This is a genomic window from Niastella populi (assembly GCF_002078015.1).
In the GTDB taxonomy this organism is placed as follows: Bacteria; Bacteroidota; Bacteroidia; order Chitinophagales; family Chitinophagaceae; genus Niastella; species Niastella populi.
On record NZ_LWBP01000199.1, the window covers coordinates 288358 to 346028 of the forward strand.

The window sequence follows — 57671 nt, forward strand, 5'->3', positions numbered from 1 at the left end:
ATGGGCTGGGCGCAGGTATTGCCGATATCGATGGCGACGGCTGGCAGGATATTTACATTTCGAACGATTATGCGGTGCCCGATTACCTGTACATGAATAATCACGACGGTACGTTCACCGATAAATTGAAAACCAGCCTCGGCCACAATAGTCAGTTCTCCATGGGCAACGACATTGCCGACATCAACAACGATGCCCTGCCCGATATCTATACGCTGGATATGCTGCCCGAAGATAATCACCGGCAAAAACTATTGTTCGCGCCGGATAACTATGAAAAGTTTGATCTGAATATACGCAGTGGTTTTCATTACCAGTACATGAGAAATATGTTGCAGTTGAATATTGGAAGCCCCCTCCCAACTTCCCCCTTCCGGGGGAGGTTGGGAGGGGGCCGGGGGGAGGCTTTTTTCAGCGAGATCGGACAGGCTGCCGGTATTTCCAATACCGACTGGAGCTGGGCGCCCCTGTTAGCCGATTATAATAACGATGGCTGGAAAGACCTGATGGTGACCAACGGTTACCTGCGCGACTACACCAATCTCGACTTCATCAAATACATGAATGATTATGTACAAAGCAAGGGCCGGCTGCAACGTAATGATGTGCTTGAACTTGTACATAAGATCCCCTCTTCCAACGTCATCAATTACCTGTTTGCGAATAATAAGAACTGTACGTTCACCAATGTATCGGCGCAATGGGGTTTTACCAGCCCCTCGAACAGCAATGGCGCTGCGTATGCCGACCTCGATAACGACGGCGATCTTGACCTGGTGATCAACAATATCAATCAACCGGCATTTATCTATCGCAATGAAAGCCGTGGACAGAACGGTTCTCATTACCTGCAGGTAAAACTGAACGGACTACCAGGTAATACCCAGGGAATTGGCGCAAAAGTTATTTGTTATTCAAAGGCAGGGCGGCAATACGCTGAACAGATGCCGGCAAGGGGTTATTTATCTACCGTTTCTTCCACGCTTCATTTTGGATCGGGCACCGAAACAACTATTGATTCGTTACGGGTGATCTGGCTAAGCGGCAACACACAGTTACTTACAAATGTTAAAGCCGATCAACTGCTGACAGTTGATGAAAAGACAGCTACCGGCCCAAACAGGACAACGGCCTTCTCCCCTGCCCTGTTTGCAGAAACCGGTTCACCCATCAACTACAAAGCACCGGCAAACGCCATAAACGACTTTAAACGACAACCACTACTGGTAAATCCATTGTCGTTTAACAGCCCCTGCCTGGTAAAAGGAGATGTAAATGGGGATGGGCTGGAAGATATTTACGCGGGTGGCGGTAGCGGCCAACCGGCGCAATTATTCCTGCAGCAGAAAGGCGGGAAGTTTATACATAAACGGCAGCCAGATTTTGAGTCTGACGCGTTTTGCGAAGATGCCGACGTGGTTATCATAGATGTAAATGGCGATGGCTTTAAAGATCTTTATGTGGCCAGTGGCGGTTATCATAACTATACACCCGATGATCCATTGCTGCAGGACAGGTTATACCTGAACGATGGCAAAGCGAATTTTATAAAAAGCGACGATGCCCTGCCCCTGATGCGGGTAAGCAAAAGTTGTGTGCGGGCAAACGATATCAATAACGACGGCTATCCCGATCTCTTTGTTGGCGGCCGGGTGATTCCGGGCCGTTACCCGGAAACCCCGGAAAGTTTCCTGCTTGTGAATGATGGAAAGGGGCATTTTACCAACCAGATCGCTGCCATAGCGCCGGCATTGCAAAAAGCAGGCATGGTCACCGATGCGGTTTGGATTGACCTGAACAACGATAGAAAACAGGACCTGGTGGTTGTGGGTGAATGGATGCCGGTAATGGCTTGCATCAATGTAAACAATCAATTTCAGGATCACACAAAAAACTATTTCTATAACAATTACCGCGGCTGGTGGAACAGGATCACTACCGGTGATTTCAATAAAGACGGCAAACCCGACATCATCATCGGCAATTTGGGACTGAACACCCAATGCCACGCCAGTGATAAGGAACCCGCCGAGTTATATTATAAAGACTTTGACGACAATGGCGCTGTTGACCCGGTGTTTTGTTTTTATATTAAAGGCAAATCGTACCCGTATTGCACCCGCGATGAACTGCTCGACCAGGTAAGTATGATGCGTACGCGTTTTGTTGATTATAAAGGGTATGCCGATGCCACCCTGCACGATATATTCACCGAAGAAGAAATGAAAGGCGCAGGGCACCTGCAGGCGAACTATTTGCAAACAGCTTATTTCGAAAGCAACGCCAGCGGCAAATACCAGTTGAAAGCATTACCGCTACAGGCGCAATACATGCCGGTGTATACCATTACCCCGCTCGATTACGATCATGACGGCTATGAAGACCTGCTTTTATGCGGCAATATGAATAAAGCGCGGTTACGTCCGGGTAAATACGATGCCGGTTTTGGCGTGTTACTGCAGAATGACGGCAAGGGCGGTTTTACCTATATAGATCAGCAGCGATCGGGTTTTTATATAAAGGGCGATGTCAGATCGGTGCTATCAATTAATCAGCTTTTATTGTTTGGCATCAATCAGCAGGCGGTTAAAGCATATAAGTTACAATGAAACAACTGATTCAAAATATTACCCTGTTCCTCATGATCACAATTACCAGTTGTACTTCACGTACGCAAAAAGAACCAGTATTGACATCGGATGTCATTGCCCGGGTAATTGATCAAATGACGGAAGTGATGGTCCATGATATAACCAATCCACCCCTGGCCGCGCGCTTTTTCTCCTATACCTGTTTAGCCGGTTATGAAGTGGTGTCGCAACACGATACTGCTTATAAAAGTATGCATGGTATCCTCAACGAATATCCCGAATTCAAACGTCCGGATTCCATACAACAATACAATGTGCAGCTAAGCGCTGTGCTGGCCATGCTGCAAACAGCGCAAAAGATGCAGCCTTCGGGCAAAATGCTGGCGCAATATGAACAACATGTAATGGATTCCTGCCGGCAACTGGGTTTCGATGAAGATGTCGTTTACAATTCCTGGCGGTATGCTAAAGCGGTAAGCAAAAAGATCCTGGCCTGGGCAAAGTCTGACCGCTATAATAAGATCAGCAACTACGCACGCTATACGCCGGTTGATAAAGAAGGTTACTGGTACCCTACCCCGCCGGGATTCCTGCCGGCGGTAGAGCCCTATTTCAATACCGTGCGAACGCTGGCGCTCGATTCGTGCACGCAATTTCCCGCACCACCGCCAGTCACCTTCTCCACAGGAAAGAAAACCGCTTTTTACCGGCTGTTGCAACAGAATTATTCAGAAGGGAAACAGGTGCCGATGGAGCAACGCGTTATTGCCGCATTCTGGGATTGTAATCCGTTCGCCATCCAGGACGATGGCCATCTGATGTTGAGCAGTAAGAAAATATCACCGGGTGCGCATTGGTTAGGCATCACCGGTATTGCCTGTAAAAAAGCCGGCAAAAGCTTTGAGGAGTCAATGCAGGTCTTTACCAGCGTATCGGTGGGACTGATGGATGCATTTATCTGTTGCTGGGACGAGAAATTCCGCAGCAACCGTATACGCCCCGAAACGGCTATCAGGAAATACATCGACCCGCATTGGACGCCCATACTGCAAACGCCGCCATTTCCTGAATACCTGAGCGGACATTCGGTTATCTCTGCCTGTTCGGCCACCATCCTCACCCATTATTTTGGCGATCATTTTGCATACACCGATAGCGTGGAGGTAGCGTATGGATTGACGCCGCGACAGTTCACCTCCTTCCACCATGCTGCGCAGGAAGCAGCTATCAGCCGCTTTTACGGTGGTATTCATTTTATGGATGCGATAGAGAATGGGTTGGTGGTTGGGGGGAAGGTAGGAAGCTGGGTGGTACAAAAAATATGTATCAGGTAATAATAAGCTGATACCAGTTACCAGTTGCCGGTACACAAATCAACAGCAGTCTGATTACCGGCGGGAGTGCTGGTACTGCAAGACCTGGTAACCGGGAACCGGTAACTGGCAATCTGTATCTTAATATTATCCAACTGCAACTTTGATCACCACTTTCTTTACATATGTGGCATTGTCGATCATAATATTCGGCATATGCAGATCGTGCGGGAAGAAAACCGCAAACATGCCGGCTTTGATAACAGAGAAGAATGCAGGTTTTTCGCCCCATAACATAAAATCCTTCTCATCGTCATAAGGTTTCGACGGAGTTTGCTGTTGCAGAAAATCATGACCGATGCGTTCTGCACCTGAAATAATATATTGAATGTCGATATACTTTTTATGCGATTCCATTTGCTCGCTTTCGGGCGAAATAGTGTCGTATTCATTTACAATCGCGAACAAATTAGTGCCATCCAGTTCGTATTTGCCCTTTTCCACTTTGGAAAAATCGGTGTTGGCCAGATAATCAAAAGCTTTTTTAAACAATGGGCCCTGGTTATAATACAGGTGTGCGTTTGCCAGCAGATCGATGATCATCGGGTATAATTAATTTTTAATTGTGGCGGTAAGATACTTAAATTAAAAGAACACCTGGTACTGCAATATAAAGCTGTTCTTTCGTTCTTCCTTTACAGCATCACCGGTTATTGTAACATTGTATGTAGGCCGGTTCTGCCAATCGAGCGTGAGCTTTGACTTATGACCATTGATAAGGCAATTGATACCGGCGTTGAAGATCTCCATTGACTCATCCCCTAAACGGTCGTATTTGGCGTGGGTAAATGAAGCATACGGCAAAAAACGGCTTTTGCACTTCAGAAAACTTTCAGGAAGCAGGTATCCTACCTGAGAGTAAATAACTTTTCCGGTGCCGAACATAGGATGCGCATTACCAAACGTGGGACCATGGCCGGGAATTCCCCTTGGCCCATTAAACGCTGACCCATTAGCAGGGTTCATCAGGCCGTTGTATCGCAAATAATTTTTACCATAATCGGTATTAAAAAACCCGGCGTATGCAGAAATAGCATCCTGTTTGCTGCTCAGCGGCATATCGAGAAAACTTTCCACTGCAAATAGTTTCATGTCTTCGTAAACGGTATCGCTTGTGATGAAGGGGCCTTTAGACCACATGGCATCTTTTTGAAAAATACCTCCCACCGCAATGTTGAATATTTTCTTCTTGCCCAAATATGTACCCGTCATATAAGGAGTTGTATGATTTTCATGGTCAAAGAACTGATACATCAGGTAAGCCTGTGGTTGAAGATTATGCCCATACTGTGAAAATTGCGCATATTCCGCAATAGCAGGTGGTGTAGCACCTGAAGAGGTTATCGGAAAAGGATCGCTGAGGATGAACCGGTAGTCGAATTTACCGATTTGTCCACGGGCATACACGCTCAGTTTCCGGCTGAACTCATCGGTTTGGTCAACCGTGGTCTGGGCAAAAACCGGCACATCCATTGTCATTATGGAGGTAATACTGGGTTGTGAGAAACGCGAAAGCCCGTTGGTGATAGTGAGTCCACCCCCTACTTTCAACTGGTTATCCTTTGAAATTTTGTATTCGCCCAACGCATCGTGAAAAAACGCATGCAGTTTACGGTTGTTGCCGGTGTTGAACTGGCTATTGAAGTTGTTCATCCCAAACTGGAAATAAACGAATACTTTATCTGTTAACTGGCCAAACGCCTGAAAACGCGTGCGGCGCAAACCGATATCTACCGTATTATCTTTTAACCGGTTTTCAACCAATGTACCCGGGTTACTCTCGTTATAGCGCACCCAGGTCTGGTTCAGTACGGTGAATTGAAAATAATGACTGCCGCTTTGATTAAGGTTGAACTTCAGCGCATCCTTTTCGGGAGCAGGTTCTCCGGCGGCGCCGGGTGTAACCTGGGCACTGGAGTAAAGTGATAATAGAAGGCAAGGCACAAGAACTAGTGATCTCATGATAGGTATCTTTTGGTTTGATTTCTTTAGGTTCGCGAAGATAACACCGGAATAATTAAAATAAGATTAGAACGACCTGCAGAAGGGTTCATTTTGGGCCCTGAAACATCGTTCAATTGCCACGAAGTTTAATTCAATTACCGCTGTTCAATTGAATTGCCACAGGATTTAATTCAATTACCGCACTGTTCAATTGAATTATAAGAACGACTAATTCAATTAAAAGGCGCGTGAATTAAATAACAAGACCGTATAATTAAATTACAAGCTCACAAAAATTGAGGAAAATAAATTAAACCACCTGTCAGGAGTAAATAAGTTAACGCGTAATGAAGTGAAGATCAAAACAGTAAGGGGCAAACAATCGAGTCGCCCAATAAAGACCTGGGCATGGTCATTTGGCAAAGCAGATCGAAAGAGGTACGGAACAAATGTAACTATTATTTTTTGGAAATCATAATTTGTTGACCCTAATCATTTCCGGGGCAGATCCGGGTATTCCTGAAGTATCGAAACCGGTCTGTTTTAGGGAATGAATAACCGATGTAAGGAATTGATGCGGATGGATATACGCCATTTGACCTCATGGCAGTTGATAGTTAGGTAAAAGACGGAAAAATTCTCTTACTGATTACGTAAAAAAGGCCCCCGGTACATCGGGGGCCTGGGTGTCAAACATCGTAACTTAAGTAAACGCTCTATTTACCAACTTTCAGTTCGGCCTTTTGCAGATCTGCAGAGCTGCGGCCTACCATACATTCAAAAACGCCGTCTTCCACCGCAAACTGCATATCGGCATTCCAGAAAGCAAGTTTGCCTGAATCGATGGTAAACGTAACGGTTTTTGTTTGTCCCGGTTCAAGTGTTATGCGGGCAAAATCTTTCAATTCTTTCACCGGCCTGGTAACACTGCTTATTTTTTGATGTATGTATAACTGCACGATCTCATCGCCTTTCATGCTGCCGTTATTGGTAACATCGACCTCTACGGTACCATATATTTCTCCGGTTGAACCGGGCGAAACAGAGGCCAGTCCGGTCTTTTTGGGCGCGGCAGGCAATACGATCCTGGGTTTTGAATAATTGAATGTGGTATAACTTAACCCATGACCAAACGGGAACAAAGGCGTTTTATCTTCAATTACGTAATTAAAAAAGCGGGCGCTGGGTTTATGATTGTAGAACACCGGCACCTGTCCCGTAGACCGGGGATAGGTGATCGTTAATTTACCCGACGGGTTTGTTTCACCAAACAGGATATTGGCAAATGCATTACCGGCTTCTTCGCCCATATACCAGCCATCGACAACTGAAGAAACATTTTGCACCACCCAGGGAATAGCAAGCGGGCGGCCATGCATTAAATACACCACCACCGGTTTTCCTGTAGCCACAATGGCTTTTACCAAGTCTTCCTGCTGGCTTTGTAAACCCAGGTCGGCCATATCGCCAAAGTGGTTCGGCGCCCAGGCTTCGCGTGACAATTGTTCATTCTCCCCTATGGCCAGCACAACTATCTCGGCCTGTTGGGCGGTTTTAACCGCTTCTTCTATCAGCTGCATATTTTCTTCTTTTGAAGGAAAGATGACGGTATCGATGTATTGATAATTGTTCTGGCTGATCGTATCGCCATTGGTAGTGATGCGGCAGCCTTTGGCATACAACACCTCTGCGCCGGCGGCTTTATTCTTTATACCCTCCAGAATGGAAACGTTCTTACCCGGCAAACCCGAATAATCGCCGAGGTAATTTACTGCTGCCATGGGGCCTATTACCGCAATCTTTTTATACTGCTCTTTTTTCAATGGCAACAGGTTGCCAGATGCATTGCCAAACGGCGCATTCTTCAATAATACCATCGACTCTTCTGCTATCTTCAATGCCAGTTGGCGGCCTTCGGTACCGGCAGCGTTTTGTTGGGCTTTTTCTAAATCGATCACCGGGTTTTGATCAAACAGGCCCAGCCTGAATTTCAACTCCAGTATTTTCGCCACTTCGAAATCCAGCGCTTTAATGTTGATCTTGTTCTCTTTTACAAGCGTACCGAGGTGACGGTAATTTACACCGTATGGAAGATCGGTTGTGATACCCGCATTGAACGCTTTCAGTGCAGCGGCTTTCTGATCGGCAGCAATAAAATGTTTATTCCATAACTGGTCTATACCAAACCAGTCGCTCACCACTATGCCGCCATAATTCCATTCTTTGCGTAATACATCTTTCAGCAACCATTTATTGGCATGTGAAGGCATGCCGTCTATTTCATTATATGACGCCATGATACCGGCGGGGTTGGCATTTTTTACTACGATGCGAAAAGGCTCGAGGTGCGCTTCGCGAATAACGCGTAATGAAAAATTGGCGGGCGCCTGGTTGCTGCCGCCCTCTGACTGACCATGCGCGCTGAAGTGTTTTAAGGTAGCAGCCACATGACCGGGTGCAATGGTTCCATTATTACTACCCTGGAAACCGCGTACGATGGCGCTGCCCAGGATGCCGCTTAAATACGGGTCTTCACCCAGCGTTTCGCCTGTGCGGCCCCAGCGCGGATCACGGCACACATCGAGTACCGGCGCCAGCACCAGGCTTGTACCACGAACACGCGCCTGTTTGGCGGCATGGGTATATATTTTTTCAAGCAGCGCCGGGTCCCAACTGCACGAAAGGCCAATGCCATGCGGAAATACATCAACCTGGCGTTGCACCAGCCCGTGGTGGGCCTCATCGATAAAGATGATGGGGATACCCAGCCGCGTTTTGTTGATCATATAATCCTGCAGGCGGTTGCGGGCCGCGATGGTCGTTTCCATGGTTTCATCAAAGGCAGGGTTAATCATGCCCATGCCGTTCTTATACAGCGAATCGAGCTTTGCAGTATTATTAAACAGTTTATCGTCGAGTTTGGGGCGGCCGGCATGCATTGTTTGCAGCTGGGCCACTTTTTCCTCCAGCGTCATGCGCGCAAGCAGATCGGAAACCCGTTTGGCAATGGGTTGTTTGGGATCTTTGTAGGCAGGTTGTTGTGCATACGTATAGCTGAGGCAAACAACAAAAGAGATGATAAGCGTAACAAATTTCATTTTGAACAATTGATTTTAGATAAGACAAATGTTCATGCAGGCTCAACATGAAAAAGTATGAGCGCATACACGCAGGTACTCAATGAAATTTGGTTGGGAGATTGCTTAGATGGCGTTGAAGGTAGGAAAAAAAGCAGAATTACCGGCTTGCTATAATAATTATGTCGTTTCAGTTTTTGTGAAATATTACAGATTATTCAAATAGCCTTATCGTTTATCAAAATATTACAGATGCCTGGAACATCGGCAAAGATTATCCTTTGATAGCCCAATTCCTGAAATTAAAAGATCACAAGTTAGTGGCTGATGAAATGGGGAAAACACGGTCACAGTTCTGGAAGCGCGAAAAAAGCCTGTACATGGATGCGTATTTTTCAATAAAACAGGTCATTGACTACATAGCCGAAACTACATGAAAACTAATGTGATCGCTTTGGCCATGCTGGTGTGTGAGATCATCCCTTTTTCAGTGCCCTAAACTGGCTACCCGGTTGAAGCATACCGAAAGCAATGGCGATGTTGATTCATACAATGACTATTGCCTTTTAGGCAACCTGATATCAGTAAGTGTTGCTTTGTTCTATGTGAACCTGTGGAACCAAACGGGCGCAATTGACGCAGTTTTACATAAAATACTGATTTAGGCCGGCTTTAAATAACTAATTATTACGAGGTTGTACTTACTATTTTTTTATTGTCAGTATCCTAAATTATTGCCATTCTCCATATAAATTGTGCAAGTAACCTATTCAAACCCACACTTCCTTCAATAAAACAGCCGGTATTTTAAATTTTTTTTATTTTTAACCCCACTATTAGAAAAAACACACATAAAACCCTTATAATCTGACGATATTTTAAGAATTTTGCAGCTTGATTTAAATTATATAAAATGAGCAAAACCCCCGCTGCATTATTCGACAAAGTATGGGATTCGCATGTGGTAAAGCATATTGACGACGGCCCCGATGTGTTGTTCATTGACCGGCATTTTATTCATGAGGTAACCAGCCCGGTAGCATTTCTGGGTTTGGAAAGCCGTGGATTGAAAGTGATGTTCCCCGAGAAGACCTTCGCTACAGCCGATCATAACACCCCCACTATTAACCAGCACCTGCCCGTTCAGGACCCCCTGAGCGCCAACCAGCTGAAGGCCCTGGAAAGCAACTCGGCCAAATATGGTATTTCACACTGGGGACTGGGCAATCCTAAAAATGGTATCGTGCACGTTGTGGGTCCCGAAAACGGCATTACCCTGCCGGGCATGACCATCGTTTGCGGCGATTCGCATACTTCTACCCATGGAGCGTTTGGCGCTATTGCATTCGGTATCGGAACCTCTGAAGTTGAGATGGTTCTTTCAAGCCAGTGTATTATGCAGCCCCGCCCGAAGAAAATGCGTATTAAAGTAAATGGCCAACTGGGCAAAGGCATTACGCCCAAAGACGTGGTACTGTACATCATTTCAAAACTCACCGCAGCCGGTGCTACCGGTTATTTTGTTGAATTTGCCGGTGATGTATTTGAGAACATGACCATGGAAGGCCGTATGACCGTGTGCAACATGAGTATTGAAATGGGCGCCCGCGGTGGTATGGTAGCTCCTGATGAAACCACCTTCAACTACATAAAAGGACGTGAAAAAGCGCCCAAAGGCGAAGCATGGGACAAAGCACTGGCTTACTGGAAAACGCTGAAAAGCGATGAAGGCGCATTCTTTGATAAAGAATACAACTTCGACGCCGCCGATATTGAACCCATGATCACCTACGGAACCAATCCGGGTATGGGTATCGGTATTACCAAAAAGATCCCTTCTGCCCAACAAATTGGCAGTGGCAAGGCCAGCTTCGACAAGTCGTTAGCCTATATGGATTTCCACGAACAGGATAATATGATCGGCAAAAAAGTTGATTATGTTTTCATCGGCAGCTGTACCAATGGCCGTATCGAGGATTTCCGTGCATTTGCTTCTGTGGTGAAAGGCCGTAAAAAAGCCGACCATGTAACTGCCTGGATCGTTCCCGGTTCGCACATTGTTGAGGCGCAGATCAGGGAAGAAGGTATTCTTGACATTTTGCTGGAAGCAGGTTTCCAGTTACGTCAACCTGGTTGTTCAGCCTGTTTGGCCATGAACGACGACAAGATCCCCGCCGGCAAATACGCAGTAAGCACCAGCAACCGCAACTTTGAAGGCCGCCAGGGCCCCGGAGCGAGAACCATGCTTGCCAGTCCGCTGGTAGCTGCAGCCGCTGCGGTAACAGGGTTTGTAACAGATCCCCGGGAGCTGATCTAAATGCAGTTTATTGTTTTTAGTTAATAGTTTATTGTTCTTTATTGTTGCAATTTCGGAGTGATCGCAACACCACGGATGTTCGAGGGGAAGCAACCAGAAACTAAAAACGATAAACCAGAAACGGTAACAACAAACCACAAACAACAAACGACAAACAGTACAATGGCCTACGATAAGTTTACAGTATTAAAGAGCACTGCGGTACCTATGCCTATCGAAAACGTAGATACCGATCAGATCATTCCGGCCCGTTTCCTGAAAGCCACCGAGCGCAAAGGATTTGGCGATAACCTTTTCCGCGACTGGCGCTATGAAGGCGATGGCACACCCAAAAAAGATTTCGTTTTAAACAATCCTGTCTATTCCGGTAAAATACTGGTAGGCGGTAAGAACTTCGGCAGCGGCAGCAGCCGCGAGCACGCAGCATGGGCCATATACGATTATGGTTTCCGTTGCGTGGTGAGCAGCTTCTTTGCCGATATCTTCAAGAACAACTCTTTGAACATCGGGATCTTACCGGTACAGGTAAGTGAAGCCTTCCTCGATAAGATCTTCAAAGCCATAGAGGCCGATCCGAAAACCGAACTGGAAGTAAACCTTCCCGAACAGAAGATCACCATTGTTGGCAATGGCGCTTCAGAGTCATTCGAGATCAATGGCTACAAGAAGAACAATATGATGAATGGTTTCGACGATATCGATTTCCTGCAAAGCCTGAAATCAGACATTCAGGCACAAGCCGCAAAAAGTATCTATTAGAAAAATTAAAAAATAAAAATGAGGCATTGGAAATGAAAAAGTAAAGACGCTTCATGTTTTCACTTTTTCATTTCTAATTTTTAATTTCTCATTTCTCATTTCTTATGCCTGGTGACCAGCGACACATAGAGATCATGGATACCACGCTCCGCGATGGCGAACAAACCAGCGGAGTGTCGTTCTCCCCCACCGAAAAACTGACGATTGCCCAATTGCTTTTGACCGAAGTAAAAGTAAACCGCATAGAAATTGCTTCTGCCCGGGTAAGCGAAGGGGAGTTTGAAGCGGTAAAAGCAATTACAAAATGGGCAAAATCCAATGGTTTTCTGAACCAGGTTGAAGTGCTCACCTTTGTCGATGGCGATGTTTCTATTCAATGGATGCAGCAGGCCGGCGCCAAAGTGATGAACCTGCTCACCAAAGGCTCACTGAATCACCTCACCCACCAGTTAAAGAAAAAACCCGAACAGCATTTTGCCGAAATAGCCGATGTAATAAAACTGGCCAGAAAAAAAGGAATTGAGGTAAATGTATACCTGGAAGACTGGAGCAACGGGATGCGCCATTCAAAAGAGTATGTATTTCAATACCTCGATTTCATTCAAAAAATGCCGGTAAAACGTATTATGTTACCCGATACGCTTGGCATTCTTACGCCCGCGGAAGTAACAGAATACATTTCGGCTATCGTACAACGCTATCCCGGCCTGCATTTCGATTTTCATGCACATAATGATTATGACCTGGGCACAGCCAACGTGCTGGAAGGCGTAAAAGCCGGCGCCCATGGCATACACTTAACCATCAATGGTATGGGCGAAAGAGCGGGCAACGCCCCCCTCGCCAGCGCCATTGCCGTAATGAACGATTTCGTGCCTGAGGTAAAGACCTCCGTTGTTGAGGCTTCTTTATACCGGGTATCGAAGCTGGTTGAAACCTTTTCGGGTTTCCGTATTCCGGTTAACAAACCGGTTGTGGGCGAGAACGTGTTCACCCAAACCGCCGGCATTCATGCCGATGGCGATAAAAAGAACAAACTCTATTTCAGCGACCTGATGCCCGAGCGTTTTGGCCGTACACGGCGATACGCCCTCGGCAAAACCAGCGGCAAGGCGAATATTGAAAACAACCTGGCGCAACTGGGCATTCAGTTGAGCGAGCCCGATCTGAAAAAAGTTACCCAGCGCATCATCGAGCTGGGCGATAAAAAGGAGGTGGTTACTCAGGCCGATCTGCCATATATAATTTCAGATGTGATCGACAGCAGGAATATTACAGAAAAAGTACGCATCGAGAATTACGTGCTTACGCATTCAAAAAACCTGCGTCCATCGGTAACTGTTGAAATATCCATCAACGGGGAACTATATGAAGAGCACTCGCAGGGCGACGGACAATACGATGCGTTTGTAAACGCGCTGAAAAAGGTGTATAAACGAATGAAAAAAGAGCTTCCGATATTGACCGATTACGCGGTGCGTATACCACCCGGTGGTAAAAGCGACGCCCTTTGCGAAACGGTGATCACCTGGAGCTACAATGGCAAAGAGTTCAAAACCCGCGGTCTCGACAGCGACCAAACGGTATCGGCGATAAAGGCTACTCAGAAGATGTTGAATTTGATATAAAGGAACAAGGCAACAAGGCAACAAGGCATAAAGGCAACGAGGGGAAATACAGAGGAAGCGAGTGATTTATTTTTAATAATAACACTTGCGGTATGTCAACCATTCAATCTTTTCGAGACCTAATCGTTTGGCAAAAGTCAATGAAACTGGTCACAGAGATCTATCTTGCTACCAGATCTTTTCCACCTGAAGAGTTATATGCGTTAACAAGTCAACTACGCCGTTGTGCCATATCCATTCCAAGCAATATTGCTGAAGGATATGGAAGAAGATCAACGTTGGATTATAAGCGTTTTTTACAAATAGCAGTTGGTTCTACTTTTGAATTGCAGACTCAGATTGAAATCGCTTCTAATTTGAAATATCTTTCATCGGAGCTATTCGGCAATCTTAGTAATGCGGCAAAGGAAATTGAACTGATGCTATTATCTTTGATAAACAAATTGATTAACTAATGTTTGAAAGAGACAAAAGGCCCTGGCTTCTACTCGTTGCCTCGTTGCCTTGTTGCCTCTATTCCTAAAAACAAAAGCATGGCAACTAAGCACATACTCATCGTTCCCGGCGACGGCATTGGCCAGGAAGTAACGGCAGTTGGTAAAAAAGTGTTAGACAAGATCGCTGCAAAATTCGGACACACATTTACATATGACGAAGCATTGATCGGCCATGTGGCCATCGAAGCAACAGGCAATCCCCTCCCCGATGAAACGCTGGAGAAAATGCGCAAGTCAGACGCTGTGCTGTTTGGCGCGGTAGGACATCCCAAATACGACAACGACCCTACTGCCAAAGTACGTCCGGAGCAGGGTTTGCTGAAAATGCGTAAAGAACTGGGACTGTACGCCAACCTGCGCCCCATTAAATTATTCGATGAGTTGCTGGGCGCGTCCAGCATTAAACCCGAAGTATTGAAAGGCGCCGACATCCTTTTCTTCCGTGAGTTGACGGGCGATATTTATTTCGGTGAGAAAGGCAGAAAGAACGACGGCGACACCGCTTATGACGTGGCGCAATACAGCCGCTTTGAAGTAGAGCGCATTGCCCGCAAAGCGTTCGAAGCAGCCCGTACCAGAAGAAAGAAATTATGTTCTGTAGATAAAGCGAACGTTATTGAAACCAGCCGCCTGTGGCGCGAAGTGGTTCAAAAAATCGCAAAAGAATATCCCGACGTAGAAGTGGAACATCAGTTTGTTGACGCTACAGCTATGTTGCTGATAAAAGACCCGCGCAAATTCGACGTAGTGGTAACAGCCAACCTGTTTGGCGATATCCTTACCGATGAAGCGTCACAGATTGCCGGTTCAATGGGTATGCTGGCTTCCGCTTCAATTGGTGATGGCACCGGCGTTTATGAGCCTATTCACGGTTCTGCGCATGATATTACCGGTAAGGGCGTTGCCAATCCGCTGGCTTCTATTTTATCGGCGGCGCTGCTGCTCGATATATCATTTGGCATGAAAGCCGAATCGGAAGCTGTGATCAGCGCCGTAGATAAAGTATTGAAAGCAGGTTTCCGCACCCGCGATATCGCCGATGCACAAACTCCCGCAAACAAGATCTTAGGCACCGATGCTATAGGCGAAGAGGTGTTGAAGTTTTTGTAAGTTATCATAAGAAGTTTTCAGAAGGCGGGTCATTGATATGGCCCGCTTTTTTATTGCTGTTAACAGACATCAATAGGTGATCATGAAAATTAACAAGTATGCATTGAGAAACAAACCGGTAATGAGTTTCCCCTGTTCACAACGCCACCACATTAACCGAGGTGGTTCCATAGATCAACTCTAGCGCTTTATCTACAGGCAGATCGCCAGGCCGGCCAACGGGCGGTAATGGCAATTTACCGGTTTCAGTGACCGGGTAATGCGGCACCAGTCCGTTTGAATAATCACCCTTGCCATTAGCGTCTGCGATCTTATATACTGTGGGCATTAGCACCCAGGCCACCTGCCTCGGGTTTCGCAGATCTTCTACCGGGAAGGAGGCTTCATCTTTGCCCAGCGTGGTTTCTCCTATGCGAACAACATCAGTATATGGCGCCAGGTTATGCACTAGCAGTTCCGCTGCCGATGCGGTTTCAGCCGATGTTAAAATGAACAGGCGCGATAAATGAAGGTTCGACGCCTGCAGGTCGCTCATGTTCTTGCCGCTGGCATTACCGCTAAAAGCGATCGCCTGCTGAAAAGTTTGTACAACGGTTCCCCCATGCCGGTTGCCCCGGTACGTTATAAACTTAGCGGAAGCGTTGAAGTTACCGGCCAGCATAGCCGCCAGCTTGGTGGCGGAAGCCACGCTGCCGCCGGGGTTATAACGCAGATCGAGTATCATTTCGGACACCCCTTTTTGTTGCAGTTTCTGTATGCTTTGCAACATAACGCCGTCATCTTTTTCGGCGCAAAGATAATAAGCCAGGTAACCGGTCTTTTTTCCACCGGCTTCAAATAAACTGGTTGCGTATACGCTTTTCTGCGGCACTATAGAACTTTGTACTCCTACCCGCGCAGCGTCGACCAGTGCAGAACGATCGGTATTGAATGCAGCCAGTTGTAAAATGGCCGATGACGCCTGCAAGGCTGCTTTGGTTGTTTGTTTGTTACCGGGAGTTATGGCTTTGTCATTCACTGCGGTAAAAAGCATTCCCCGCTTCAATCCCCTGTTATTGGCAGCACTGCCCGGAATTACATGGGTAATAACCCCTATCAGTTTTTGCGAATCGAACGGATGCGCTGTAAACGTATAATGAAAACCATACATTTCGGCCGATGTTTTGGTAGACCCGATATTTGTTCGGTTACTGATCCAGGAAAAGCGGTCTTTCGGCGATAATAACTGTTTAAAGAACTGTTCGGTAGGCAATGAATAATCGGGATGCGCCGGCATATCGGCGCTCCAGTAATAGTATAACTGCATACTGTCGTACACCCACTTATTGATCTTGCCAAGGGAATCGGTTGGTTGCCAGCCGGCATCCTTTTTAGTGCAGGCCGGGCCGGGCAGCAAAGCAAATGAAATTAATATGTATACAATGATTTTACTAACAGTCATTTTTAAAGGTCTTGGTTCACTGCTTTTAGTTCACGGTTCACAGTTTAGTTTGGGGGCAGGTTGCAGATATGCATAAATTGACTAATATCATAAGGTTTTAGTTTATTGATATCAGGGATCCATATTTTATTTTCGGAGTTAGCCAATAAGACACAGCCTTATTGCACCTTTATCTTAATTTTATTTTTTTGTTAAGTGCGAAAAATTATTTTTGTAGTGGTTTTAAACAATTACTAATAAAGGGTGTTCAGCGAGCAGGCTGAATACCCTTTTGACTTTTTATCGGAGGCAATTACCTGTGAAGTAAACTTACTCCACAGGTAATTAATGAAAAAAGAGAAGTTCTTATTTTTTGATAAACGACTTGCTCTGGCGCTGGCCGTTCATGTTAAATACTACCATGTAATTGCCAGGGATCAGCTTGCTTACATTTATGGTTGTTTGAACAGCGCCCTGTTGAACATTTTGCGTTAACAGCTGGCGGCCGTCGATGCTAACCAATTGTACAGTAGTACCGGCTTCAGCCGCAGGATGTTGCATAACCAGGCTGCTTTGTACAGGGTTAGGATATACGTTGATCTTCACCACGCCCTTTACCGCCAATACGTCACTGTAAACTTTGGCGCCATCTTTTCCTGTAAGGTTAACGCGATAAAATGCAGTTTTATCAGTACGGGTATCGGTTAACTGATAAAATGGTTCTTTACCGGAAGCCTTGACCACGGTGAATGGCTCAAATGATTTTCCGCCATCTGTTGATTTCTCCACTACATATTCCCGGGCATTGGCCTCATCGGGCGTACTCCACTGGAGGTTGATCAACTCTTCATTGGTTGCCTCTCCATTGAGCCAAAGATTGATGATGAAAAGCTTTTGACCATCGATCACAAGTACGTTATCCAACCCGCCGGTAGCATTTTTTGTATCAATGGAAGCCCATCCTGCTGAAGGCCATTTACCATTGAATGAAAGGTAGAGGCGGTACAGGCTGCCATTCAGTGAGCGCTGGGCAATATGCAGGATACCATTTGATAAGGTGTTGGGAATAATAGTGCCCCAGGCTTTATTGACAGCATTTACGCTATCGGCATAAAATGGTGCATAACCATTGGCCACGCTGTTGTCGCTGCCATCGCTTTCAATAAACGTACCTGTAACGGGACGGCCCTGGGCAAACAGGTTATCATATAATAAAATGAATTGCTTTGGGCTGCCATGGCGTAATGGCGTGCAACGTAATGCAGTTCCACCGGTTGTATCAGTGCCAAAATTGAGCACAGTAACCGGATTGGAGGCGGTTAAACGGTGTGTAACGGTAATTCCGTTGGCGCCGTTATTCAAAATAAGACGGAAATAAACGCTGTTGCCGGGTCTGAACAAAGTGGAAGAAGCCGCTTCGTTTGCAAACCAGCCGGTGTATGATCCGGTTGTATCGGTAGTGAATTCACCGTAACGGCCGCTTAGGGCCAGCGTAGCTGTGGTAATACGCGCAAAATCGCCGCTGTCTTTTACCAGAATGTAGGCGCCTTCACCAATGCTTGTGCTGGTTGGCGACGATACAAAACGGTTGAAATAACGGTAGGTTGCGTTGGGGATCAACCCGCTTACCGTCATGCGGCAAACGAACGGCACTTTGCGATCATCAGCAGTGTTGAAACTACCAACACCCTGAATATATTGGGGAAAATACACTTCTGAAATAGTCTGTCCGAATGATACGGAAGCTACCAGGAGCAGGATGAGTATATTGACTCCGGTTTTCATAACTGTTAGTGTTAGGTTAATTAATAGAAACACCGGGCCGCTTTTTAAGGTAGCCCGGTGTATAAAAAGAATTACCTGTTTCATATAACATGGCAGGAAATTATTAATAGTTCAGTTTTGCCCAGCCAGCTAACCAGTTGTTGGCTGTAGCATCGTTGGCAACATAAGGACCGAAAGCACCGCGGTAAGCAGGTGTTTCAAATTCAGACGGCAATCCAACATAATCAGTAGTCAGTGATAAAGCCGGAGAAGCAGACAATGGTCTGAAATCGCCATTGAACGGATCAGCAAGCAGAACATCAGTATTGGCATTGCTGCTAACATATTGTCCATTGCTTCCGGGCAATGTGAGCGTTGACGGGTTGATCACAGCAGAAAAACCATGAACCAGGTTATGGTTGAAATTTGCTATATCAGCCTGAGAACCAGAAGAGGCCAGTTGTAAACCTGTAGGGAAGCCCATGAAGATCGAGTTACGAACTTCGTAGCTGCTATGACGGCGGAATTGAGCACCATTTAACAGGCCCAGGGTAGCAGCCTGGCTGCTTGTTTCAACACCGATAACGGTCATATTAGAGATGATAGCTCTGGTGCGAGGCTCATCAGCTGCACCGGTTGCGTTGTTATCGCTCTCTATACCGTTGGGGTTGGCAGAATAGTTCTCGCCGGCATCCAGTACTGAAAGGGCATACTGAATATGACCGCTGTAACCAAAATCAAAATCAAAAGCATCATCATCCGGAGCCAGAGCAAAAAGATAGCTGGCATTTACTGTACCACCGAAGAATTCGAATGCATCATCATTACCATAAGCCACTTCAATGTGGTTCAGGATAGTACCGGCGCCAACACCGCCTAAAGTAAGACCGTTCAACTCATTGTCTGTTGCGATAGCAGCACCTGCATATTCAATGATCACATACTCCAGTTGACCGGAACTGTGATTTGCATCACCCAATCCGGCGCCACCGCCCCCATAGTTAACATCTACACCGGCAGGAACGCTGGGCAGGTTGATACCTTCGATAGTAGCATCAGCTCTGTTCAAAGGTGCATTTCCCAATAATACGATACCACCCCAGTCGCCAGCGGCAGGAGTAGCCTGGTGTGAAGTGAATACGATTGGATCGCTTGGCGTACCGGCAGCAAAGATCTGTGCGCCGCGTGTTACAATCAACGCTGAAGCAGAGTCGTTGGTTGATTTTTTCACAGCCTCTACGTGTGTACCCTCTTCAAAGATCAATGTAGCATTGTTGGTTACATACGTTTTGCCATCCAGTACATATAAAGTATCATTTGATAAAAATCGATCTGCAGTAATGGTTAATGGTAATACTACAGTATCAACGTATGGACCGGCAAATGTACCGCGTGGACTAAAACCTTTGTCAATACCATTTTTCTTGCAAGCAGTGGCTGCCAGTGCAAGTACAGCCATGCTTAGGATAAGTCTCTTCATGATTAATTTGGTTTTTTAAACAATTACTAAAAAATGGATGTATATGAAACAGGTAATCCTTTGCTATATAAAATCATCATGCGTAATATTCAAAACACAATGCCCGATCCTCTACCGCCAAATCCAATTCAAAATTATACTCCAAACCTTATCGCACATCACATCTTCATCGATTTAGCAATTAGTTATTGGTTTGTTAATATTACGTTTGTGCGTTAATGTATGTTCACGACGGTCCCTATACATGCCTGGGTTACGCATGCACAATAACCATTTGCATTTTTATATAATAAAATGCACCCGTAAACATCAATCAAATCAAGCCGGGAAAGAGGTCAATAAGCAAATGACAATAGATAAATTGAAATATCAACCAGCGAACGATACAATTAAATAATATCCGGTATCAGTGTTTACTTTTTTATCGCAACCACAAAGCCTAACCGCACGGTATTCCCAAGGGGATTTCTATTCACTTTATCACCTGTTGGAACGAGGTAAGAAAAGTTCACCATAGCCGTACTGAAACGTACTCCGGCGCCGGCAGTGACATACTGCCAGTTTCCATAGGAATAGGATTTACTGTTATACCCCAATCTCAGGTATAGCTGATCCTTGAAAATATATTCTGTTCCAAACGCAAGCTGCAAGGCGTTATTATCAAAAGAATCGAACCAGCCCGACACTACGCTTTTGTTGCGATAACCGGGCATCTCTTCCAGAGTTAAAGGAACTTTTGGTACCAGTAATTTATCGGCCTGTACCGTGAAGGTCATTTTATTATCATCATTCCACACCTCCGTATAAGCAACGCCAACACCTAATCCGGCCGGCAAAAAATCTTTATTATCATCGTCTTCCGTATACCCTATTTTGGAACCCAGGTTCGATAAAGAAATTCCCGCCGTCCAGCCACTGCCATTTTCACCGGCACCAGTATAAAAGGCCGACAGATCGGCTGCAACCGCGTTTCCTGCCTTGTAGCTGGTACCATTTACGGCTCCCGTAACCAGTTTGGAAGAGATATAACGCAGAGCAATACCCAATCCTATTTTATCGCTCAGTTTGCGGGAGTATCCCAGGTCGAATGAAAATTCACGCGGGCGAACGGTTTGCAGTTTATTTCCACTGTAATCAACCATAGAAACATCACCGGCATTAAAATATCTTAATGAAGCCGAAACCGACTGCCATTGATCCAGCTGATGATAACCAGCCAATGTGGCCAGGTACATATTGTCGGCTACCTCTTTCAGCCACGGTGTATAGGTAGCGCCTATCGCTGTTGGTTTACTGGCAAACGGCATTTTAGCCTGGTTATAAAAAACACTATTGGCATCCGGACTTATGGCAATGCCGGCATCTCCCATTCCCCCGCTGCGTGCATCGGGGGAGATCCGCAAAAAGGGAACGGCAGTAGTAGTAATATTGATACTGTTATTCTCCTGCGCAACCAACACACCTGAACAAAAAATTGAAACAGCAGTTATTAATAGCTTCCTCATCACAAAATGTTTTGGATAGAATGATTTGTAATTATTGTATAATGATTTTTTCTTTCAGCAATGCATCGGCAATTGCCACACGCACATGGTAAACTCCCGCAACAACCGTCCCTACAGCGACATTAAATGTGTTATGCCCTTTCGCCAATGTTACATTCACATTTACAAGGCGGGTACCATTATTGTCGAATAGCTGTACTGCCCCCCTGCCACCGGTGACAGTATATACGTTTACCCGCAGTTGGCCGGGAGCACTTATATAGGCACCCATATTATCCTGGGCGGCGCCCTGGGCCGGCAGAATATTCAACGTACCGTTAATTTGAGCGATATTATAGTTATCGGATACAGCACCGCTTATTGTTATGGGATATGCCCCGGCAATTGAGGTAGTGGTGGCTTTTGTAGTAGCAACAGGCAATGCCGTCAACATGGAAGCATCTTCATTTTTAACAAACCCGCTATAAGTGATCGTCAACGGCGGGTTAGCCTCGCCTTCATTTTTGGTTACATCATTGGCCTGCACATACAAACGCGCTTTTTGTATAGTTAACGTCTGCGCTGAACTGGCCGTAGCGTAGGTAACATTTCCTGCCTGTGAAGCGGTAATGACTGTAGTTCCGGCAGTAAGAATGATAACAGAATCTCCCCTGATAAAAGCTACAGCGGGATTACTGCTGCTGAACGTTACGGGCAGGCCGCTGCTGGCAGAAGCATTGAGTTTAATATCATCATCACCATATTTTCTGGCCGGTAAAGCAGTAAATGTAATGGTTTGCATCGCCAGCGGATCTATAGTAAGCGTTCCTTTCACAAAACTGATATCATAATTGGCGGATGTTGCACCGGACACGGTAATATCATATGTGCCGGCTTGTGAACCAGTTCCTGCCGAAGTAGCTGCCACTGGCTGAGCGGTAAGCACCGTGTTATTTTCGCCGTACACAAATCCTGTGTAGGTAAATGTAAAAGCCGGGTTAGGCTGACCCACCAATCTTTTTTTATCATCGGCTTTAATACTTAATGCGGCTTTATTCACCGTGAGCGGCTGGTTTACATCTGCCGCCGGCAACCATGCGCTTGTTCCGCCTTGTGAAGCAGTGATGGTTGTTGTGCCGGCGCCGGTAATATGTATTTTCCCGTTTACGATTGTTGCAACCAGGGGATTGCTGCTGGCATAACTAACAGCCAGCCCTGAACTCGCCTGCGCGCCGGGATCAAAATCAGCAACTCCATATATTACCGGTGATAAAGCGTTAAAGGTAATGGTTTGCGGTTGCTGCGATGGGGTGATCGTTAAAGTGCCCTTTACATAGTTAAAATTATAGTTTGGCGATGCAGCCCCGCCGGGTATGATGTCATAACTACCTGCAGAAGAACCTGAAGTAGCAGGAGTTGTCATTACAGGTAATGTAGTCAGACTGGCTTCTGTATCGCCATTTACAAAACCAGAATAATTTGCGGTAAAAGCGGGTATGGCAGCACCCTGCAAAATCTGCTCATCATTTGCTGTTATGGTGAGCAATGCCTTATTTACGGTCAACGGTTGAGCAACAGCTATGGCCGCGTTAAAGAAATCATCACCGGGTTGGGTGGCAGTGATATTGACACTTCCCGCGCCGGCTACATGCACGTTGTTATTAACAATAGATGCAATGGCAGCATTATCGCTTCCATAAGTTACCGGCAGGCCTGCACCTGACGTAGCCGCCGGATCAAAATCGGCATCACCATATGTTTTTGCCTGCAGTGGATTGAATGTAATTGTTTGATCAGTTTTTACATCGGCGCCATCGAGCCGGGCTATTCCACCATCCAGCACGATCACATTGGCAAGCCCGCCCGTTGCAAGGGCTGTACCGGCACGGCCGCCACCCTGTACCGGCCATCTGCCGTCAGCCGATAATTTATATCCTACTTCCGCTCCCGTAGCCAGGCTGTATTGCCCTATTCGGCGAATCCCATTCACCATATCGTTAGGAATAACAGATCCCCAGGCTTTGTCAACACCATTTACATCCGTTGCATAAAAGGAAGCAAAGCTATTGGAAGCATCAACGCCATCGCTTTCGATCACACTACCGGTAATGGGCCTGTCGGTGCCGCTTACAACGTCCTTATCCCATAACAATACAAAGTTTTTACCTACGCCTCCCGTCACGGGTGTACTGCGAATAGCCGTGCAGTTGGTGCTGGCAGTTCCATAATTCAACACGGTTATTTCCTGCGTGGTTGTCGGGCGTGTGGCCACAGTAAGCCCTCCTGACCCGTTATTAAGAAATATCCTGAACTTCAATTTATTACCAGGAGTAAATGTTGTAGTAGCAGCCGCTTCCGCCATAAACCACCCTGTATAAGTCCCTGATGCATCTGCAGTGAGCTCACCATAAGTGCTGGCCAGATTCGGATTTGGGATTCGGGTAAAATCACCTGATTGTTTCACATAGATAAATGCGCCCTCTCCTGCGGTAGCGCTCGTAAGTGGTGCAAACCGGCAAAAATACCGGTAAGTAGCATTGGCCGTTAACCCGGTCAACTGTAACCGGCATACAAAAGGCGTTCTACCCGCAGCTCCTGTACCTGCCGCATGTATGTATCGGGGCAGGTATATTTCTGTAATGGATTGACCAAAAGAAGACTGTATCAATAATATGAAGAGAAAAAAAGTAAAACCGGATTTCATTGTAATCGATTGAGAATTTAGTAAAGTTTGGTTACGGATGCGCTGGTAGCGGAATTGAAGGATATATAATAAATAGAGTAATCGGCATTGGCTTCGGAAAGTGCAGCCGGATTAATGGTACCTAATAAAATATCGCTGCCATCATTTGCATATAGCCGTAATCTTGGTTTTCGTGTACCGCCTCCTGAAAAGAATGGCGAGAAATCGCCTCTTTTCAGATAAAAACTATCCGTTGCTTCATAGTCATTCGCCGAATTACCAGTTTTACTGTTCTCGACCACCACTTTAATTTCATCATAGGCAGAGGTAGTAAAAGGCGAAGCATACACTACCGATAATTTGATCTTTCCTTCGGCCGGTGCAGGCTCGTTCACAGGCGGCCCTATCCATACCAGTTTGCCACCGGCCATGGGTTGAAAGAAAGTAACAGCGTTAAGCGAAACCGTTTTATAACTTACAACTGTATCGAGCAACAGGGAATTGCTGTACATATCTGTAACACGGTACCGCCGCCTGGGTTCCGTGTATTTTACCTGTAATAGCTGATACCCTTGTGGAGTATACAGCGTATCGGTCAGCACCGTGCCGTTATCTGAAACGATCAGGCGCAAAGAATCAATTGTAACGGCATTCAATGCTACGGTTGTATAACTCATTTGCTCAACGGCGTCACCTCCTTTTGAGCAAGCCGTACAAAAAACGAATGCCATGGCAATACAGTATTTACAAACTCTTTCAAACATTTTCGTATCCTTTTTTATATTGAGTAACACGTTTTAATTGCTCAGTTTTCACCCGTTTCTACAGTTTATAGGTCAGGCTCAGGCTAAACGAGGTTCCCTTTTTCACTTTATAGTTCACGAAATCGAAGCGCTCGTTAAAGTCGGCCCCTTTGGGATCATCGTTATCCTTTTCGCCGGGATAACTGCCATTATCGTCACGGTTTATATTGTTACTGTAGATGACCGTATATTGGTTCAGCAGGTCGGAAATATTAAAGCGCAACTCTGCTTTTTGCTTTATGATCTTTGTGCTTAACTGAATATCTACCACATCGCGGGCGTTCTCATATTGAATAAGCCGTGGGTTGGTACCGCCATTTACAATGCGGCGGCCAAACCGGTTGTATGCCACGTTGAAGCCCCAATCGCCTGTCTGGTAGTTGAGGCCCATATTTACAATGTATGGCGATAACCCCTGTATGGGACGGTTACCGTTTTCAACGTAATTAGTGTCTTTTTGCGTGAACGGGCTTTTTTTAACAATGTGTTTGATGCCTCCTTCCAGGTATGTACCATTAGCGGTGAAGTACAGGTGTTTCAACCAGGCGGTACCGGGAGAAATGAATGACAGGGATTTCCTGACCTCCACTTCCACCCCTTTTGCCGTAGCGCTTTCGAGGTTCCAGTATTCAACGCTATTATTGGGATTACCCAGAATATAAAAGCGTTCCACCGGTTTGTCGAAGTACTTGTAAAATAATGAAGCAGAGAGAATTTCATTTCCGGAAGGATAATATTCCACCCGGAAATCGTAGTTCTTTATACGCGTTATTTGCAGCGCCTGTTGACCGGTAACCTGTAACTGCTCAACAAAATCGTAATATACATACGGTGAACGTTCTACAAAATCGGGCCTTGCAAGTGTTTTGCTAAAAGCAGCCCTTATATTGAATTTATCGTTTACGCTGTAAATTACATTTACGGATGGCAGCCAGTCTTTTTCATAATACACCGAATCGCTGAACTGGGGGAAACCATCGGCATTATAAGTTTCGGTAGACATCTTAACTTTATTGTTCTCATATCTGAAACCGCCTACCAAACGGAGGTGCTCTAATATTTTCAGATCGAGCATTCCGTAGGTAGCCCTCAGTTCCTGAACCCCATTATACCGGTCGCCGGTACTTTCAGAGCGGATGTATGTTGGCGCATATACGAGGTCGCCATTTGCGATGGCTTCTTCCGTAGCTATCATGTAATACGGTAATCCTTTCGAGTTGGATTCAAATGTTTTATTTGCCGCAAGTATGCGTAAACCGGTTGCATCATAGTCAGCTTCGCGTTTTGACCAGGCGTAGCCCATTTTAAAGCTTTGTTTAGCTTTTGCAACGATAAATGGGATAGCCACGTTAGCGCCGGCATTGCTCCTTATTTCATCGAGGGTTGAAGCGTATAATCCGCCCCAGAATAAATTCCGCTCACCGAAATTATATGAATACCTGTGTGCGGCTGAATCCTGATCGCGGCCTACCACATACCGGCCATCGGGTTGCTCCCGTTTCAAAGTGATGTAATCGCCATACCAGTCAACCCTCAGTCTGGCATTGAACAAACTATGCTCCCCCTCTATCCTGCTTTGGATCATGCGGTTGGTAAGTGTTGTTTGACCAGCCCGGTTCTCAAAACCGCTGTTACTTATCTGGTAGCCGTACCTGTCGTCATATTGGTTACTGTACCGGTTATTGTATAAATTCTTCAGCGCCAGTTTATGCCCTTTGGTTTTATAAGCCAAATTCAATAATCCGCCGATGGTTGTATTATACCGGTAACGTTTACCCCGGAAGTCATAATTCTGCAAACTGCGGGCCTCTCCTTCTTCGTATAACATTTCGTTACGGTAGGTCAATGCCGCAACTGCGCCAATGCTGTTGTTATTTTTAAACAATTTGCTTAAACCACCCGACACCTGATAATTTTGCATGGGCGTATAGTGATACCGGTAGGTTTGCCAGCGATTGGGAATTCTGGCCCCTATGGCCCGCAAAGCAGCGGTGTCTTTACTGGCATGATATTTCACATACTGCAGCTGGTCAAAAGCGCGGCCATCTCCAAACCACTTACGCTCTTCATCAACAATACCAAGGGCTGCCTGTTTATCGCGTTTATTGCTGATAAAATCAGTACCGGTGCTGGCTGTATTAAAACCGGTTCCGACACCGACGTTCAGAAAGTTTCTAAAGGGCACATCTGTCGTATTGATCTGTACCATTCCGCCCGTAAATTCACCGGGCAGGTCGGGTGTGGCCGTCTTGTTCACGATCACATTATCTACCAGTGCACTGGGAACTATATCGAAACTGAAATTCCTTCTATTAGGTTCTGTACTTGGCAAAGAGGCGCCGTTTATGAGAACGTTGTTGTACCGGTCGCTAACGCCACGGATGGTAACAAATTTGTCGCCCTGGACCGTGATGCCACTAACCCGTTTCAATACCTGCCCGGTATTGTTATCGCCTGTAAGCCTGATCTGTTCGGCACTGATACCATTGGTCATTCCTGCACTGTTCTTTTGCGTCATTAATAAAGAACGGGTGCTTTCCCTGCGGGCGCCGCTGGTAACCACCACTGCCTGCATTTGTTTGGATGCAGCAGTAAGCACTACGCTTAAATCAGTGTCTTCATTCTCTTTTACAACGGCATCGGTAATGCGCCGCGATTGATATCCTACGAAGGAGAACTGTAAGGTATAATTGCCCGGCGGCAGCGACAATACATAATCGCCGTTAACGGTGGTGCTTATTACTTTGTCAATCGGTTCTACCCTGATAGTAACGCCCGGCATCACCTCATTCTTGTCGTTGCGTATGACGCCGGTGATCCTGCCCGGCTGCTGATTGCGCTGCGGCACAGGCGTAGCTACCGGCGTTGTGTTGATCTTAACCGCAATGGTGTTGCCAAGCAGGTTAAAATCGAGGTTAGCGAGGCGCTGCAGGTTTTCCAGTACATTACCTAATGTAACATCATTAAATACAAAGGACCTGATCGTAATTTTCTCCAGTTGTTCACGGGAATACGAAAATGTATAATTGCTGCGTTTATCTAATTCTTCCACAACTTTCGCAGCGGTTGTGTTCTTTAAGGAAACAGAGATCTTTTCTTTTAAAGCAATAACCTGTGCCGAAGCGCCCAGGATAGTTGAAAAAAACAGAATGGCAGTTAGTATAACAGTGAGTTTATTCATATCGACGTTCTTGTTCGGAATGGCTTTTATACTTTATTAAATATGGAATGCGGCTTTTAGCGTTTTGCTTCTACTATAACCACTTTATCACCGGCCTTTCGGTATTGCAGGTCATGTACAAATAGTATATTTTCCAGGATAGCCGTCCATGCGATGTTGTGAAAGCTGGCCGTTATGCGTTTGTTTTGAACCAGCGCGGGGTTGCATTCGATAGCAACCTGATAGCGCTGCCCGATGCGTTTGATCGCTTCCTGCAACGGCACTTCATTGAACACGAGGTAACCCTGCGTCCACAAGGCCACATTGGCTGCTTCAACCGGCATTACCTGCCACGACTGGGATTGTTTTGAATAACGTAGGGAATGATTGGGAGAAAGTTCAGTGGTCATATCGGTAGCGGTATCGTCGAGGGCTATCTTGCCGTGCACAAGTGATACGCGCACTTCCGATTCATGGTCATAAGCTTCTATATTGAAAGCGGTACCCAGTACCCGGGTACGCAGGCTGCCGGTTTCAACTATAAAAGGAACTTTATTTTGAGTGCCCCCTTCTCCGGAGGGGGCCACGGGGAGGCTGACAACTTCAAAAAAGCCTTCACCTGATAATTTCAACAGGCGCTCCTTTTTATTGAACTGAGCGGGATCGAACTCAAGGCGGGAATGCATATTTAAACAAACCTGCGATCCATCGGGAAGCGTAATACGGCGAATGCCGGGCAGGTTGTTTTCGATAACCGTAAGTTGGGGATGCCCGGTGTGGTGTTGTGCTGCGGCAGGACGTAGATAATAATATAGTACAGCCGTAGATACTATGAGCAACAACCAGCTGGCGGCCACCAGCAAACGGCGGTAAGGCAGTCTGTGCCGCTCAGGCACCTGGCGGGCGCCGGTAATTTGCCGGTACATACGATCCCTGATCGCGTGTAAATGCTCATTCGACAATTCGGCCGAACTGCCTGACACATCGAGTTGGGTTACCCATTGTTGTAATAACTCAATTTCTTCGGGGGTGCATTCATTGTTCCTGAACCGTTGAATCAATGCTTCAACGGACATGGGGCTTTGTTTCATACATCATAGTAATAACACGGCCGGCAAATAGTACCATGCCGTGTATATTACCAAAATGTTAAGCCGTAAAGGCGGGCAAATACTTTTCCTTATTCACTTCTATATGATGCAGGTTCTACATGATTGGGTGCCAGTGATGATCCGGGGTAACTCCCACTAAGCTTCGTATTTAAAGCGCATTTTCTACAACCACAAAAATACCTGCACCGCCAGTTGTTTGATGGCCCGGCGCAACCGTTTGCCGGCAATATGGAGCTGGTTCTTTACGGTTTGCCGCGAGAGGGACAGCTCCCCTGCTATTTCGGCTATGGATTGGTCGTGGTAATAATTGCGGATGAAGATGCGTTTCATTTTTTCGGGCATACCCGTAATCTCCTTCTCTATGGCCTGGTGAATATTTTCCTGGTCCTGTTCCTGCTGTATAAGCGCATAGTTGGGATCGGCAACGGCCTGGTGCGCCAGAAACGCCTCCAGGTTTTTGTAGTGTTTTTCACGAAGCCCTTTCGAGCGGAAGTAGTTGAATACTTTATGATATAAACAGGCCACCAGGTACGATCGTACAGCCTGGCCATCGGGAAGGGAAGGCATAGAACGCCAGATATCGGCAAACAGGTCGTGCACGAGATCATAGGCGTCTTCGGCCGAACCTGTTTTTTTACAGGCCAGCCTGAACAATAATTCCCAATGCTGATGATACCATTCATTGAACACCTGTTCATCAGTATTAAGAGAATGGTTTTGCGGTTTAATAGGTCGGTCCTGCCACATAACTATAACAGTAATGCGCAAATTATATCATGTGTTTAAATTGCCATTGTTATGAAACTATGAACACAGGAGAAAATGTGATAATGTGATAATTTGATAATGTGACGCGCTATGAAGTATACTGCACGTAACACCAGTTTTTAAAAAAACTTTATGGTAATCTGCGGCTCGCGTATGCTAACACTTTAAGTGACGTTTACATTACTATCAGGGATAATATTGAACCGGCAGAGCGACAATGAATAGTCCTTTTTACACTTACTATTGTTTGCCCAAAAACTTAACATTGGAAAATAAAATTCCTTTGTAATTTTACACTAAGATAATATTCCGAGGTTAAAGCCAGCTCCCGACACTCCTTCTAACCTCTTTTCAAAATCCGGTTTGCGTATTTTATCATGCCGTTTCATTCTCACAGAATAAACTGGCAGGTCTGTTATTTTCCGTTCCTCATGAATAACCTTCCAAACCGTAAAAAACAACCATTTAAGGAAAAATGATCTTGTAGCAAATACTCCGTCGAATGGCGGAGAAACCATAACCTTATTCGTCAACATTAAGAACCTGCAATGCTATGAAAAAGAGTAACGCGGCCATTGTGATCATTTGCACATTGATCATTATCCTGTTCGTATACACAGCCAGCGCTAAATTGCTCGATCACTACAATTTTCAATTCGGTCTTTCTGAATCACCTTTTATTGCACCCTTTGCCAACATCCTTGCCTGGGCGATACCAGCCGGTGAATTGCTCATTGCCGTTATGCTGGCGATACCTGCTATACGATTAGCGGGATTGTATGCGTCCGGCATCCTGATGTCGTTATTTACCGTATATATTGCAGCCATGCTATTGTCTGGCAGCGATATCCCCTGCTCCTGCGGCGGTATAGTAGAAGAAATGTCGTGGGGTGCGCATATTGTATTCAACAGCGCTTTTGTAGCCTTGTCGGCCTGCGGTATTTATCTGCAAAGAAAAAAGCGACGAACGGCCAACAACTTACCTGCTTTGGCATAATCAATCGACTCACTGTTAAGATCTATATTGGAGGGGCATGTTACGTCCGTAACGTAACGCACGGAAACCGATTCCTTATCCCGTGGCGACTTACCATCGCCACTTAAATTCACCCGTATGCAAAGAGATATCATTGACCGGCTCTCCCGATTGGACCACCTGATTCGAATCAAAGGCACCGGAACCCCAGCACAACTGGCAGAGCGATTAAACCTATCTGAAAGAAGTATTTACGATTACATCAATTTCATGAAAGGGCTTGGTTGCCCAATCAAGTTCGACAGTTACCGTGAAAGTTATTTTTATGAAGAAGAAGGCTTTTTTGTGATCGCCTTCTTTTCAAAAAACAAACTAAAGCCCCTGCTGGAAAATTATTCCCATGAATTAAATGAATAAGGGGCGGTTTCCGCCTGTAAAACTTAATATTCCACTGCAGAATGACTGCAGTAGCGTTTTCGAAATTTAAATGTAAGCCATTCACCCCGGTCAACATTTACATGGCGATCCGATAAACCAAAAAATTAATGCACTGGTGGAGTGAAAGCAAGTCGGGAAATGCGTTCACTTTTATAACAGCTTATCTTGTGCAGAAACGCCTGCTTTATAAGCACCTTTATAAACATTATGCCACCGGTGCATTATTTATAACGATCTTCGTGTATGTGTAAGCATAAGTAAAAATTACATTTACAAATGAACTATGCAAAAGTATTGGATGCTGCCCTTACCATGTTCCCCCGCAAGGTAAAAGTAACCTGTATCGATGGCGTTTCAGGACAACCCATTGGCAGGTATAAAGTACTGCTTCACCACCTGCCAAACGTGTTTAATAAACCCATTACATTGACTATTGAAGGCAATGAATGGCGGGTGATAAAAGCCAGCCCGGTTCACTCCGACGAATTTTCGATCTTCAGAAAGCTGACCCTGCATGTACTGAACAAAGAACAGGAGCAACAGTCAACGTTAGGGCATAATGTGCCTACCAGGCATGCCAGTATTCCGGCCACTACCCCTACCGCATATTATGAGCAATTCACTGTTCACCTGCAGCCAACCGACTGGCTGCAAATGGAATTCCTGCCGGCGGCCGAATTACCATTGATCCAGGAAGAAGTGGCATTGATAGCCCCTGTTTTGTTACCTGAAAACGGGTTGAACCCATTGTTAGGCTATGAAACCCCGCATGTGCGCCATCAAACTGCCCATCTGGGGGTAGACATCCCTTTTGACGCTTTTTGCGCCGCCATACAGGTAAATAAAAAGGGGAATATCCGCATTGAGGGGCATGAATATGTTCAGAACGGGTTCGCCCTGCAATCGGACAATTACGAATATTACGGCACGGTGGTCAATAATCGCATAACCCATTTAAGCCTTACCGGATTCGACAGCGTAGACGATGAGTTTTTCAGGCTGGTTACCACCTGGGAACTGGTACTGGTTAAATGGGTGGAATGCAGTATAACCACAGTACAACCGGATATCACGGAAGAAACATAAGTACCCAACATACACATCGAACTATAAATATTCTTTCCCGGGGATACAGCTTCAGGCAAGACCTAAGCTGTATTTTTATTTGCCTGAATTCAAAATTCAAATTAATTTACATGTTCAGGCAACAGCCTTCCAGGGCAGCCGCTTTGGAAGTTCAGAACACAATGCTCAGATTAGTAAGCCAAACCGCCACTATTGGCTTAACCCTGCCCGAATGACTGGAATTCAGTCAGGCGGGCATTAAATGTTTTCAACAGCATGGCAAAAAAGAAACGCATTGCTGCGAAGAAGTCCGTTCAGGTAAAAAAGAAGGCTATCGCTCCCAAAAAGAAAGCCGCCGCAAAAAAGAAAAAAAACGCTAAAAAAGCGTCAGCTAACGGAAAAACAACCGTTCAACGCCTGGTAATCCATACAGACGATATTACGAAGATCCTGGGCATAAACATACGCACGGCGCAACGGCTCCTGCAAACCATCCGCGAAGAACTGGGCCGTAAGAAGAAAGATTATGTATCAATAAAAGAGTTTGCCGATTATGTACATCTTGGCGAAGATGAAGTAAAACAAAACCTCAGTGAAACGTCGCTTAACTAACGCAATACGGTTATAATGGTAATTGACGCTTTACGGCGGATTAAACGCTTTGTTTTACCCGTAATTCGTACATTCCTATCCTGATTTTACCGGCCGGTAATACATTGGCCTGATCAGGAAATAATGGGTATATTATTTTTGCCGGATAAAATTATCCGGCATCTTTATTTTTGTCAGTATTCACAGCAGTTTTACGCCTTCATACCGGCTGCACCCATGCTTACTATTGCTGGCTGCGTTATTAAGTATTATTTCCTACGAACAGCAGGTTCGCCTGAAAATGAGCAAACACTCAATACCATACCTGCCTGTTCGTATATTGAAGGGGGGTGCATACCGGTATCAGGCATTTGGCAAACGGCCAATGGCTCGCGCCTGTTATTTTGATGTACGATCAGTTTTGGCTGATTGCCTGTTACAATGTTGTAATCGAAAACAGCATTATTGATCTCGAGCCTGCCGGTATGATTGCGGTTGTTATATAAATATTTTCCCTGATCGACCCCATAAACGCTTTTAAAGATGAGGCGGTGGGCATAACCAGCATTCTCCATAAAGAACACCAGGCGATCGCCTTCATGAACTATCCTCACAGTTTGCTGATCGGGATTGTACTTCATAACCACCAATGTATTTCCATCCCGGATCAGATGATACTCTTTAATGTCGTTGGATGCGTTACTTATCAGGGTCCACTTCATGCAGTAAGTTTAATTGGCCAAAACCGCCGCAAGGTAGAAATATTAATTGCGAACACAATATTAATTCCATGTTACCAACCATCCGCCTCCGCTAATGATTTCTAACGGCTTAAGCAATTCCTCAACCCTTCCATGCACTGCCTAAAACTTAACATTGGGTTTGTTATGCTATTATTATCTTTATATTAATTCTTTAAAAAACCACATTCTTCTATGAGTAAAGTGACAAAGCAGGCAGCGTCTGAAAAGCCCTCCAAAAAAGAACTCTCAAAACTGGTGTATGAAAAGCTTACCGGTAGTTTGACCGACTTTCATTTAAAAGAAAAAAAACTCGAGAACCGGTTAGTGAAGGTTAGCAGGCGCCTGGCATCGGATATTGTAAAATCGCTTAAGAAAGATACGCCTGGAAACGACAAAAACGCACCCCGGAAAAAAGCAGCGAGGAAAGCAAAAGAGGCTGCAGCTGAATAATTTACAAACCTGAAATTATCTCTTCAGCCAATCCAAACGACAGGGTCATACCTGCCCCGCCCAACCCGTTGAATATATAAACTCCAGGTTCGGGCGATTCAAACAAATGACTATCCCCATTGGTAAGTTTTGCATACACCCCATTCCAGGTGGCTGTAATGGTATTGCTTTTGAAACTGGCAAATGTTTTCAGGTAATCGAGGATCAGTTGATTGATACTGGCTTTATCAAACGGGTCGGGTGATAACCCATATTCATGGGAATCGCCCACCGTTAACTCAAACCTGCTGTTCTGCGAAACCATTACATGTATACCCCATCGTACATGGCCGGGCAATTCCTGTTCATACCTGCGGCGTAGCAGCAGTATGGAAGGCGCTGTTGAAAAGCTTTTATAATGGATCAGCGATAACCCGCCACACAATGCGGGTCCGATATGCCAGTTACCGGGCTGCGGTTCAAAACGCATCATTTGTAATTTGCACCTGGTAACAGGCATACTCCTGAACACTTCGGGGTACAGCGTTTCAAAATCGGCTCCGCTGCAAATAAACACCAGGTCGGCACTGTATTGTTCATGTTTTCCCACAACTACAGTATTACCGGCAATATAACTAACACACCTGCCCCACAAAAAGGTAACGCCATGCTTTTCCTTCAACCACGAGGGCAAACAGGCAATGGCTTCCCTGGGGTCAACAATAACTTCTTCTGTACTGTACAACCCGCCTTTGAGCTTTTCCGGCACCACGGCGGGCGACATGCCCACCACCTGTTCCGGCGTTAGCAGGGATACTCCTCTTTCGGCTTTGAATTGTTCATACAATTCCTGCAACACCTGCCATTCGGTTTCATTATGGGCGAGGTGCAAACTGCCCGGTTGTTCAAAAGAAAAAGCGCCTGTACCGCCTATCTCCTTCCAGATGTTGCGGCTGCGAATGGCCCGTTCATATAACTTACCTGCAGGCTGCCCTACCGGCCATACCATACCGAAGTTCCTTACAGAAGCGCCGGTTGCCTGATGGCCCCGCTCGATAACGGTCACCGCATATCCTTTTATGGCCAGTGCGCGGGCCATTGCCAGTCCGGCTATGCCTGCGCCAATTACTATTGCTGTGGGTTTCAACATTAAGCCGCTTTATTATTTTCGATCTGTTGTTTATAATTACGCGAGAAATAGAACCAGGAATACCCTGTGCCCAATAATCCTGTTATGGAGAACAGCACCACGCTTATGGGATAAAACTGCGTCCATGTAAGCTGCAGCCTGAATACTTCTTTTGATAACATCACAGCCGAACTGCCAAGATAGCCCCAGGCATCTACCACATAGATCAGAAAGCCAACGTTACCGGTAATTTTGAAGGCTGCTATAAGCCGTTCAAAAAATATACAGTTGAAGGGTATGTACCCCATATACAGGCCGAGTCCAACGAGCTGCATCCAAAGCAACCCATTCATCGATCCCGTTATAAACAATACGGAAGATAAACCGGCCAGTAAAAAACCGGCTATCACCACCGCATGTACAAGTTTCAATGCACGAATGTTTTTTCTAATGAACACCAGCAAACCCATTACCAGTAAGATCACCAGCGAAATGACCGTTTCTGTTTGGGTAAATATCGCCGGCTTTGACCCGTATCCCAGTTCACTGAAAATATTCACCATGAAATTGTCGCGCACATCGCGCATTATGGTGAGAAATAAATAACCGATGGTTACGGCTATAATTCCACTGCCAAAGCGCTGTAAGAATATTCGGCGCTCTTTGCCGGTCATGGGTTGGCGGCGGGTTCGTTCGAGCACATCATTTTCATCGGGCGCCGGTGTTTTTTCGAGCAGGTACATCAAGGCAGCCAATGGCAACACAAACAAACAGCCGGTTACAAATGCCAGCCACTGCTCCCCTACCTGCCATGTATCGCGCAGCCACAGTGCAACGGAACGGGTAAAACCGCCGGCAAAAATGAAACTGACAGCCATTATAGCCCCGATAAAATCGGTTGATCTTCTTCCTTCCACATAACTGAATACAATACCCCACATAAATCCCAGCACAAATCCGTTTATAAAAAGACAGCATACACCCCACGGCGCGGGTATAAGCGCAAATACGCCTAAACTCAACCAGGCAACGCCTATCAGCACAGTGCCTGTTTTCCAGCGGCCATACCGGCCTAATTCTGCAATGAACCTGATGCCGAAAAATTTGCTGAGCATGTAACCCAGCCCCTGGCATATGATAAGCAGGGTTTGGTATTTGATGCCGGCGAATACCAGGTTATCGTATGTAGCCACCGTAAATGGTTTCCGGTACGCATAAACCGACGTATACGCCAGGAACGCCACAAGAGCCAGCGTAACAGAGGTACCGGCCTGTTTTCTTGAATAGGATGGCGCAGCAGATATCGACAAGGAGAATAGAATTGATTATTAAATACGCGTTTCCAATTCGCTCAGGGAATCGAGGAGGGCGGGTAAACCGGCCAGGCTATCAATTATAAAATCGGGGCGATATGCTTCCAGCTCACTACGTGAATACGCGCCGGTAGTAACGCTTACCACCAGGCCACATGCCGCATTGCGCCCTTCTTCCACATCAACTTTGGTATCGCCCACTTTTACTACCGCTTTACTATCGCTGACCCCCAATTGTTTCATGATGGTTTCTATCATAAACGGTTGCGGCCGGCCTTCAGGCACTTCATCACTGCAAACGACCATATCGATGGTTTGGGGCACGTTCCATTGCAGCCGCTGTAATATGGCATTGGTTACAGCACGGGTAAAACCGGTATTGAGTGCGATCTTTATTCCGCGCTGTTTCAATAAAAGAAAAACAGCCTCCACTTCGGGTAACGGTTGCAGCTCAGGATCGTTCTGGTACCATGCCAGCATATTGCGGGTAAAAGCTTCGTGGATCTGTTCCGGGAGTAAACTATTCCCGCCCGGCAACAGCATGCGTATGGCGTCAATTTTTCTGAAACCCATTACCTGGTTAACTGTCGTTAAAGGCACATCGATATTGAATGCATGGAAGGCGTCGGTAAAGGCTTTGGCCACATTTCCGGTATCGCGCACCGTTGTGCCTGCCATGTCAAATACTACCAGTTGTATATCACTCATACTGCTGTTTTATAAATTTGAGTTATTCAGTTCCAGGTGCCTGATGATCATTGCCCGGTATTCTTCCAGGTCGCCGGTGCCAAGATGTTCTACCTTGGCCATATCGTCCCAATGCCTCATTTTTATGATAAGCGGGAACAGCGGATGCGCTTCAAATGCAACGGCTTCATCGGTCATCATGGGGCCGCCCTGGTACGCCAGTGTTTTCTTACTGGCCTCCGACAACCGGTCATAGTATAAAGGATCTTTGCAGGTGAGGTATCGCTTTGCTTCCACATGCGATTCAACGAGGCGGGCCAGCCGTTTTGTAAATCCTTTTTCGTGCAGGTAACCGGCTCCCACTTCTTCATGATCCTTTATTCCCCAGCCATCCATGCCATTATTCTCCTGAGCTGCCACACAAATATGCCCAATGTCATGCAGGAACGCAGCCAATATCACTTCTTCATCGTACCCCTCCGCCGCTGCCAGCCTTGCCGCCTGCACCATATGTTCAAGTTGCGTCACTTTTTCGCCGGCATATTCAGAACCGCCGTATTGTTCATACAACTGAATGATCTCATTGGCGATGGTTGTTGCCCGACTGTTGTTCATGCGTACGTGTTTTGTAAACCATCGAAATTATAGGTGTACTGTAAAGCAATAGTTAGGGCTATCTTATCAAAACATTAAAAAAAAGAAAAGGCCCTTCGCCTGCTGACGAAGGGCCCATACATGTAATATCGATATTTTACAGGCTGATCACAGCGAGTATCGGATAGTGATCAGATGGAAATTTGCCATGGTAGTGATCTGACAATACACCCCATTTCTGTGCTTTGAATGGTGCGGTCACAAAAATATGATCGATGATCTCAGTTTTTTGTAAGGAGGCGCCAAAGCTGTTGAACGAACCGTTATTGGCATACGGATGGGCCACCTGTTTATAGGTATCCTTCAGCCAGCCCGATCCTTCGAGGCTTTTATACCATTCACTTTCATGGCTGCCGTTTAAATCGCCCGTGAACACAACCGGATCATTACCTGCGATCTCTTTTATCTTTTTCAGAATAAGCAGGCTGCTTTCACGGCGCGCTTCAACACCCTGGTGATCGTAATGCACGTTGAAGAAATAAAATTTCTTTTTTGATCGCTTGTCCTGCAGCTGCACCCACGAGCAAATGCGGTTCAAACGGGCATCCCAGCCGGGGCCTGGTTTTTCGGGTGTGGACGACAACCAGAAATTACCACTCTTCAGTAAATTAAATTTAGCCGTTTTGTAAAAGATGGCGGAATGTTCGCCTTTGGCCTGGCCATCCTCACGGCCGGCGCCAAAGAATGCATATTCGGGCAATGTTCTTTTGATATCATCGAGCTGGTTCCTTAGTCCTTCCTGGGTGCCCAGTACATCGAAATCGTGAAACCGGATCAACGAGGCCACTATTGGCGCCCGGTTCACCCACAGGTTACCGCTGTCGCGGGGATTATCGTACCGCAAATTAAATGATCCAACAATAAACGACTGGCCCTGTACTATGGCCAGGCAGAAAAACGCAATCGTTAACAGGGAAACTTTCTTCAATACCATATTCAATAATGTTATTAGTTACGAAAATAAGACGCGCCACGCACAACACAAGAAATTAGCGATTTCGTTTTTTTTTGATCTTGAGATTTATCAGAAGGCTCCCCTACATTAAATCTTAAAATCCCTAAATCCCTAAATCTCAAAATCAGCAATAGTCTTACCACCATGGATTTTGATCCAGCGCCTGATTTACCAAAATGTCGTTCTGGGGTATTGGATATAAATACATTTTCTTACTGTCAAATACCCTGCTAATATTTTTTAGCCAGGTGAGCTCACCATAGGTATCGTTCGACAAACGTTGCGGATTGGGAGTAGAACCGTTCAGGGTGGCATTTACATTCACATAAGTTACCCCCTTTATTGTTGGCGATGGCATTGTTTTATAAAAACATACATCCGGCGTACCATCACCGTTCAGGTCCATAGGCACATCCAATGCAGGCACATAAAACCCATTCCAGGGCATGGTAAGCAGTTCACCTTTCTTCCAGCGTACCAGGTCATAAAAGCGGAAGCCTTCCCAGGCGAGTTCTACGCCTCTCTCGCGGCGTATTTCCAGCAGCACAGGGTCGCTGATGTCTCCGAAATAAGTGTTCTTCAAATAAGGATCAACAACCGTTGGCAATGTAGTAAGGCCACCGGTTATGCCTGCCCGTGCGCGTAACGCACCAACCGTTTTTGCCCAGTCCGCATCCTGCATGGTACCCAGTTCGGCCAATGCTTCGGCATAGTTCAGCAACACTTCGGCATACCTGATAATGCAGATGGAATTATCATTAACGGTACCGCCATCATATTTTACATCATCGAGACACCACTTGATGGGCTGGTAACCGGTGTAGGTATAGGAGAAAACCGGCGGTGCCGCTTCCAGCGAATTCCCGTTCACCCGTTTGTAATCGCCCATACGAATGGTTTGCTGTAATCTCCTGTCGCGGTTCTTTACCTCGTCAACGAACGTCATGGTCTTATAACCGGCGTTATCAGTGAAGGGCGTGCCATCTATATTAAGATAAGTGTTTACGAAACTGCGGGCGAAGCTCAGGCGGGCGCCATAAGTGGCGCTGGTCCAGTACCAGTTGGCATCGTTCAGCACACTCAGCGAAGCATCGCAGATATTACTCAGGATCACTTCAGTGGCAACAGGCGCTTTGCTGGTGAACAACTGGCGGTATGAACTGGCAGAACCGCCTGAAGTATTCAAATTAAAACCGCCTTCATCCATCACTTTTTTGGCCGCGGTTGCCGCTTCCGTCAACCACTTATCGGCGGTTTCTCCCAGTCCTGCTGCCAATGAATCCTGGTGGTATTTGCGGAAGGTGCCTTCAAACAAACAAACACGCGATTTGAACGCATAAGCAACATATTTTGTTATCAGGCTGCGGGTGGGATCGTTTATCGTAATGTTATTGCAGGCATAGTTCAGGTCTTCCAGCACCGAATCCATCACCAGCGCGCGGCTATCGCGGGGTTTGTACAGATCGGGATCGTCGATGCTCATGGCTTTGTTGTACCAGGGCACTTTACCAAAACGTTTTACTTTATCGAAATAGAACCATGCCCTGAAAAAGCGGGCCAGGCCAATATAATTTCTTTTGATTTCATCAGACACCAGCGGACTGTTACAATTCTGGATAAAGTAGTTGATGTTGCGCAGGTGCTCCCAGTTCCAGCCCGAACCCTGCACAGGCCCATAACCGTTTGCGGTTAAAAATTCAGGTATGGATGTACGTGCGGCAAAATCGCACATTTCATCGCCGCGAACGATAGCGCCTGCCGTTGGCAGTATGTTATTGTAAAATGAATTGGTATATAATTGCAGGCCGCGCTCACTGCCGAATATAGCCGATTTGGTGGCAGTAGCTTCCGGCTCCTGATCGAGTTTTTTGCAACCGGAGGCTGCTGCCATTGCCAGTGCCGCTATCAATAATATATGTTTCATAATAATTTTTGTTTGAAGCCAGCGGCCAGTGATGAGTGACGCATTAAGGACCCATTCACCATTGACCATTGACCATTCACCAATTAGAATGTCAATGACAAACCGAACGTTATCGTTTTCAGGATCGGGTAGTTATTCCCGTTCCCGCTGTTGTTACTGTTTTGATCGTTGCTGGTAGGCGGGTTGGTGATCATATCTGACCGGCGGATGTTCTCCACATCGAGGTCTTTCGTAATTCTGTAGAATGGCGTCCAGCTCCACAGGTTTTCACCCGATACATATACCCGCGCATTGCTCAGGCTTATTTTATGTATCAGTTGAGCCGGCAGGTTATAACCAACCTGGATATTTTTTAACCTTATATAAGCCACATTTTGCAGGTAACGGGTTTGCACTACGTTCAATGAACGGCCGCTGCCCTGCGCTATGTAACCGCGCAGTCTTGGAAAATAAGCCTGGGGGTTATCTGTTTCATTCCACATTTTATCGAGATGCGATTTGGGCAGTTTGTTATAAGGGCGGTTATACATACCCCAGAATACATCCGACTCGGCGCCCGGCCACCAGTCCTGTTTCAGTACACCCTGGAAGAAGGCGGAAACAAAGACGCCATTCCAGCCCACATCGAACGATGTGCCAAAAGTATAACGCGGCAATGCATTACCGATAACGCGCAGGTCACCGCTGCTGTCTACCCGGTTCAGGCCATTGTTGATGACCTTATCGCCATTCACATCCCTGAACTTTACATCACCAACCCGGGTGGTTCCGCTGGTAGACGATTTAATAAGGGTTTGCATTCCAGCTTCGTTGATATTGTCTGCTGTAAACAATCCATCGGTTGTATACCCCCATATCTCCCCCACTTTCTGACCTACATAAAAATCTGACAGCATTTTGGTATCGTTATTATAACGGGTGATCTCCGACGTGTAATCGCCCATCACCACCCGGGCGCCATAGGAGAACGGCTTACCGGCTACCGTTAGTTTATCGCGCCAGCTCAGTGACAGTTCCCAGCCGGTTGTTTTCATATCGGCATAGTTGCCTTTGGGCACGGCGCCGCCAAATACAGCCGGCAATGTTTTACCAGTAGTGAACATATCGGTGGTCTTGCGCACATAATAGTCGCCGGTGAATTGCAACCGGCCCGATAACAGCGACAGGTCTACGCCAATATCACTGGTGGTAGCGGTTTCCCAGGTAAGGCCGTCGGGCAGTACCGCAGGGCTGGTAGTATACGAATACTTTACGCCACTGAGCAGGCGGTTCGACTGATAAGGCAGGAACTGCTCCTGGAATGCATATGAGCTGATGTTTCCATTACCAAGCGAACCATAGGAACCCCTGATCTTGACATCAGAAACAATATTCCGCGGAACATTCCAGAAAGGTTCGTTCGACAAACGCCATCCGGCGGATACTGAAGGAAAGAATGCATACCGTTCACTGGAAGGGAATTTCGAAGAACCGTCGTACCGGCCGTTCACTTCAACCAGGTAGCGATCTTTAAACCCATAGTTCAAACGAAAAAAGCCACCTGCAATATCCCATCTTTCCCAGCCGCCTGCTGTTGTAACGGATTGACCGAGTGCGAGGTTGATATCCCGGGCATCTTCATAAATAAGCCCGTTGCGTAAAGTAGTCAACCGTTTTGTAGTGGATTGCTCAAAGTTAAAACCAGCCATTGCCTTTACTGAATGCGCATTGCCTAAACGCGTTTCATATTCTCCATACAGGTTGGTGGCAATGTACTGGGTTTGGCGATACATATTTTGCAGATCGTTTGTATTGGCGCCAACATATTGCACAATACCAGGTTTCAATGTATAGGGAACCGGCACGCGGATCTGCGTGGTATTGCTGTCGAGGTTCAGAATGGTGATATCCCCTTTTACCCTTAATTTATCTTTCAGGAATGAAGCGGTGAAGGAAGTTGTATTTCTAAAGATGCGTTTGTCGATATCAATTCCGTTTTTGCCATAATAAAAATCGCCTACCGTGTAAGCTGCCGACCATGATAAATACCCATCGGGGTTTACGAGTGGCGCCATCATGTGGCCTTCATCGGCGATATTACGCCAGATACCGCCCCCCTCGCCCACGTTGAGCGGGTTGTGGTATTTCATGGTTGAATAATCGGTATTGTTGTCGATGCGTAACCACGGCAATACCTGCATGGTTCCTTTTGCCCTGATGTTATAGATCTTGTAATCGTCGGAGTTGTAACGGAACACACCTTCCTGCCCGTAATACCGGCCGGTTAAATAAAAGCTGGCTTTGTCGGTGCTTCCCGTAAATGACAGGTTGTGCTCCATAGCGCCGTTGTGCTTTTTGTATAAGAGATCGTACCAGTCGGTGTTCTCATAGTATACATATTCGCCATTGGCATTTATATCTACTTTGGGCAGGCTGGGATCTTGATCCCTCCGCTCAAATTCGGCGAGATAAGCCTGGGAGAACTTTACCGTTTTGTTTACGTTCTGCGGCGTTTGCGAATAGTCGTTCCAGGCGGTCCATGCCTCGTTGAAATATTTGGCAAACTGGTAACCGTTGGTCACCATATCGGGCACGGTAGTGGGTTTTTTAATGGAATAGCCTGAAGAATAGGTAATACTGCTTTTTCCTTTTACGGGCGATTTGGTGGTGATAAGCACTACGCCAAAAGCGCCGCGGGCGCCATAAATAGCGGCAGAAGCGGCATCTTTCAATACCGTTACCGTAGCCACATCATTGGGGTTTATCATACTGGGATCGCCTTCAACGCCATCTATCAGTACCAGCGCGTTCCCACCCTGGCCAATGGAAGTATTACCACGAATGTTCATTGCAGGCGCCTGAATGGGTTTACCATCATACATCACGATGTTGAGGTTGGGGATCAATCCCTGTAAGCCCTGGTTGAGGTTGGGAACCGATCGGTTTTCAAGCTCTTCCCCGCTCACCTGGTCAACCGCACCGGTGAGGTTGACCTTCTTTTGCGAACCATACCCTACGATCACTACATCGTTCATCACGTTCGAAACGGGTTCCAGTTTAATGGAAAGGGTGATCATTTCCCCTTTTTTGTAGTTATAACCCGTGAGCACCCTGCGCTCATATCCTACATAGGTAAACGTGAAGGTATAGGAACCTTCCGCTTCGAGACTGTTCACTACGAATGTGCCCGTGCCATCGGTTTGCACAGCCCTTTTAAACTTCGATCTTTTGTTTTCGATCTGAACGGTTACCCCCGCCATGGGTTCTGCCGTTTCATTTTTGACGATCCCTTTTACGGCAGGCTGAATTTCCTGCGCCAAACCGGGCAACGCCAGGAGCAGCCATAATAAACAACTGACCCATTTTGCATTTTGGTACATGTGTTGCATAACCAGCGTATTTTGATTTTGTATTACAGTTTATAGTTTGTTCACAGGATGGCATAAGGATATCGATCCCTGTTAGCAGGGTATAACATTAAAGCATTGTACTTGCTATACTGAATTTTCCGGTCAGGGCCTGTTATTGGTTATAGAGAAACAGGTAAACAGATCCTTGTTTGGATAAGTGTAAATTGTTCAACCCGGCTATGGTGCTCAGCAATTCATCTGGTGATTCACTTTTGATATGGGCGCCGGTAAATTTCCTGTTTGCCAGGTGTTTTGATTCTATATTTATTTTAACCTGGTACAGACTTTCTATTTTACTAAAAACCTGTTGCAGGGGTGCGTTCGTAAACTCGATCACTTCTTCGTTCTCGTTAATGGTTAGCCCGCGATGACTGGCGGGTTTACTTACAGGTACATCCGCTTTTGCATGCAGCTCGATCTCCCTGCCGGTGTTTTCAAAAAAGCATTCGTCGCCCGGGTTCAAATAAACAGGCCCGGCTGTTTTTTTAAGGTTCTTCACCACTACCCTGCCACTTATCAGTTTCACGCCAGATCTTGTTTTGTTACCATAAGCGGTGATATCGAAAACCGTACCCAGGGCTGTTGTTGAAAAATTACCGGTATATACGGTAAAAGGTTTTGTTTTATCCTTCGCTACCTTGAACAGGGCTTTGCCATGCAATACCAGGTCGCGCTTATTGCCGGTAAATGGCTGATCGCATTCAACGATACTGTTCCTGTATAACGTGACCACCGATCCGTCAGTGAGCGTATAAATGGCAGGCCGGTCGCTTTTGTTTATGTACTTCTTTTTTTCGTTCTCCTTTGTCTTCTCTGCGGGCCTTATGATAGTCACAACCTGAACGTCATTCTTCTTTACCGGTTTTACCAGCTGGTAAATAAACGATGCGGCGGTAAGGAATAAAACAGCCGCAGCAGCTGTTCGCAGCCATGTTTTCCAGCGTATTACCCGGCCGGTACTTTTTTGTTTCCGGATAGCCGCATACCAGGTGTCGCTTTGTTTTTTATCGATAACGCCATTGGATTCATATGCATCCCACTCTTCCTCATTCAGCAGCTCGTCGAGGGCCTGCGGATGCTTCAAAAGGTATTCATACACCTGCCCGGCTTCTTCCCTGCTGCATTTATTTACAATGAATTTTACCAGTAAAGCTTTCGTTACTTCCATTTTATTCTTTTCGTCTGCTGTTGATAATAATTACGTTTTCAGGATGCGTTTACACCCACGCGTAACAATTAGTTAATATTAATGATTAAGATCGGCGATGATGGAGTTGACAGGATGTGCAGGAGCCAGTTATTCAGTTATTCAGTTTTTCAGTTATTCAGTTGTTCAGTTGTTCAGTTCGTAATCTTCTGCTATTGGCACAACTGAATAACTCATGAACTGAATAACTCATGAACTTCCATTGTCGATTGTCGACTTCTAATCAATAATGCTCCAATATTGCAACGAGTAGAATAACTGAAATCCCCGCATTCTTCTTTATCTCCCTGATCGCCCGGTTCACCTGGTTCTCTACCGTTTTTTTCGAAATCGACAAATGCCCGGCTATTTCCCCGTTCGACATTCCTTCAAGCCGGTAAGCGACGATCTGGCGCTGCATGGGCGGTAAATGATACAAACTTTCCTTCACCAGTTCCCAATGGTGTTCAGCCTGTGGTTTGGTTTCTTCGTCTGCCACATCGAACCGGGTTACGTTATCGATTGAAACAAGCCTGTTGGCGGCTTTTTTGCGCAGTACATCGATCAAAGTGGTTTTTGAAATGCGGAATAATTGTTGGGAGAATGGCAATTGTGTATTCAGGCTTTCGCGGTACTGCCACAGTTTTATATAAGTAAGCTGCACCAGTTCTTCACTTACATCTTCAGAGCGCGTCTTTTGAAGAAAATAGAAATACAATTTTTCATGGTACTGCCGGTACGCCAATAGAAATGCCTTCTCACAACCCGACCGGATGTCAGTTATCAGTACCAAATCCGAGTTCATACCACTCATGGGCATGCAAGTTATATTACATTGAAGGCATGATCAGATTAACTGATTGTTAAGAAAAATGTAAGACCAACGATTATTATCGAATTACCCCACCATTTTGTTTGCACCAACGCAGATCATCATGTACAATTAATACACTGGTAAAAGTAACATCACATGCCCAAATTAATTTTAACACTAAAATTTACCAGCAATGTATTTGTTCGAGTGGTTCGATCAGATCGACAAGATCGCATTTACCTTTATCCATCGCGATATGAGCGCCCGCTGGCTCGATGCCATCATGTTACTCATGCGCAACCAGTACACCTGGATCCCATTGTATGTGTTCATGCTCATTTGGACATTGCGGCTTGAAAGATCAACCGGTTTGAAATTTATTTGTTTAACTATCCTGTGTTTCGCTATAACCGATTACACCAGCTCAGGCATGCTTAAATTACATTTCGAAAGGCTGCGTCCCTGTTATGATGAAGACCTTACCACTGTTGTACGGGGCATCATTGGGTGTGGCGGTAAATATTCATTTCCCTCTTCACATGCCGCCAATCATTTTGGGCTGGCCACATTCTGGTTCCTCACCATTACTCATATAACCCGGCAAAAATGGTACTGGTTATGGTTGTGGGCCTTTTTGATCGGACTGGCGCAGGTTTATGTTGGCAAACATTTCCCATTCGATATCGTTGCCGGCGCCTCGTTAGGTATTATTACCGGTTTAACCATGTATAAATTATTTGACGCATGGAGTAAACGGGATTATGACAGGAACTCAAAGAATAATGTAATTTTACAACAAGAAGCTTTGGGAATATAGGGAATTTCGAGATTTCGGATTTTGAAATTTTGAGATTTGTCAAAAAGGCAAAGACCAAATGAAATCTCAAAATCCCTACATCTAAAAATCCCTACATCTAAAATCAGAAATTGAGCCCGTACTTCCTGCTTTTGCTGCTTAATAAATAGTATGACGCTACTTTTACCGGCCGGTCAAAATAAAAAACCTTCACTCTTCTCCTGGCTAACTATCATTGGTGTGATCATAAATGCCAGCGGTTTATTCCTGCCCGTTCTTGAACCGGATGGTGCGCTGTATGCCACTATTTCCAAAACCATGGCGCTTTCCGGCGACTATGTGAATTTGATGGTAGAGGGAAATGACTGGCTCGATAAACCACATTTCCCTTTCTGGATAACCGCCTTTAGTTTCAACCTGTTCGGCATAAATGCTTTTGCCTATAAATTTCCTGCACTGCTCTTCTGGCTGGCGGGCGCTTATTATACCTACGCATTCACCTGCAAACTATATAACAAACAAACGGCGCAATGGGCTGTGCTCATTTATATCTCTGCTGAACACCTGATCCTTTCCAACAACGATGTACGGGCAGAACCCTACTTAACGGGACTAATGATCGGCTCGGCCTATTATTTTTACCTGGCATACCGTAACAATAAATGGAAACATTATATAGCCGGTTCCCTATTGCTGGCCTTCGCCATTATGACCAAGGGTATTTTCATAGCCTGTATGGTAATGGCCGGTTTTGTTATAGACTGGATCGTAAAAAAGGAATGGAAACAATTCTTCAATTATCGCTGGTGGCTGAGCATGGTATTGGTGCTGATCTTTATATTGCCCGAACTGATCACGTTGTATTTACAGTTCGACAGGCATCCGGAGAAATTGGTATTCGGGCAACACAATGTATCTGGCATCAGATTCTTTTTTTGGGATAGCCAGTTCGGCCGTTTCTTCAACACCGGCCCAATAAAAGGCTCGGGCGATAAACTGTTCTATGTGCATACACTGCTCTGGGCTTTTCTTCCCTGGTCGATCATCCTGTTCCTGCTGGTAGCATCGTCGCTCAAAAAATTCAACACCGCATTTTCCACAACAGGTAACTATATCTGTAGCGGCATAGCCCTTGCAGGGTTCCTCGTGTTCTCCCTGTCGCGTTTTCAGCTGCCACATTACCTGAATATCCTGTACCCGTTCTTCGCTGTTATAGTTGCCCACTGGTTGTTTCATTTAACAAACAAACCCCTGATCAAAACGATCGTTTATTGTCAGCATGTTTTGTTCTTCCTGCTTTTTGCAGCCTGTACCGGTCTCCTGTTTCTGGCAGACCTTCCCTATAAAATACCGGCCATTGTATTACTGGCGGTTTTGGCGTTTGTGCTGCTGCGGCTTTTTCGCGGTAATGCCATGCAACACATCATTGCCCGCTCGTTCGGGGTTATAATGGTGGTAAACCTGTTCTTAAACACGTTGTTCTATCCCGTATTGTTTCAGTACCAGTCGGGCAACGAGGCGGCTGCTTTCCTGAATCCCCAACCCGGAAAGGTTTATATGTTCACAGATGTATCGTCGGAATATGCTTTTCAATTCTATTACCGGGGCGGTATTCAACGCATCGACACCCGGTTCCTCGATTCTCTTCAAAATGACATAACCGTGTATACCTCGCGGGAAAAGATCAATTCGCTGAAGCAAATGGGCTATTCGGCTAGTGTAACGCTGGAATTGCCGCATTTTCATATCAGCCAGCTTACCGGCAAATTTCTCAACAGCGATACCAGGGAACAGGCCATCGATCATTTTGTGATCGCCGTTATACGGCCGGGTTTGCTGGCCGGCGGCGGGTCACTCTTCAGGAGCCCTCCGGAAGCGGCTCACAAATACAACTGCACCATCTTGCGCCAGTGATACGGCCGGTGCGCTTCATCGTCCCAGATAAAAAATGAATGGGAAATGTTCTTAGTGGTAAGTACGGCGCTCAAATGTTTGTTATTGTCGTAAAAGGGATCTTCCCTGCCCACCACCAGGGAAATGGTTTGCTTGCGGATCTGATCGAGCACCGTATTGTCGGTTAAATTGGGCATGTACATACTGGGCATGTTGTAGTAGATATTCTCATCGATATACCCGTTGAACAGATCGGGAAAGGTATTGGCAGAAAGCGTAAGATCGAAGCGGGCGCTCATAGCTACTACTTTATTAAAAAATTCGGGGTATTTGAAAGCGATATTGACAGCATGATATCCACCAAGGCTGCAGCCGGCGGCGATCAGTTTGGTGAAATTGGTTCTGAACATGATCAATGGAAGCACTTCCTGAAGAATATAGCGTTCGTATTGCAGATGGCGGGCAATTTTATCGGCAGGCGGCACATGCGCATAAAAACTTTCCGCATCAACACTGTCAACACAAAACAACTGCAAAAGCCCCTTGTCGATTTTATCCTGCAACACATGAACGATCTTCCAGTTCTCATAATCATAAAAGCGCGCGGTGCGGGTTGGGAAAAAAAGCACCGACGGGCCGGAATGACCAAAAACAAGCAGTTCCATATGCCTGTACAACGAAGGACTAAACCACTTATAATATTTCCTGGTCATTTACTCTAGACAGGCGAAAACCCAAAAAAGATGTTATCCGCCTGTTACGAAATTTTAAAGCTTTTGGCAAAATGATCGAGCAACAGTTCTTTCCATAAAAGATACCCCTTTTTGCTCAAATGCAAACCATCCGCTTCATATAATTCTTTTACCGGCTGTCCATTGGCGTTCAACATGTGATCGAAAATATTCAGGAAATGCTGTTTGCCATTCGTTTTTTCGATTGCTGCTTTTATGAGCTCATTGGTATAACGAACCTGTTCTCCGAGGTTCCAGCGGGTTAGGCTGGGCTTTATAGAAATGTACGTCAACGGTACATCGGGAAAGCGTTTTTGCAAGCAAGCCTGGAACTGGCAGAAGAAAAGAAATACTTCTTCCGGCGTACGGCCATCGCCGAGATCGTTTTCACCGGCATAACAAACAAAATGTTTGGGTGCATAAGGCTGCATAATGCGATCGAAGAACCACACACAGGCAGCCAGGGTAGAGCCGCCGAAACCAAGATTAACCGGGCGAAGCAGTTTCAGGTCATCATACATGCCATCCCATAACCTGATAGATGAACTGCCATAAAATATGGTTTCAGGCGTGTACGGTAATGTGCCGCTTACTGCTTCCAGTTTTTTAACATCGTTTTCGTACCAGATCATTTTTCAATACTTATAATCTATTAACCAATGAAGCGGTATTTCCGGCCATAGCCGTATTTTTTTGGATAGGGTGCGGAAATTCCGCGTCGAAATTACAGTAATTACCAATTGCATGGGAATAATGATGTTAACCCCCATAATAAACTGATAACCTTGCTGTAACATTCAGGTAGCATGCCCGCGATGGTTTTGATAAAAACCGGTGAAAGCAATTATCCGACACTATAAGGCTGATCCTGTTTTCCGGAGTTACTGCTGATCCTGTTCGTTTGCAGCGGCCTTTATCATAAGATATACAACACTACTGGCCAAAGAACGCGATCTGTTTGAAACAGCTACAACGGTGATCATGAGTGGAAAATAATATCAAATGTGCCACACCTTCGAGGTGTGGCACATTTCAGCTTAGATCCCTTTAATCCTATTGCAGGTATACGTTAAGCTAACCGCGCCCAGGCATTGAAATCCTACATATAAGTATTATAACTTAGATGATAAATTAATGCGAACGATTGTTTGCATTTAAAAGATTTATTGGCTAATCTTGCGTCGCAAAACCTTATTCTTCCCCCCAAAGTTCGTGTAACTCTTCTGCGTGTAAGCAACGTTACCGAGAGATGATATCTTTCGGGTATCATTTTTTATCCCCTGAACCGGGCTATATTAAACTGAATGCAAATGCATATCACGAACGATCTTCTTGCTCGAATAAATGATAATGACCCAGCGGCGTATAAGGAGTTATATGAAATAACTTTTACTCCACTTACGGTATTCGCGTACCGGATGACCGATAATGAAGATGAATCGGAAGATATTGCCATTGCTGCTTTTACCAGGCTGCTGAGTAAAAATCTCATATTCGAGGCCGTTGAGCAGTTAAAGGCCTATTTATATATTTCCGTAAGGAACAGTGCGCTCAATTATTTACGGGTAGCAAAGAAAGAAGACCCCCCTGAGGAAAAAACTGCAGGAAGAATTGCCAACCGTTGAGGAACCGGCCATTATAAAGAAATATGAAATTGAATATTTACGCAGGCTGATCGATCTGGCGCTGGGTAAATTGAAACTGGAAAAGCAGTGTGAATCGGTGATCAGGCTGACCATGAAGAATATGGAGAATGCTGAGATTGCTAAAACGCTGAATATTAGTATGAACCAGGTATATACGCAAAAATCGAAAGGTTTGAAGGCGTTAAAAAAGTTCATGGAAGAGAACGGCGATAAATATGATATTCCCGTCGTAGTTCTACTATTAGCCCTCCTCTTCAAGATATGTTTTGGATAACAGTAAAAAAAATGTTCTGCAATTTCTTAATGTTTGGTTTGCAACTGGTGTTCTACTATTATAGGAGATTACACGTTGATTTTAGGGGGCCCTTTAAAATGTAATTAAACCTTATTACCAAACACCTTACAAATCGATCACAATGAAATCACTATCTCGCAATGTAGCCCGGTTGGCATTGGGTAAAACCGATGATGAGCCTTTGAGCAGCGACGAGCAGGAAGTTTGTGAGGAGTGGACTTCAGGCAAAGCATTGGAAATTATGAAGGTTGACATAAGCGACCCCCGACTTTTGGAATACGCTGGCCTCTTTGACAGGTTGGAGAACAAAAAACAAGCAGTTTGGGAAAGCATTGTTGCCGCCCATTCGCTTACGGTTCCGGCCCAACAGGAAGCGCCCGTAGTTCAAATGCAGACAGGCACCCGCCGCAAACGCACCTGGATGGTTGCCGCTATATTAACAGGTAGTATCATTGGCGCAATCGCCCTTTACCAGATAATCAATAATAACAACAACCAACCTGTTCCAGCCGGCACCACACCTGCCGTAGCAGAAAAAACCATTATACCTGGCAGTCCTAAAGCTGTGCTTATCCTTGCAGACAAAACGGAAATCGATCTCGACACCGCACGTCCCGGTATCATTGCTTACCAGGACCAGATGGAGATCAGTAAACAGGCTGACAACCAGATCGTTTACAAAGTAGCCGCTAACCAAAAACCAGCCAGTGCGGCGCCAGACAATATGTTGAGAACGCCTTATGGCGGCGAATACAAGGTGACCCTGGCCGATGGCTCTAAGGTATGGTTGAACGCCGGTTCATCGCTGAAATACCCAACCGCTTTTAACGGGAACAACCGTACGGTTGAAATAAAAGGGGAAGGTTATTTCGAAGTGGCCGAAAATAAAGCAAAACCTTTCCGTGTGCTTACCACCGATGGCGCTGAGGTAAAAGTACTGGGCACCAGATTCAACGTAAAGGCGTATGAAGGGGAAAAAGAAGTGACCACCACCCTGGTAAGCGGCGCTGTAGCTATACAGTATGGCACAGTACAAAAGAACATAAAACCAAACCAGCAGGCTATTGTAAGCAGCGAAGGCATTACGGTTAAGAACCGAAGCAAAGATGAAATTACCCAGGCGCTGGCATGGAAGAACGGCCAGATCAATTTTGAAGGCGAAACGGCGCAATCGATCCTGAAGCAACTGGAACGCTGGTATGTAGTCAATACCAGGGTTGAAACGAATACCCCTGAAACCACATTGACAGGTAATGTTGAAAGAACAGCTTCATTGTCCGACGTATTGAAATTGCTGAACACGACAAATGAAAGCGTATTGTTTACGCTGGAAGGCCGCACGGTGGTAGCAAAAGCAAAAAATAATTAACCTTAAATATAAAATAACCAGTATAAAAAAAGATCTTATTGTCCAGGCTGTACTTCGCAGAGAATACCATTAGGCTCCATTAAACCTCCTTTGATCAAAAAAAGATAGCAGTGTAGTGTAAAAAGCTACACTGCATTTCTCATTACTATACCACTCAGGTCAGAGATTCTCATCCGCGGTAGTTGCTTACGGGCAGCTATAAAGTGATTTGTAAGCCTTATCGCCTGCCAATACCGGGATGTTATCCCGGCATTGGCGGGCATTATTGATTTTATTACTTCACAAAGAAACTAACTACCTGTATGGTCATCTGTACTTTGCCTGCCGATTATTCTCCCGCCCCGAAAAAAGAACTGTTAAAACTCCATCATTTTTATAACTTCATAACCGATATTTAACCAAACCAATATCAGTTACTGTTACACGACGGGAATATTATTGATTATTTATTTCGTATTTCCCTGGCTGTGATTACAGTAACCCTGATTACTTAACGAATATCATTACCGGAAATAATACACCGTATGAAGAAGGTTCTTGGTTATTTGGTTATGGTGTGCTGTTTTAGTGTAGCCAGCGGTCAGGATGATGGTCCGGGAGCCCCGGGCCAGTCCCTGGAAAGGGTTATAAAAATATTGAAACAGAAAGGTGTAACAGTGGTTGTAGATAAACGCAATCTTAAACTGGCTGAACCTGTTCGTGTGCCTATACAACCTTTTAACGACAGCTTATTACCCCGCATATTTGCAGAACAGCCCTATTTAAAATATGAATTCATTGCAAACCGGCTGGCTATTTCAAGGAAAACCAAAGAAGAAATAGAAAGTGCGCGCGCTCATTTTACATTTCGCACCCGTGGACTGGTGCTGAGCGATTCTTCGCACCCCTTACCACTCGCCTCTATTCAGTTGCGGCCCGGCGGCGGCGGCGTTATGACCAGCAGCCAGGGCGAATTCAGTCTTGACTGGAGTATCGGCGACACCATAGAGGTTTCGCATATCAGTTATAAAACCGTCCTCATTCCCTGGCGAAGCAGCCGCAGAACGTTGTTCGTTCACATGGAGCTCGAGCACCCCAATATGGATGTGGCGATAGTAAAAGGTTATTCCACTAAAGAAAAAAGCAATACCGCCGGTGTTGCGCAGGTAAAACTAACCGGCGTTCCTACCGGCGATGTGCTGAAGATCATTCAGGAAAATATTTCCGGTGTTTTTGCGCCGCCCACGAGCGGACTGGCCGGCACCACGCATAAATTCCAGTTCAGGGGCCCTACTTCACTGGGCGCAAACTCTGAACTGAACTACAGGCCTTCCAGCAGTCCGCTCTTCGTGGTGAATGGTATCCCCTGGGCGCCCCTGTTGCGGCCGGTAAACCAGTTAACGACCATGGTGGGCGAACCGCAGGCCCCCGGCATAGCAGCCGTGGGTTTCGATCCTTTCTTTACCATTAACCCGCTCGACATAGAGACGATCACATTGTTGAAAGATGCGGAAGCTACCTCCATGTACGGAGCCCGCGGGGCCAATGGCGTTATTCTCATCACTACTAAAAAAGGGAATTCTAAAGAACCGCAGGTGACGGTATCGGCATCTTACGGCATTGGCCGTTCACTGCCAGGTATGCCGTTGATGAATACCGAACAGTATCTCGAAATGCGGCGGGAAGCATTCACCAACGACAATTCCGCCATCACGGCCGCCAAAGCGCCCGACCTGGTAGTATGGGACCAGAACAGGTACACCGATTTCAACAAACTGTTACTCGGCGGCACCTCTCACAACATGAATCAGCATTTTTCCTTCTCCCAGGGCGATACGTTGTACCAGTTTATGCTGAATGGCGGTTATGGCAGCCAGACAGCCAACCTGCCATCGGACGTATATGGCAAAAGATGGTCGTTGTTATCAGATTTCTACTATCGATCAAAGAACCGGAAATTAAAAACCGGGATAACAGCTTCTTTTGCTGTTGCGGAAAATAAATGGCTCACCGAGAATATCATGAACGCAACACTTCTGGCGCCCAATGCACCGGCGCTAAAAGACAGCGAAGGCAATTTAATATGGGAAGAAAATGATGCTCATTTCAGGAACCCGTTAAGTTTTTTCAAACTGAAGGATAATATACAAACAGGCAACACATCGATACATGCCTACGTACAGTATAAAATAATGCGCAAATGGCGGCTGGAGTCTTCGGTAGGTTACCAGGAGATAAGGGTTCATGAGAGAAGCAAAAAGCCAATGAGCGCGTTCGATCCTGACCTGAATCCTAGGGGCACATATAGTGAAGCAAAAAACAGGTTCACTACCTGGATCGTTGAGCCCTCGTTGCACTATACCGACTCCCTGTTTAAAAGAATACGGGTTGAAGGTGTAATAGGCGCTTCCTGGTCGGCGCAGTTGAACGATTGGTGGAACCGGAATGATACCGGTTACACCAACGATCAGTTGCTGGGCATTCCTTCTGCTGCAAACGGCTTCACATATAAGGCAGACAAATCGAAGTACCTTTTCCTTTCCACTTTTGGCCGGGTTAAGTTCAATTTGAAAAACAAATACTTTTTAAGCTTAACCGTTCGGCGTGATGGCTCATCCCGTTTTGGCCCCGAAAACCGGTATGCAAATTTTGGCGCTATAGGTGCCGGTTATATTTTCTGGGAAAAAGAAAACGAGAAAGGAGCTAACAGTTATGCCAAATTACGCGCCAGTTACGGCACCACCGGTAACGACCAGATCGGCGATTATGCCTACCTGAACACATGGAATAAGGCCGCACAATTATACCAGGGTATAACCGGCATTTTTCCTACCGGCCTGGCAAACCCTTATTACCAATGGGAAGTTACCCGCAAACTGGAGGCTGGAATTGAATTTCGCATAAACGACATTTTTAACGCAACCGTAACCGGCTATCGTAATCGCAGCAAGAACCAACTCATTAATTACATATTGCCAGGTCAGGCAGGCTTTGGCAGTATTGTTCAGAACTTCCCGGCTATTATTCAAAACACCGGCGTTGAAGTAGATGCCTCATTCAAAAAAACATGGGGCAAATTTATCTGGAGCAGCAAACTGACCCTGGCCATTCCTCAAAACAAACTGGTGCGATTTGATGACCTTGAAAATTCAGATTATGCAAACAAGCTAATGATCGGTAAACCGCTAAATATTCTGATAGCACAACATTATACTGGCGTTGATTCAGCCACCGGATTATTTACTATTGCAGATGCCGACGAGAAAAAGGCAATCAATTATGACCCGGTATTTTTTGGAGGAATTCGAAATATATTTTACTTCAGGCAATTTTACCTGGATACTTATTTTGAATTCAGAAAACAAAACGCACCACATCCGTTTACCTATTTATATAGGTCATATTTTCCCGGCACAACAAATCTCGACTTTTACAGCAATCAGCCAGCTGAACTAAATAACAGATGGCGTCAACGGGGCGATGCGGCTACCTGGCAAAAGGTAAGTACTTTAACCAGCGGCACGGTAAAAAATGCTATCACTAATTGGACGAATTCTGATGCTCAGGTTGTAGATGCATCGTATATACGATCGAAGAATATACAGGTGGGGTACACTTTTTCCGATAAATTTTGTAAGAAAAGACATATAAAAAGAACGAATGTTTATATAAGCGCCGAGAACCTGTTCACCATAACGCCCTTTAAAGGCGCCGACCCGGAATTACAGTCACCATTTAGTTTGCCTTTGCAAAGAACGGTGACCATCGGCTTACAAGTAACATTATAAACTGTAACGTATGCATCTGTTCAGGATAATAAACAAATGGGTTGTTGCAGCACCTTTGGTTATCGGGTTGCCCCTGATCATCAGCTGTAATAAACTACTCGATGCGGGTTCACCTGCCAACCAGGTGATCACTCCGCAGGTTTATACCAGCGATTCGCTGGCCCGGGCCGCATTGATTGGGGTATACTATAAAATGATGTATAGTTTTGGACCATTCAATGGACAAATAAGCCGTTACTGCGGCTTAGCCGCCGACGAATTAAACCGAACCACATCGTTAGAAACAGATCAGCCATTTCTGACAAACACCCTCACGCCAGATAACAAAACAATATGGTTCATTTGGACTAATACATATTCTTACATCTATCAATGTAATGATATCATAGAGGGGCTTACCGGTGCCAATACTATCACCCCCACCCTGCGCAATCAATTATTAGGGGAAGCATATTTCTTACGGGCGCTTTCCTATTTTTACCTGGTTAACCTGTTTGGCGATGTACCACTGGCCCTCGGCACCGATTATACAAAGAACACCTCCATACCCCGGACTGCTGCCACTACAGTTTATGACCGGATGGTTGAAGATCTGGTCAGCGCCAAAAACTTATTGACAGATAAATTGCCCGACCTCCCTGCAGACCGGGTACGGGCAAACAGGCTGGCGGCACAGGCCTTACTTGCGAGAATTTATTTATTCCGCGGACAATGGGCAAACGCTGCCGCAGAAGCAACCGCGGTTATCGAATCAAGAGTTTTCCAGCTTGAAACCGACCTGGCGCAAACCTTCCGTTACAACAGCAGGGAAGCCATTCTTCAGTTTATGACCATTATGGAGGCATACAATACGGCTGAAGGCGGTATGTTCGTTCCATTGAACCCCAATGGCAGACCTGCTTTTATTCTCA

Annotated in this window: 43 protein-coding genes (2 of these 43 only partly in view); 19 read left to right on the plus strand and 24 right to left on the minus strand. The window is 45.8% G+C overall.

Annotation, left to right across the window (positions count from 1 at the left end; translation table 11 throughout):
* Together A4R26_RS22725 and A4R26_RS22730 are read left to right on the plus strand one after the other, a co-directional pair.
* Positions 1-2609 carry the 3' portion of a VCBS repeat-containing protein gene (locus tag A4R26_RS22725; protein ID WP_081168821.1) on the plus strand. Its footprint begins 751 nt before the window's first position, so the window shows 2609 of its 3360 coding nt (coding positions 752-3360); the start codon falls outside the window, past its left edge; its stop codon occupies positions 2607-2609.
* Positions 2606-3925 (plus strand): vanadium-dependent haloperoxidase, encoded by a 1320-nt coding sequence (locus tag A4R26_RS22730; protein WP_107685883.1) that lies wholly within the window; start codon positions 2606-2608, stop codon positions 3923-3925. The genes A4R26_RS22725 and A4R26_RS22730 overlap by 4 nt, the downstream gene beginning before the upstream one ends.
* A 126-nt stretch (positions 3926-4051) precedes the next feature.
* On the opposite strand, the gene A4R26_RS22735 is transcribed toward A4R26_RS22730, so the two are convergent.
* From A4R26_RS22735 to A4R26_RS22745, 3 genes are all read right to left on the minus strand, one after another.
* A complete protein-coding gene (locus A4R26_RS22735) occupies positions 4052-4507 on the minus strand; it encodes a NanQ anomerase/TabA/YiaL family protein (protein WP_081168822.1) in 456 nt (151 codons plus the stop codon).
* A gap of 42 nt (positions 4508-4549) precedes the next feature.
* Positions 4550-5926 (minus strand): porin family protein, encoded by a 1377-nt coding sequence (locus A4R26_RS22740; RefSeq protein ID WP_081168823.1) that lies wholly within the window; start codon positions 5924-5926, stop codon positions 4550-4552.
* A gap of 698 nt (positions 5927-6624) precedes the next feature.
* Positions 6625-9006: a glycoside hydrolase family 3 N-terminal domain-containing protein gene (locus A4R26_RS22745; protein WP_081168824.1), complete on the minus strand. Its 2382-nt coding sequence runs from the start codon at positions 9004-9006 to the stop codon at positions 6625-6627.
* A gap of 892 nt (positions 9007-9898) precedes the next feature.
* On the opposite strand from A4R26_RS22745, the gene leuC reads away from it, so the two are divergent.
* From leuC to leuB, 5 genes are all read left to right on the plus strand, one after another.
* Positions 9899-11302: a 3-isopropylmalate dehydratase large subunit gene (leuC, locus tag A4R26_RS22750; protein WP_081168825.1), complete on the plus strand. Its 1404-nt coding sequence runs from the start codon at positions 9899-9901 to the stop codon at positions 11300-11302.
* Between the two features lie 162 nt (positions 11303-11464).
* The gene (gene leuD, locus A4R26_RS22755) at positions 11465-12061 is read left to right on the plus strand and encodes a 3-isopropylmalate dehydratase small subunit (RefSeq protein WP_081168911.1); all 597 of its coding nucleotides are present in this window, start codon (positions 11465-11467) and stop codon (positions 12059-12061) included.
* Between the two features lie 134 nt (positions 12062-12195).
* Positions 12196-13689, plus strand: coding sequence for a hydroxymethylglutaryl-CoA lyase-like TIM-barrel protein (locus A4R26_RS22760; RefSeq protein ID WP_242674993.1), 1494 nt, complete (start codon positions 12196-12198; stop codon positions 13687-13689).
* A gap of 92 nt (positions 13690-13781) precedes the next feature.
* On the plus strand, positions 13782-14144 hold the full coding sequence (locus A4R26_RS22765; RefSeq protein ID WP_081168827.1) for a four helix bundle protein: 363 nt from the start codon (positions 13782-13784) through the stop codon (positions 14142-14144).
* Positions 14145-14222: 78 nt separating this feature from the next.
* A complete protein-coding gene (gene leuB / locus A4R26_RS22770; RefSeq protein ID WP_081168828.1) occupies positions 14223-15296 on the plus strand; it encodes a 3-isopropylmalate dehydrogenase in 1074 nt (357 codons plus the stop codon).
* 136 nt (positions 15297-15432) lie between these two features.
* On the opposite strand, the gene A4R26_RS22775 is transcribed toward leuB, so the two are convergent.
* From A4R26_RS22775 to A4R26_RS22820, 9 genes are all read right to left on the minus strand, one after another.
* Complete coding sequence (locus A4R26_RS22775) at positions 15433-16737, minus strand: S41 family peptidase (protein WP_081168829.1); 1305 nt, start codon at positions 16735-16737, stop codon at positions 15433-15435.
* 345 nt (positions 16738-17082) lie between these two features.
* Positions 17083-18501, minus strand: coding sequence for a T9SS type A sorting domain-containing protein (locus tag A4R26_RS22780; protein WP_165760381.1), 1419 nt, complete (start codon positions 18499-18501; stop codon positions 17083-17085).
* 103 nt (positions 18502-18604) lie between these two features.
* A complete protein-coding gene (locus tag A4R26_RS22785; RefSeq protein WP_133054757.1) occupies positions 18605-19960 on the minus strand; it encodes a beta-helix domain-containing protein in 1356 nt (451 codons plus the stop codon).
* A 413-nt stretch (positions 19961-20373) separates the two neighbouring features.
* The gene (gene porV, locus A4R26_RS22795) at positions 20374-21465 is read right to left on the minus strand and encodes a type IX secretion system outer membrane channel protein PorV (protein WP_107685884.1); all 1092 of its coding nucleotides are present in this window, start codon (positions 21463-21465) and stop codon (positions 20374-20376) included.
* A gap of 31 nt (positions 21466-21496) precedes the next feature.
* Entirely contained in the window at positions 21497-24148 is a 2652-nt protein-coding gene (locus A4R26_RS22800) for an MBG domain-containing protein (protein ID WP_081168834.1), read from the minus strand.
* A 17-nt stretch (positions 24149-24165) separates the two neighbouring features.
* Positions 24166-24858, minus strand: a complete 693-nt coding sequence (locus A4R26_RS22805; RefSeq protein WP_133054758.1) for a hypothetical protein — start codon at positions 24856-24858, stop codon at positions 24166-24168.
* A 91-nt stretch (positions 24859-24949) separates the two neighbouring features.
* Complete coding sequence (locus A4R26_RS22810; protein WP_081168836.1) at positions 24950-28111, minus strand: TonB-dependent receptor domain-containing protein; 3162 nt, start codon at positions 28109-28111, stop codon at positions 24950-24952.
* Between the two features lie 56 nt (positions 28112-28167).
* Positions 28168-29181, minus strand: a complete 1014-nt coding sequence (locus A4R26_RS22815; RefSeq protein WP_081168837.1) for a FecR family protein — start codon at positions 29179-29181, stop codon at positions 28168-28170.
* A 183-nt stretch (positions 29182-29364) separates the two neighbouring features.
* Positions 29365-29949 carry an RNA polymerase sigma factor gene (locus A4R26_RS22820; RefSeq protein ID WP_081168838.1) on the minus strand — a complete coding sequence of 195 codons (585 nt, stop codon included), beginning with the start codon at positions 29947-29949 and terminating at the stop codon, positions 29365-29367.
* 574 nt (positions 29950-30523) lie between these two features.
* Between A4R26_RS22820 and A4R26_RS22825 the strand changes: the two genes are divergently transcribed.
* From A4R26_RS22825 to A4R26_RS22840, 4 genes are all read left to right on the plus strand, one after another.
* A complete protein-coding gene (locus tag A4R26_RS22825; RefSeq protein WP_081168839.1) occupies positions 30524-30967 on the plus strand; it encodes a MauE/DoxX family redox-associated membrane protein in 444 nt (147 codons plus the stop codon).
* Positions 30968-31084: 117 nt separating this feature from the next.
* On the plus strand, positions 31085-31363 hold the full coding sequence (locus tag A4R26_RS22830; RefSeq protein WP_081168840.1) for an HTH domain-containing protein: 279 nt from the start codon (positions 31085-31087) through the stop codon (positions 31361-31363).
* 297 nt (positions 31364-31660) lie between these two features.
* Positions 31661-32470, plus strand: coding sequence for a hypothetical protein (locus A4R26_RS22835; protein WP_081168841.1), 810 nt, complete (start codon positions 31661-31663; stop codon positions 32468-32470).
* A gap of 255 nt (positions 32471-32725) precedes the next feature.
* Positions 32726-33061, plus strand: coding sequence for a hypothetical protein (locus A4R26_RS22840; RefSeq protein ID WP_081168842.1), 336 nt, complete (start codon positions 32726-32728; stop codon positions 33059-33061).
* Between the two features lie 248 nt (positions 33062-33309).
* On the opposite strand, the gene A4R26_RS22845 is transcribed toward A4R26_RS22840, so the two are convergent.
* Complete coding sequence (locus A4R26_RS22845) at positions 33310-33762, minus strand: hypothetical protein (protein WP_081168843.1); 453 nt, start codon at positions 33760-33762, stop codon at positions 33310-33312.
* A 213-nt stretch (positions 33763-33975) separates the two neighbouring features.
* Here A4R26_RS22845 and A4R26_RS22850 point away from each other — a divergent pair, with 213 nt between their 5' ends.
* Positions 33976-34233, plus strand: a complete 258-nt coding sequence (locus tag A4R26_RS22850) for a hypothetical protein (RefSeq protein ID WP_081168844.1) — start codon at positions 33976-33978, stop codon at positions 34231-34233.
* 1 nt (position 34234) lies between these two features.
* On the opposite strand, the gene A4R26_RS22855 is transcribed toward A4R26_RS22850, so the two are convergent.
* From A4R26_RS22855 to A4R26_RS22895, 9 genes are all read right to left on the minus strand, one after another.
* The gene (locus tag A4R26_RS22855; RefSeq protein ID WP_081168845.1) at positions 34235-35362 is read right to left on the minus strand and encodes a TIGR03364 family FAD-dependent oxidoreductase; all 1128 of its coding nucleotides are present in this window, start codon (positions 35360-35362) and stop codon (positions 34235-34237) included.
* A complete protein-coding gene (locus A4R26_RS22860) occupies positions 35362-36651 on the minus strand; it encodes a DUF5690 family protein (protein ID WP_081168846.1) in 1290 nt (429 codons plus the stop codon). Before A4R26_RS22860 ends, A4R26_RS22855 begins: the two co-directional genes overlap by 1 nt.
* A gap of 18 nt (positions 36652-36669) precedes the next feature.
* Positions 36670-37362, minus strand: a complete 693-nt coding sequence (locus tag A4R26_RS22865; protein ID WP_081168847.1) for an HAD-IA family hydrolase — start codon at positions 37360-37362, stop codon at positions 36670-36672.
* A gap of 9 nt (positions 37363-37371) precedes the next feature.
* Positions 37372-37956, minus strand: coding sequence for an HD domain-containing protein (locus tag A4R26_RS22870; RefSeq protein ID WP_081168848.1), 585 nt, complete (start codon positions 37954-37956; stop codon positions 37372-37374).
* Positions 37957-38092: 136 nt separating this feature from the next.
* Positions 38093-38929, minus strand: coding sequence for an endonuclease/exonuclease/phosphatase family protein (locus A4R26_RS22875; protein WP_081168849.1), 837 nt, complete (start codon positions 38927-38929; stop codon positions 38093-38095).
* Between the two features lie 157 nt (positions 38930-39086).
* Positions 39087-40874 carry a RagB/SusD family nutrient uptake outer membrane protein gene (locus A4R26_RS22880; protein WP_081168850.1) on the minus strand — a complete coding sequence of 596 codons (1788 nt, stop codon included), beginning with the start codon at positions 40872-40874 and terminating at the stop codon, positions 39087-39089.
* Between the two features lie 83 nt (positions 40875-40957).
* Positions 40958-44242, minus strand: a complete 3285-nt coding sequence (locus A4R26_RS22885) for a SusC/RagA family TonB-linked outer membrane protein (protein WP_081168851.1) — start codon at positions 44240-44242, stop codon at positions 40958-40960.
* A 133-nt stretch (positions 44243-44375) separates the two neighbouring features.
* Positions 44376-45431 (minus strand): FecR family protein, encoded by a 1056-nt coding sequence (locus tag A4R26_RS22890; protein ID WP_081168852.1) that lies wholly within the window; start codon positions 45429-45431, stop codon positions 44376-44378.
* Between the two features lie 262 nt (positions 45432-45693).
* Positions 45694-46263, minus strand: coding sequence for an RNA polymerase sigma factor (locus tag A4R26_RS22895; protein WP_165760382.1), 570 nt, complete (start codon positions 46261-46263; stop codon positions 45694-45696).
* 193 nt (positions 46264-46456) lie between these two features.
* On the opposite strand from A4R26_RS22895, the gene A4R26_RS22900 reads away from it, so the two are divergent.
* A complete protein-coding gene (locus A4R26_RS22900) occupies positions 46457-47080 on the plus strand; it encodes a phosphatase PAP2 family protein (RefSeq protein ID WP_081168854.1) in 624 nt (207 codons plus the stop codon).
* Positions 47081-47230: 150 nt separating this feature from the next.
* Complete coding sequence (locus tag A4R26_RS22905; protein WP_081168855.1) at positions 47231-48973, plus strand: ArnT family glycosyltransferase; 1743 nt, start codon at positions 47231-47233, stop codon at positions 48971-48973.
* Here A4R26_RS22905 and A4R26_RS22910 read toward each other — a convergent pair.
* Both A4R26_RS22910 and A4R26_RS22915 read right to left on the minus strand, forming a co-directional pair.
* The gene (locus tag A4R26_RS22910) at positions 48940-49665 is read right to left on the minus strand and encodes an esterase family protein (RefSeq protein WP_081168856.1); all 726 of its coding nucleotides are present in this window, start codon (positions 49663-49665) and stop codon (positions 48940-48942) included. The genes A4R26_RS22905 and A4R26_RS22910 overlap by 34 nt on opposite strands.
* A gap of 44 nt (positions 49666-49709) precedes the next feature.
* Positions 49710-50315, minus strand: a complete 606-nt coding sequence (locus A4R26_RS22915; RefSeq protein WP_081168857.1) for a GDSL-type esterase/lipase family protein — start codon at positions 50313-50315, stop codon at positions 49710-49712.
* Positions 50316-50993: 678 nt separating this feature from the next.
* Between A4R26_RS22915 and A4R26_RS22920 the strand changes: the two genes are divergently transcribed.
* The 5 genes from A4R26_RS22920 to A4R26_RS22940 form a co-directional block, all read left to right on the plus strand.
* Positions 50994-51308, plus strand: a complete 315-nt coding sequence (locus tag A4R26_RS22920) for an RNA polymerase sigma factor (RefSeq protein WP_165760383.1) — start codon at positions 50994-50996, stop codon at positions 51306-51308.
* Positions 51295-51603: an RNA polymerase sigma factor gene (locus A4R26_RS22925; RefSeq protein WP_081168859.1), complete on the plus strand. Its 309-nt coding sequence runs from the start codon at positions 51295-51297 to the stop codon at positions 51601-51603. Before A4R26_RS22920 ends, A4R26_RS22925 begins: the two co-directional genes overlap by 14 nt.
* Before the next feature lie 142 nt (positions 51604-51745).
* Positions 51746-52993, plus strand: coding sequence for a FecR family protein (locus tag A4R26_RS22930; RefSeq protein WP_081168860.1), 1248 nt, complete (start codon positions 51746-51748; stop codon positions 52991-52993).
* Between the two features lie 524 nt (positions 52994-53517).
* Complete coding sequence (locus A4R26_RS22935; RefSeq protein ID WP_081168861.1) at positions 53518-56760, plus strand: SusC/RagA family TonB-linked outer membrane protein; 3243 nt, start codon at positions 53518-53520, stop codon at positions 56758-56760.
* 10 nt (positions 56761-56770) lie between these two features.
* On the plus strand, positions 56771-57671 hold the 5' portion of the coding sequence (locus A4R26_RS22940; RefSeq protein ID WP_081168862.1) for a RagB/SusD family nutrient uptake outer membrane protein. 524 nt of this gene lie beyond the right edge of the window; the window shows 901 of its 1425 coding nt (coding positions 1-901); it begins with the start codon at positions 56771-56773; its stop codon lies beyond the right edge, outside the window.

Coding starts and splice junctions, on each gene's coding strand:
- A4R26_RS22730 (WP_107685883.1), top strand. CDS start 2,606: ATGAAACAACTGATTCAAAATATTACCCTGTTCCTCATGATCACAATT.
- A4R26_RS22735 (WP_081168822.1), bottom strand. CDS start 4,507: ATGATCATCGATCTGCTGGCAAACGCACACCTGTATTATAACCAGGGC.
- A4R26_RS22740 (WP_081168823.1), bottom strand. CDS start 5,926: ATGAGATCACTAGTTCTTGTGCCTTGCCTTCTATTATCACTTTACTCC.
- A4R26_RS22745 (WP_081168824.1), bottom strand. CDS start 9,006: ATGAAATTTGTTACGCTTATCATCTCTTTTGTTGTTTGCCTCAGCTAT.
- leuC (WP_081168825.1), top strand. CDS start 9,899: ATGAGCAAAACCCCCGCTGCATTATTCGACAAAGTATGGGATTCGCAT.
- leuD (WP_081168911.1), top strand. CDS start 11,465: ATGGCCTACGATAAGTTTACAGTATTAAAGAGCACTGCGGTACCTATG.
- A4R26_RS22760 (WP_242674993.1), top strand. CDS start 12,196: ATGGATACCACGCTCCGCGATGGCGAACAAACCAGCGGAGTGTCGTTC.
- A4R26_RS22765 (WP_081168827.1), top strand. CDS start 13,782: ATGTCAACCATTCAATCTTTTCGAGACCTAATCGTTTGGCAAAAGTCA.
- leuB (WP_081168828.1), top strand. CDS start 14,223: ATGGCAACTAAGCACATACTCATCGTTCCCGGCGACGGCATTGGCCAG.
- A4R26_RS22775 (WP_081168829.1), bottom strand. CDS start 16,737: ATGACTGTTAGTAAAATCATTGTATACATATTAATTTCATTTGCTTTG.
- A4R26_RS22780 (WP_165760381.1), bottom strand. CDS start 18,501: ATGAAAACCGGAGTCAATATACTCATCCTGCTCCTGGTAGCTTCCGTA.
- A4R26_RS22785 (WP_133054757.1), bottom strand. CDS start 19,960: ATGAAGAGACTTATCCTAAGCATGGCTGTACTTGCACTGGCAGCCACT.
- porV (WP_107685884.1), bottom strand. CDS start 21,465: ATGAGGAAGCTATTAATAACTGCTGTTTCAATTTTTTGTTCAGGTGTG.
- A4R26_RS22800 (WP_081168834.1), bottom strand. CDS start 24,148: ATGAAATCCGGTTTTACTTTTTTTCTCTTCATATTATTGATACAGTCT.
- A4R26_RS22805 (WP_133054758.1), bottom strand. CDS start 24,858: ATGGCATTCGTTTTTTGTACGGCTTGCTCAAAAGGAGGTGACGCCGTT.
- A4R26_RS22810 (WP_081168836.1), bottom strand. CDS start 28,111: ATGAATAAACTCACTGTTATACTAACTGCCATTCTGTTTTTTTCAACT.
- A4R26_RS22815 (WP_081168837.1), bottom strand. CDS start 29,181: ATGAAACAAAGCCCCATGTCCGTTGAAGCATTGATTCAACGGTTCAGG.
- A4R26_RS22820 (WP_081168838.1), bottom strand. CDS start 29,949: ATGTGGCAGGACCGACCTATTAAACCGCAAAACCATTCTCTTAATACT.
- A4R26_RS22825 (WP_081168839.1), top strand. CDS start 30,524: ATGAAAAAGAGTAACGCGGCCATTGTGATCATTTGCACATTGATCATT.
- A4R26_RS22830 (WP_081168840.1), top strand. CDS start 31,085: ATGCAAAGAGATATCATTGACCGGCTCTCCCGATTGGACCACCTGATT.
- A4R26_RS22835 (WP_081168841.1), top strand. CDS start 31,661: ATGAACTATGCAAAAGTATTGGATGCTGCCCTTACCATGTTCCCCCGC.
- A4R26_RS22840 (WP_081168842.1), top strand. CDS start 32,726: ATGGCAAAAAAGAAACGCATTGCTGCGAAGAAGTCCGTTCAGGTAAAA.
- A4R26_RS22845 (WP_081168843.1), bottom strand. CDS start 33,762: ATGAAGTGGACCCTGATAAGTAACGCATCCAACGACATTAAAGAGTAT.
- A4R26_RS22850 (WP_081168844.1), top strand. CDS start 33,976: ATGAGTAAAGTGACAAAGCAGGCAGCGTCTGAAAAGCCCTCCAAAAAA.
- A4R26_RS22855 (WP_081168845.1), bottom strand. CDS start 35,362: ATGTTGAAACCCACAGCAATAGTAATTGGCGCAGGCATAGCCGGACTG.
- A4R26_RS22865 (WP_081168847.1), bottom strand. CDS start 37,362: ATGAGTGATATACAACTGGTAGTATTTGACATGGCAGGCACAACGGTG.
- A4R26_RS22870 (WP_081168848.1), bottom strand. CDS start 37,956: ATGAACAACAGTCGGGCAACAACCATCGCCAATGAGATCATTCAGTTG.
- A4R26_RS22875 (WP_081168849.1), bottom strand. CDS start 38,929: ATGGTATTGAAGAAAGTTTCCCTGTTAACGATTGCGTTTTTCTGCCTG.
- A4R26_RS22880 (WP_081168850.1), bottom strand. CDS start 40,874: ATGAAACATATATTATTGATAGCGGCACTGGCAATGGCAGCAGCCTCC.
- A4R26_RS22885 (WP_081168851.1), bottom strand. CDS start 44,242: ATGCAACACATGTACCAAAATGCAAAATGGGTCAGTTGTTTATTATGG.
- A4R26_RS22890 (WP_081168852.1), bottom strand. CDS start 45,431: ATGGAAGTAACGAAAGCTTTACTGGTAAAATTCATTGTAAATAAATGC.
- A4R26_RS22895 (WP_165760382.1), bottom strand. CDS start 46,263: ATGAGTGGTATGAACTCGGATTTGGTACTGATAACTGACATCCGGTCG.
- A4R26_RS22900 (WP_081168854.1), top strand. CDS start 46,457: ATGTATTTGTTCGAGTGGTTCGATCAGATCGACAAGATCGCATTTACC.
- A4R26_RS22905 (WP_081168855.1), top strand. CDS start 47,231: ATGACGCTACTTTTACCGGCCGGTCAAAATAAAAAACCTTCACTCTTC.
- A4R26_RS22910 (WP_081168856.1), bottom strand. CDS start 49,665: ATGACCAGGAAATATTATAAGTGGTTTAGTCCTTCGTTGTACAGGCAT.
- A4R26_RS22915 (WP_081168857.1), bottom strand. CDS start 50,315: ATGATCTGGTACGAAAACGATGTTAAAAAACTGGAAGCAGTAAGCGGC.
- A4R26_RS22920 (WP_165760383.1), top strand. CDS start 50,994: ATGCATATCACGAACGATCTTCTTGCTCGAATAAATGATAATGACCCA.
- A4R26_RS22930 (WP_081168860.1), top strand. CDS start 51,746: ATGAAATCACTATCTCGCAATGTAGCCCGGTTGGCATTGGGTAAAACC.
- A4R26_RS22935 (WP_081168861.1), top strand. CDS start 53,518: ATGAAGAAGGTTCTTGGTTATTTGGTTATGGTGTGCTGTTTTAGTGTA.